The sequence below is a fragment of the Haemophilus haemolyticus M19501 genome, assembly GCF_000222025.1.
Lineage (GTDB): Bacteria > Pseudomonadota > Gammaproteobacteria > Enterobacterales > Pasteurellaceae > Haemophilus > Haemophilus haemolyticus_G.
Map to the genome: position 1 here is coordinate 1 of NZ_AFQO01000010.1, position 45633 is coordinate 45633.

General features: G+C 39.1%; 45 protein-coding genes, 2 tRNA genes, 1 pseudogene and 1 riboswitch. Of the genes and pseudogenes, 30 read left to right on the plus strand and 18 right to left on the minus strand.

Going from position 1 to position 45633, the window contains the following annotated elements; genetic code table 11:
* Positions 1-33 precede the first annotated feature (33 nt).
* The 3 genes from GG9_RS0108785 to lpt6 all read left to right on the plus strand — a co-directional run bounded on the left by GG9_RS0108785 (position 34) and on the right by lpt6 (position 2014).
* Positions 34-109 (plus strand) — tRNA-Val (locus GG9_RS0108785).
* 52 nt (positions 110-161) lie between these two features.
* Positions 162-237 (plus strand) — tRNA-Val (locus tag GG9_RS0108790).
* 121 nt (positions 238-358) lie between these two features.
* A complete protein-coding gene (gene lpt6 / locus GG9_RS02910; RefSeq protein ID WP_005631994.1) occupies positions 359-2014 on the plus strand; it encodes a phosphoethanolamine transferase Lpt6 in 1656 nt (551 codons plus the stop codon).
* A gap of 19 nt (positions 2015-2033) precedes the next feature.
* Here the strand turns inward: lpt6 and GG9_RS02905 are convergent, their stop codons facing one another.
* The 3 genes from GG9_RS02905 to GG9_RS02895 are packed head-to-tail and all read right to left on the minus strand — an operon-like array spanning position 2034 to position 3987.
* Positions 2034-2843: a virulence factor BrkB family protein gene (locus tag GG9_RS02905; protein ID WP_005631996.1), complete on the minus strand. Its 810-nt coding sequence runs from the start codon at positions 2841-2843 to the stop codon at positions 2034-2036.
* Positions 2840-3322, minus strand: coding sequence for a YchJ family protein (locus tag GG9_RS02900; protein ID WP_005631998.1), 483 nt, complete (start codon positions 3320-3322; stop codon positions 2840-2842). Before GG9_RS02900 ends, GG9_RS02905 begins: the two co-directional genes overlap by 4 nt.
* A gap of 2 nt (positions 3323-3324) precedes the next feature.
* The gene (locus tag GG9_RS02895; RefSeq protein WP_005632000.1) at positions 3325-3987 is read right to left on the minus strand and encodes an MOSC domain-containing protein; all 663 of its coding nucleotides are present in this window, start codon (positions 3985-3987) and stop codon (positions 3325-3327) included.
* Between the two features lie 237 nt (positions 3988-4224).
* Between GG9_RS02895 and udp the strand changes: the two genes are divergently transcribed.
* Positions 4225-4983, plus strand: a complete 759-nt coding sequence (udp, locus tag GG9_RS02890) for a uridine phosphorylase (protein ID WP_005632002.1) — start codon at positions 4225-4227, stop codon at positions 4981-4983.
* 74 nt (positions 4984-5057) lie between these two features.
* Here udp and pssA read toward each other — a convergent pair whose 3' ends face one another.
* A complete protein-coding gene (gene pssA / locus GG9_RS02885; RefSeq protein ID WP_005632004.1) occupies positions 5058-6425 on the minus strand; it encodes a CDP-diacylglycerol--serine O-phosphatidyltransferase in 1368 nt (455 codons plus the stop codon).
* A 146-nt stretch (positions 6426-6571) separates the two neighbouring features.
* Here pssA and GG9_RS02880 point away from each other — a divergent pair, with 146 nt between their 5' ends.
* Positions 6572-7627, plus strand: coding sequence for a tRNA/rRNA methyltransferase (locus tag GG9_RS02880; RefSeq protein ID WP_005632006.1), 1056 nt, complete (start codon positions 6572-6574; stop codon positions 7625-7627).
* 31 nt (positions 7628-7658) lie between these two features.
* Here GG9_RS02880 and GG9_RS02875 read toward each other — a convergent pair whose 3' ends face one another.
* On the minus strand, positions 7659-8357 hold the full coding sequence (locus GG9_RS02875; protein ID WP_005632007.1) for a tRNA1(Val) (adenine(37)-N6)-methyltransferase: 699 nt from the start codon (positions 8355-8357) through the stop codon (positions 7659-7661).
* 69 nt (positions 8358-8426) lie between these two features.
* Here GG9_RS02875 and srmB point away from each other — a divergent pair, with 69 nt between their 5' ends.
* Together srmB and GG9_RS09710 are read left to right on the plus strand one after the other, a co-directional pair.
* Positions 8427-9746: an ATP-dependent RNA helicase SrmB gene (gene srmB / locus GG9_RS02870; RefSeq protein ID WP_005632008.1), complete on the plus strand. Its 1320-nt coding sequence runs from the start codon at positions 8427-8429 to the stop codon at positions 9744-9746.
* Between the two features lie 201 nt (positions 9747-9947).
* Positions 9948-11126 carry a YadA C-terminal domain-containing protein gene (locus GG9_RS09710; protein WP_005632009.1) on the plus strand — a complete coding sequence of 393 codons (1179 nt, stop codon included), beginning with the start codon at positions 9948-9950 and terminating at the stop codon, positions 11124-11126.
* A 144-nt stretch (positions 11127-11270) separates the two neighbouring features.
* Here GG9_RS09710 and rdgC read toward each other — a convergent pair whose 3' ends face one another.
* Positions 11271-12179, minus strand: a complete 909-nt coding sequence (gene rdgC / locus GG9_RS02865; protein WP_005632010.1) for a recombination-associated protein RdgC — start codon at positions 12177-12179, stop codon at positions 11271-11273.
* 65 nt (positions 12180-12244) lie between these two features.
* Here rdgC and proC point away from each other — a divergent pair, with 65 nt between their 5' ends.
* From proC to GG9_RS02800, 13 genes are all read left to right on the plus strand, one after another.
* Positions 12245-13060: a pyrroline-5-carboxylate reductase gene (proC, locus tag GG9_RS02860; protein WP_005632011.1), complete on the plus strand. Its 816-nt coding sequence runs from the start codon at positions 12245-12247 to the stop codon at positions 13058-13060.
* Positions 13060-14226, plus strand: a complete 1167-nt coding sequence (locus GG9_RS02855) for a 3-phenylpropionate MFS transporter (RefSeq protein ID WP_005632012.1) — start codon at positions 13060-13062, stop codon at positions 14224-14226. The genes proC and GG9_RS02855 overlap by 1 nt, the downstream gene beginning before the upstream one ends.
* A gap of 29 nt (positions 14227-14255) precedes the next feature.
* The gene (gene xerD / locus GG9_RS02850; RefSeq protein WP_005632013.1) at positions 14256-15149 is read left to right on the plus strand and encodes a site-specific tyrosine recombinase XerD; all 894 of its coding nucleotides are present in this window, start codon (positions 14256-14258) and stop codon (positions 15147-15149) included.
* 186 nt (positions 15150-15335) lie between these two features.
* The gene (pyrG, locus tag GG9_RS02845) at positions 15336-16973 is read left to right on the plus strand and encodes a glutamine hydrolyzing CTP synthase (RefSeq protein WP_005632015.1); all 1638 of its coding nucleotides are present in this window, start codon (positions 15336-15338) and stop codon (positions 16971-16973) included.
* A 190-nt stretch (positions 16974-17163) separates the two neighbouring features.
* Positions 17164-18474, plus strand: a complete 1311-nt coding sequence (eno, locus tag GG9_RS02840) for a phosphopyruvate hydratase (RefSeq protein WP_005632016.1) — start codon at positions 17164-17166, stop codon at positions 18472-18474.
* 83 nt (positions 18475-18557) lie between these two features.
* Positions 18558-18977 (plus strand): DUF2251 domain-containing protein, encoded by a 420-nt coding sequence (locus GG9_RS02835; RefSeq protein ID WP_005632017.1) that lies wholly within the window; start codon positions 18558-18560, stop codon positions 18975-18977.
* A gap of 12 nt (positions 18978-18989) precedes the next feature.
* Positions 18990-19571, plus strand: a complete 582-nt coding sequence (locus GG9_RS02830; protein ID WP_005632018.1) for a DUF1190 domain-containing protein — start codon at positions 18990-18992, stop codon at positions 19569-19571.
* Positions 19572-20753 (plus strand): glutathionylspermidine synthase family protein, encoded by a 1182-nt coding sequence (locus GG9_RS02825; RefSeq protein WP_005632019.1) that lies wholly within the window; start codon positions 19572-19574, stop codon positions 20751-20753.
* A gap of 286 nt (positions 20754-21039) precedes the next feature.
* On the plus strand, positions 21040-21894 hold the full coding sequence (focA, locus tag GG9_RS02820) for a formate transporter FocA (protein WP_005632020.1): 855 nt from the start codon (positions 21040-21042) through the stop codon (positions 21892-21894).
* 37 nt (positions 21895-21931) lie between these two features.
* Positions 21932-24244, plus strand: coding sequence for a formate C-acetyltransferase (gene pflB / locus GG9_RS02815; RefSeq protein ID WP_005632021.1), 2313 nt, complete (start codon positions 21932-21934; stop codon positions 24242-24244).
* Between the two features lie 82 nt (positions 24245-24326).
* The gene (locus tag GG9_RS02810; RefSeq protein WP_032825111.1) at positions 24327-24617 is read left to right on the plus strand and encodes a putative quinol monooxygenase; all 291 of its coding nucleotides are present in this window, start codon (positions 24327-24329) and stop codon (positions 24615-24617) included.
* Positions 24618-24732: 115 nt separating this feature from the next.
* The gene (gene pflA / locus GG9_RS02805; RefSeq protein WP_005632024.1) at positions 24733-25473 is read left to right on the plus strand and encodes a pyruvate formate lyase 1-activating protein; all 741 of its coding nucleotides are present in this window, start codon (positions 24733-24735) and stop codon (positions 25471-25473) included.
* Positions 25474-25504: 31 nt separating this feature from the next.
* Positions 25505-25987, plus strand: a complete 483-nt coding sequence (locus GG9_RS02800) for a surface-adhesin protein E (protein ID WP_005632026.1) — start codon at positions 25505-25507, stop codon at positions 25985-25987.
* 45 nt (positions 25988-26032) lie between these two features.
* Here GG9_RS02800 and dsbB read toward each other — a convergent pair whose 3' ends face one another.
* Both dsbB and nhaB read right to left on the minus strand, forming a co-directional pair.
* Positions 26033-26566 carry a disulfide bond formation protein DsbB gene (gene dsbB, locus GG9_RS02795; protein WP_005632029.1) on the minus strand — a complete coding sequence of 178 codons (534 nt, stop codon included), beginning with the start codon at positions 26564-26566 and terminating at the stop codon, positions 26033-26035.
* Between the two features lie 9 nt (positions 26567-26575).
* Positions 26576-28120 (minus strand): Na(+)/H(+) antiporter NhaB, encoded by a 1545-nt coding sequence (gene nhaB / locus GG9_RS02790; protein WP_005632032.1) that lies wholly within the window; start codon positions 28118-28120, stop codon positions 26576-26578.
* Between the two features lie 124 nt (positions 28121-28244).
* Between nhaB and fadR the strand changes: the two genes are divergently transcribed.
* The 4 genes from fadR to ruvX all read left to right on the plus strand — a co-directional run bounded on the left by fadR (position 28245) and on the right by ruvX (position 30751).
* Positions 28245-28970, plus strand: a complete 726-nt coding sequence (gene fadR / locus GG9_RS02785; RefSeq protein ID WP_005632034.1) for a fatty acid metabolism transcriptional regulator FadR — start codon at positions 28245-28247, stop codon at positions 28968-28970.
* 61 nt (positions 28971-29031) lie between these two features.
* Positions 29032-29769, plus strand: coding sequence for a 16S rRNA (uracil(1498)-N(3))-methyltransferase (gene rsmE / locus GG9_RS02780; RefSeq protein ID WP_005632037.1), 738 nt, complete (start codon positions 29032-29034; stop codon positions 29767-29769).
* Positions 29766-30326 (plus strand): YqgE/AlgH family protein, encoded by a 561-nt coding sequence (locus GG9_RS02775; RefSeq protein ID WP_005632039.1) that lies wholly within the window; start codon positions 29766-29768, stop codon positions 30324-30326. The genes rsmE and GG9_RS02775 overlap by 4 nt, the downstream gene beginning before the upstream one ends.
* Positions 30326-30751, plus strand: coding sequence for a Holliday junction resolvase RuvX (ruvX, locus tag GG9_RS02770; RefSeq protein WP_005632041.1), 426 nt, complete (start codon positions 30326-30328; stop codon positions 30749-30751). The genes GG9_RS02775 and ruvX overlap by 1 nt, the downstream gene beginning before the upstream one ends.
* A 138-nt stretch (positions 30752-30889) precedes the next feature.
* Here ruvX and trhP read toward each other — a convergent pair whose 3' ends face one another.
* The 10 genes from trhP to efp all read right to left on the minus strand — a co-directional run bounded on the left by trhP (position 30890) and on the right by efp (position 40048).
* Positions 30890-32269: a prephenate-dependent tRNA uridine(34) hydroxylase TrhP gene (trhP, locus tag GG9_RS02765; protein ID WP_005632043.1), complete on the minus strand. Its 1380-nt coding sequence runs from the start codon at positions 32267-32269 to the stop codon at positions 30890-30892.
* A gap of 168 nt (positions 32270-32437) precedes the next feature.
* Positions 32438-33742 (minus strand): MFS transporter, encoded by a 1305-nt coding sequence (locus tag GG9_RS02760; protein WP_005632046.1) that lies wholly within the window; start codon positions 33740-33742, stop codon positions 32438-32440.
* Positions 33726-34406: a thiamine phosphate synthase gene (thiE, locus tag GG9_RS02755; protein WP_005632048.1), complete on the minus strand. Its 681-nt coding sequence runs from the start codon at positions 34404-34406 to the stop codon at positions 33726-33728. Before thiE ends, GG9_RS02760 begins: the two co-directional genes overlap by 17 nt.
* Before the next feature lie 10 nt (positions 34407-34416).
* Complete coding sequence (thiD, locus tag GG9_RS02750) at positions 34417-35226, minus strand: bifunctional hydroxymethylpyrimidine kinase/phosphomethylpyrimidine kinase (protein WP_005632051.1); 810 nt, start codon at positions 35224-35226, stop codon at positions 34417-34419.
* Complete coding sequence (gene thiM / locus GG9_RS02745) at positions 35219-36010, minus strand: hydroxyethylthiazole kinase (RefSeq protein WP_005632053.1); 792 nt, start codon at positions 36008-36010, stop codon at positions 35219-35221. The genes thiD and thiM overlap by 8 nt, the downstream gene beginning before the upstream one ends.
* Before the next feature lie 14 nt (positions 36011-36024).
* A complete protein-coding gene (gene tenA, locus GG9_RS02740; protein ID WP_005632055.1) occupies positions 36025-36672 on the minus strand; it encodes a thiaminase II in 648 nt (215 codons plus the stop codon).
* Positions 36673-36681: 9 nt separating this feature from the next.
* Entirely contained in the window at positions 36682-37626 is a 945-nt protein-coding gene (locus GG9_RS02735) for an ABC transporter substrate-binding protein (RefSeq protein WP_005632057.1), read from the minus strand.
* A 22-nt stretch (positions 37627-37648) separates the two neighbouring features.
* A complete protein-coding gene (locus tag GG9_RS02730) occupies positions 37649-38386 on the minus strand; it encodes an ABC transporter permease (RefSeq protein ID WP_005632059.1) in 738 nt (245 codons plus the stop codon).
* Entirely contained in the window at positions 38383-39105 is a 723-nt protein-coding gene (locus tag GG9_RS02725) for an ABC transporter ATP-binding protein (RefSeq protein ID WP_005632061.1), read from the minus strand. The genes GG9_RS02730 and GG9_RS02725 overlap by 4 nt, the downstream gene beginning before the upstream one ends.
* A 73-nt stretch (positions 39106-39178) precedes the next feature.
* A riboswitch (TPP riboswitch) is annotated at positions 39179-39267 on the minus strand.
* 214 nt (positions 39268-39481) lie between these two features.
* Positions 39482-40048 carry an elongation factor P gene (gene efp, locus GG9_RS02720; RefSeq protein WP_005544066.1) on the minus strand — a complete coding sequence of 189 codons (567 nt, stop codon included), beginning with the start codon at positions 40046-40048 and terminating at the stop codon, positions 39482-39484.
* Between the two features lie 37 nt (positions 40049-40085).
* Here efp and epmB point away from each other — a divergent pair, with 37 nt between their 5' ends.
* The 6 genes and pseudogenes from epmB to GG9_RS0108805 form a co-directional block, all read left to right on the plus strand.
* Positions 40086-41102 carry an EF-P beta-lysylation protein EpmB gene (epmB, locus tag GG9_RS02715; protein WP_005632063.1) on the plus strand — a complete coding sequence of 339 codons (1017 nt, stop codon included), beginning with the start codon at positions 40086-40088 and terminating at the stop codon, positions 41100-41102.
* An 84-nt stretch (positions 41103-41186) separates the two neighbouring features.
* The gene (gene oapA / locus GG9_RS02710) at positions 41187-42539 is read left to right on the plus strand and encodes an opacity-associated protein OapA (protein WP_005632065.1); all 1353 of its coding nucleotides are present in this window, start codon (positions 41187-41189) and stop codon (positions 42537-42539) included.
* Positions 42540-42586: 47 nt separating this feature from the next.
* Positions 42587-42991, plus strand: coding sequence for a hypothetical protein (locus tag GG9_RS02705; protein WP_005632066.1), 405 nt, complete (start codon positions 42587-42589; stop codon positions 42989-42991).
* Between the two features lie 2 nt (positions 42992-42993).
* Positions 42994-43704, plus strand: coding sequence for a DNA repair protein RecO (gene recO, locus GG9_RS02700; protein ID WP_005632067.1), 711 nt, complete (start codon positions 42994-42996; stop codon positions 43702-43704).
* A pseudogene (gene rlmD / locus GG9_RS02695) lies at positions 43704-45011 on the plus strand (23S rRNA (uracil(1939)-C(5))-methyltransferase RlmD); the annotation flags it as partial. The gene recO and the pseudogene rlmD, both read left to right, overlap by 1 nt.
* A gap of 338 nt (positions 45012-45349) precedes the next feature.
* Positions 45350-45633, plus strand: a 284-nt coding sequence (locus GG9_RS0108805; protein ID WP_032825113.1) for an N-6 DNA methylase, incomplete at its 3' end; no start/stop codon positions are given.

Consider the following 45633-nt stretch of genomic DNA (forward strand, 5'->3'; position numbering starts at 1 on the left):
AAACTTTCCCTTTATATTTAAACGCTTTCTAGTGGGCGATTAGCTCAGTTGGGAGAGCACCTCCCTTACAAGGAGGGGGTCACTGGTTCGAGACCGGTATCGCCCACCACTTAAAAGTGTTTAAATAAACCGAAAATTTAGGGTTTTGCCTTAATATTATCGGGCGATTAGCTCAGTTGGGAGAGCACCTCCCTTACAAGGAGGGGGTCACTGGTTCGAGACCGGTATCGCCCACCACTTTATTTTCAAATTATCCAAATAATTTCCTTTTCCCGTTCAATCTATTACGTTTACGTGATAAAGTGCGCAGACATTGTCATGTCTCATTTTAGTCTGTTATGCATCATAAGGAAAATTCATGATCGCTTATATTTTCTTAGCTTTATTCACGATTGCGGCAGTGATTTTTATCGTAAACTCCCATTATCGTTGGACTTATTTCTTTGCTATTACGCTTTTTACTTTTTTATTTGGTGGCATGCTTATGGTTTCTGGCCAATGGCAACGTGCTTTAAATTTTTCATCTGTGCTTTTTGTAGTGCTGATGTTATTTCACCGTTTAAAAATTCATTATTACAAACAGCCTTTGTTAATTTCAGATTTCTTTCTTGTGGTAGATTGGCGAAATTGGGAAACCTTAATTCATTATAAAGGTGCGTTGCTTGGTGTTATTGGGCTACTTGCGTTATTAGGTTATGCAATTTTTGGTTTTAATAATGTCGAGTCTTTAGGACTATTAGGCTACGAAATTGGGGTGTTATTGTTTATCGTTAGCTTTAGCTTGATGTGGCATTATTCTAAAAAGCCAAGTGCGGTGCAAGTTTGGTTAGATTCTTTGCCCGATGATGGTCGAGATGTGTTTTTAAATTTACCAATGTCTTGCCGCGGTATTTTTTTCAAGGTGCCAAATTTTGATGGCAATAGCCAAAATTTTATTGAGAAAATGACCGCACTTTCACCTGATACAAACAAGGTATCTGAAACAAAACCCGATATTGTGGTGACATTAATGGAATCCACGCTGAACCCTCATCAATTTGCTTTTAGTCAGCAATCTATTCCACCACTTTCCATGTTTGAACCTCAAAATGATACGGTATTTGCTTCGCCGTTGCGTGTACATACTTTTGCTGGCGCCACCTGGAAATCAGAATTTGCTTTTTTAGCTGGTGTGCCTTCGACCGATTTTGGCGCGTTAGCAAGTGGTGTGTTTTATTCTGTTGTACCGCACTTGCAATCAGGTTTAGTGAAAAATCTAAAAGCTCAAGGATATTTTTGTGTTGCCTTGTCGCCTTTTACAAAAGGTAATTACAATGCGAAATCCGCTTATGATCATTTCGGGTTTGATTTTATGTTACAGCCGCAAGATCTTGGTTATCCTGCGCCTATCAGTAAAAATCTTTGGGATATTAGTAGTGAAGAAATGATGAAGTACACCCGAATGATTTTGGAAAAACAACATCCTGCGTTAGAAAATGTAGATCAGCCGATGTTTGTTTATGTATTGACTATGCGTGAACATGGTCCATACGAATTGGGCATGGAAAATATATTTAATCTTCAAATGCCTAATTTAGGGGCTAAAAGTATTTCTGCATTGAATGACTATACTCAACGTATTGTTGCATTGAATGATGCGATTGAAGGAATGAATAACTATTTACAAGAACGTAAAAAGCCTTTTGTGCTAGGGTATTTCGGCGATCACCAAGTGGCATTTGATAATGCGATCCCTCCGAAGAAAGGGGATTATGCACAGCCCGATTATGTGACACAATTTGTTGTAAGAAGTAATTGTGCGAGTCAATTTAAGCAAGAACAAAAGTTTTTAGATCTTGCTTTTGCTGGAGGCGTCTTGATGAATGTAGCAGGATTATCAGCAGAAGATGAATTTATGAAAGCGAATATGGCAATGTGTAAACTAAGTCACGGAAAATTGGAGGATTCTTCTGATATTCAGCTACTCAATGATTATCGCCATTATTTATATCAAACATTGGCGATTGCCAGATAATTTTCTTATAGATCGAGCATTATTGCTCGATCTGCTCGCCAATTTCATCTAAGGTTGAAGCTAATTGCGCACCAACTAATACCACAAGCCAACTTATTTGAATCCACAATAACATAATTGGTAAAGTTGCCATTGCACCGTAAATTAATTGATAAGAGGGAAAAGTGACGATATACCAAGTAAATGCTTGTTTACCAAGAGTGAAAAAAATCGCGGCAAGAAATGCACCGTAAGCTGAATGCTTAATTTTCACTTTTTTATTCGGTACAACCGTATAAATAAGCGTAAAAATAAACCAAGTAAATAAAAAAGGCACAAAACTGAGCAATTTTAAGCCTAATGATAAATGTTCCGATTGCTCAAACATTATTTTAATATACGAACTAATCCCAATGCTCACGCCAATAATAAGTGGGCCAAGTGTCAAAATCATCCAATAAATCGCAAAAGAAGAAAGTGGAGAGCGAGATTGACTATTGTGCCAAATACTATTTAGTGTTCGGTCGATGTTATTAATTAGCATCAAGGCAACGGCAATTAAACTCACAATTCCCACCGCACTCATTTTCTTTGAGTTTGATACAAATTGATCGATATATTCGCCCACCATATCACTCGCTGATGGTGCAAAATTAGTAAAAATCATTTCTTTTAATTCTCCCGTCACTTCATTGAATACAGGAAAAGCAGAGAAAATAGAAAAAATAACCATAACTAAAGGAACTATTGCTAACATTGTGCTATAAGTCAATGCACCAGCGACTTGATTAAGTTTATTTTCTGAAAAACGTTTCCAAAATAATAATCCAAAATTTTTTAATGAAATCATAGAAATCCTCCACAACAATGTTTAAATTTTTTACCCGAACCACAGACACAAGGTTGTTTCATTGTCGGTAATGATACGGTCGGATCAACAAAATACCAACGATCTTCAATTTTCACAAAAATTGACCGTTCTTGATGGGCTTGCTCACATTCTTCGCCTTGAAAAATCGCCTTAAATTCTACCGCACTTTGAGTTTTTGTAAGGCTTTCCGTTTTTAGAATTTCTAATCCTAGCCACGTAGTGTTGTCCGCCCATTCTTGCAATAACCTAGGCTCTAATAAAGTTTGTTGGCTTGGCACAGTTGTTACAACAATATAGGGAATATTTTTTAACACATAAGCCGTATAACGTGAACGCATAAGTTGCTCTGCCGTTTCGGGAAATGCTTGTCTCAAATGAAATTTGCCACAACAATCTGCGTAATGATGACTAGATTGACATGGACAGTCCTCTGAAAGTGCGGTTGAAATTTCTGACATATTTATCCCTGTTGTTTGAATTTCGATATTTGCGATCGAATTGAGCGTTTAAAGGCTTCAGCTAATACTTCAATCTCTAATGCTGCATCTAATTCAGCTTCATTTTCGGGCGCAGATAACAAGCGATTTAAATGACGAATTGTTATTTGCGGATAAGGACGGGCGAGTAATTTTAGTTCATCCTTTTGCTTAATTGTTCCTGTTTCAATAATACGAACATACCATCCACTAAGCCCAGTTTGATAAACAATATCGCGAGTATCTTCGTTTTCCGTGTTTTTTGATAAACGCTCACAAGGTTTACGTGGCTGAGATACTTCTAAAATGGTTGAGCCGATTTGATAACGATCGCCAATGCAGACATTGTCTTCATTTAAGCCTGACACAACAAAATTTTCTCCGTATGTAGCAGTTTCCATATAAGAAAAATCTTTATTTAATAAAGTATTTAATTCATTAAAAGAACCTGCCGACATAAAAAAGAGAGCTTTATCTACACCACCGTGATGTTTTTTTAAACCCACGTCGTTTCCTTCCGCACCAAGAGAATGAATTTTTACCGATGGCACAACTTTTTTACGAATCGCACTTTCATACTGGCTTCCATCGGAAAAGGTTAGGGTTTCAACTTGCCCCACTTTTATGACTAAAATTTTTGCATTCATTTTATTTTTCGCTTGCTCTAGAAAAAATTTACGTGGAATTATAACCGAAAACGTTTAACTTTTTGACCGCACTTCTTTTTTTACTTATTATTCGTTATCAGAAAAACAAAAAAGAAATAATGAAAATGTTTGAAAGAGAAAACAAAATTTTCTAAAAATATTTTATTTCTTTTCTTTAAAATAAGATTTTTCCTAAGGGCGAAATCATCACGTTCAATGATAATAAGGAGATTTATTATGTCAGACGTATTTCACTTAAACCTCACTAAAGCACAACTTAAAGGTGCAACACTCGCTATTGTTCCTGGTGATCCTGCGCGTAGTGAGCGTATTGCTAAACAACTTGATAATCCAGAGTTTCTTGCTAGCACGCGTGAATTTACTTCATGGTTAGGTTATCTTAATGGACAACCTGTTGTGGTATGTTCTACAGGTATTGGTGGGCCATCAACATCAATTTGTGTAGAAGAACTTGCTCAACTTGGTGTTCGCACTTTCTTACGTATTGGCACAACGGGTGCGATTCAACCGCACATTAATGTAGGCGATGTTCTTATCACAACCGCTTCTGTTCGCTTAGATGGCGCAAGCCGTCATTTTGCGCCGTTAGAATATCCAGCTGTAGCAAACTTTGAATGTACAACCGCACTTTATAATGCAGCAAAAGCAAAAGGTATCGAGCCTTATGTAGGCGTAACTGCATCATCTGATACATTCTATCCAGGTCAAGAGCGTTATGATACCTATAGCGGTAAAGTATATCGTGATTACCAAGGTTTGCTTAAACAATGGCAAGATTTGAATGTGATGAACTATGAAATGGAATCATCAACATTGTTTACCATGTGTAGCGCATTAGGTTTGCGTGCTGGGATGGTTGCGGGCGTGATTGTAAACCGCACTCAACAAGAAATTCCAAATGAAGCAACAATGAAACAAACGGAAGAAAAAGCGGTGTCTGTTGTGATCTCAGCTGCGCAGGCGCTGTTAAGTTAATGTTTTTTAATTGAAAGAATAAAGCCTTGTTTTCACAAGGCTTTATTATTAGGTCTAAAAAGTATTATTCAGCACTACAGAATCATTTTCACTAATTTATCCGCTTTAATCCGTGCAAATTTTTTCAAAAGTTTTTGCACTGGTTCTGGGTATTGATTCAATTCTTCTAATTCAGAGTAATGTTTTAATACTTTTGTATGTTGGCGAATTTGGTTTTGCTCTTTTTCCACTTGAGCTAAAAGCTGTTGTTGTGGATCGTAAATTAATAAGCCATTTTCTGCATCCAAACGCCATGCTCTAGGGTTAAGATTATTGCCCGTAAGTAAAATATAACGATCATCTACCCACACACCTTTCAAGTGGTAGGTATTATCGCCATCACGCCATAAACGCACTACAAGCTGACCATTTTCAATTTGAATCTCAAATTTTTCACAGAAACGGCGAAGATTACTTTCATAAAGATAAGGTAACGCCCCCGCCATTTTGAATGGTTGTTCTGGTGGAATATAAAAATCGTTTGCGACTTTATCGCCAACAATAATTTCTACTCGTTTACCATTTTCCAATAACGTTGCTATTTTATGTTGCAATGTGCGTGGGAAATTAAAGTATGGCGTACAAATCACCAATTTTTCTTGTACTTGCAAGAATAAATCTTCAATTACTTGATTTAATTCATTGCCTGATGCGCCTAAGCCAAACAGTGGCGATATGCTTAAAACATTCGGTAATTTCACCGCACTTTTTAATGAATATTCTCCATTTTGAGCAAGGTCTTTACGATAAGCGCGAATATTGCCGCGGATCTCTTTAGTTCTAGGGCGGTTGGTCACATCAAGTGGATAAACTGCACTGAAATCTAACAAGTAATCATTGATGAAATTCACCATCGAATCAGCCAATTCTGCATTAACAATTTTTTGATAGCGGTCGTAACGATATTTTTCAAATTGATGAAGATAGACATTATTAATACTTGCACCGCTATAAAGCACCGTATCATCAAATACAAAGCCTTTAACGTGCAATACACCAAAAACTTCTCTCGTGTTAATTGGCACGCCAAAGAACATATTCGGATCATCTGGTAACTGATAAGTTTGGCGTTGCTCGCAATACCAATCTGCATTAGTTGCCGATTTTTCCGCACCTAATAAATTGCGTTGTGCACGATGCCAATCTATGAGAATTTTTACATCCAAGTGTGGATTTTCTTGCTTCACGCGATAAATTTCATCGAGAATTTCCTGCCCTGCTTCATCTTTTTGCCAATAAAGTGCGGTGACATAAATACGTTTTTTTGCGTTTCTGATTAATTCAATAATTTGAGTTTTAAATTCAGTCGGGCTACCCAAAAATTCAATTTGCTCAGCTTGCAAAGCAAGGAATGGCAAATTATTTAAATTTTGTTCAGCTCGTTTGGTTTTATTGATTAACATAATCCATCTCGTGATTAAAGACTAGTGCGTTAGTTTACAATATTTCACGTGCTTATTAATAGAAAAAAGGCTTTTTTTCGTTATAATGCTCACAAATTTTAGCATTTTTTGGCTAAAAAATATTCATTTTTACTCAAGGAAACCCTATGAACGACAAACGCAAACCGTCTTTTCAATCCGCCGGCAGATCCTTTCAAGAACGCTCAGTAGGTGAAAAATACAGAGAAAAACCAACTCAAAATCGACCGCACTCTAATGATAAATTTAATGGAAATAGAAACGAAAAATCTCGTTTTTCTCGTGATAAACAAGAAGTGAAAGAAACTAAAATTACGCAACTTTCTTTATCTCGTGCGCCATCAAATAAAAATGTAGAACAACCTAAGGTTCAAGTGACGATAAAAAGTACGGGTACAGTTTATAAAACAAAAGAAAAGAAAACGGGTGCGCTTTCTCCTCGAGCACCTGAAAAAATTAAGAAAAACCGTGCGGAAGAAATGAAGGTTTACGGTGAAAATGCCTGTTTAGCTTTATTTTCTGAACGCCCTGAAAGTATTGTTCGATTGTGGGCAACCGTACAAATGTCACACAAAATTGGTGAGGTATTGAGTTATTTAGCTGAAAACAAAAAGGCTTATCATATTGTAGATAGCGAAGAATTAGCGCGAGTGAGTGGAACAGAACATCATGGTGGCATTTGCTTATTAGTGAAGAAACCGCGTGCTTTCACGTTGCAAGGATATTTGGATATTCCTCGTGAAGAAGATTGTTTAGTGCTATTGGACAACGTGAATAATGCACAAAATATCGGTGGGGTATTGCGTACTTGTGCTTATTTTGGTGTGAAAAATATTGTCGCCGATAATGTGGAAAATCTGTATTCGGCAGCCTCAATGCGTGTAGCAGAAGGTGGCGCGGAATATATTCGTGTGTTAGAAACGGATTATATTGATTTCGCTTTAATGCAATTGCGTAAATCAGGCTATCAAATTATTCACGTATCGCACAATAAACAAGGCGAGCCGTTGGATAAAGTGCGGTTAAAAAATAAAGTGGTTTTTGTGCTAAGTGAAAGTTCTACGGAAAGTTTAGCGACGCCAGAAGACACGCAAGTGCGTTTAACGCTCGCAAGCCCAATTAAATCAGGCTTAAACATTGCAGTGAATGCGGGTGTGTTGTTAGCTAAGTGGTATTTTAGATAGTGTATGATTAAAGGGGAAAATGATTTCCCCTTTAAAATTTCAAATAAAAGTCTTTAGTCAATTCAATAAACGCTTCCGTGTATTGATTATCCTCATCATAAATCACCAATTGATCTTGCATTAAAACTTGGGGCTGTTTGGCAAAGGTAAGTAGCATTCTTTGTGGCGTTTTTCCCACTTTAGTAATGACATTTGTCTGTTTTATGCAAAAAAGTGCGGTGGATTTTATGAGCGTTTTCCCCGCATCATAAGGCAACACAAAACTTATTGTTCCATTTTCCGATAAACACGTGGCAGCCCATTCTAACCAATTTAAGTGGCTTTGCTTGGTATAACGAGCCAATTCTCTTTCCTCATTTTTACAAGCAATACCTTGTTCAAAATAAGGTGGATTTGCCACAATTAAATCAAAGGTTTGTTCAGTGGTTTGTAAAAAATGTTGTATATCTGTTTGAATAAGTTGGATACGATTTTTCCACACTGAATTGTTGATGTTTTCTTGTGCTTGTTTTGCTGCAATGGGATCCAACTCAACCGCTTGAATTTGGCAGTTTTCTTCTGTTCGTTGAGCCAACATTAGAGACAATAATCCTGTGCCACTGCCCATATCTAAAATATTTTTACAACGTTTTACATCAGCCCAAGCACCTAACAAAATGCCATCAGTGCCGACTTTCATTGCACAAGAATCTTGATTGATATGGAATTGTTTAAAGGTAAATCCGCTCATAAATTTTTCGTAAATTGACCGCACTTTCAGGTATAATCCCCACTAATTTTAACAAAGAACCGCACAATAATGAATTTATCCCAATTTGAACAATTCGATCTTTCTCCTGAACTTTTAAAGGCGCTTGAGAAAAAAGGTTATTCCCGCCCAACAGCTATTCAAATGGAAGCCATTCCTGCCGCAATGGAAGCGCGTGATGTATTAGGCTCTGCACCAACGGGAACAGGGAAAACGGCTGCTTTTTTATTACCTGCGCTACAACATTTATTGGATTATCCACGCCGTAAACCAGGCCCACCGCGTATTTTGGTATTAACGCCAACCCGTGAACTGGCAATGCAAGTGGCTGAACAAGCGGAAGAATTAGCACAGTTCACTCATTTAAATATTGCGACAATTACAGGTGGCGTGGCATATCAAAATCACGGTGATGTATTCAACACTAATCAAGATTTGGTGGTGGCTACGCCTGGTCGTTTGTTGCAATACATTAAAGAAGAAAATTTTGATTGCCGTTCCGTTGAAATGCTGATTTTTGACGAAGCCGATAGAATGTTACAAATGGGATTTGGGCAAGATGCGGAAAAAATTGCGGCTGAAACCCGTTGGCGGAAACAAACCTTATTATTTTCTGCAACATTGGAAGGGGAGTTATTGGTCGATTTCGCGGAGCGTTTATTGAATGATCCTGTGAAAGTAGATGCGGAACCAAGTCGCCGCGAAAGAAAAAAAATCAACCAATGGTATTATCACGCAGACAGCAATGAACACAAAATCAAATTGCTCGCGCGTTTTATTGAAACTGAAGAAGTGACTCGTGGAATTGTGTTTGTTCGCCGTCGTGAAGATGCACGAGAACTTTCTGAAACATTGCGTAAACGAGGTATTCGTTCTGCGTATTTAGAAGGTGAAATGGCACAAACTCAACGTAATAATGCGATTGATAAATTGAAATCAGGTCTTGTGACGGTATTGGTTGCAACGGATGTGGCGGCGCGTGGTATTGATATTGACGATGTAAGCCATGTAATGAATTTTGATTTGCCGTATAGTGCGGATACTTATTTGCATCGAATTGGACGTACCGCGCGAGCAGGTAAAAAGGGCACGGCGGTCTCTTTTGTCGAAGCCCATGATTACAAGTTACTAGGTAAAATCAAGCGCTATACCGAGGAAATTTTAAAGGCGCGCGTTTTAGAAGGTTTAGAACCTCGCACTAAGCCACCAAAAGATGGTGAAGTGAAATCTGTAAGCAAAAAACAAAAGGCTCGTATTAAAGAAAAACGCGAAGAAAAGAAAAAAACAGAAGCAAAGAAAAAAGTAAAATTGCGTCATAAGGATATGAAAAATATCGGCAAACGACGTAAGCCAAGTAGCAGTAATATTTAATTAGGGGTGATTTAAATTTTGTTCGAGGCACATTTTTGCGTGGGAAATTTCTCGATATTGCTTTAACGTTTTTTTTATAATAGAATTTGAACCCAACATAGTAGAAGTATATACTCAATTATGCTTATGCTTATGCTTGTATAGTATAGTTTTACTTTGTTCTAGTTCAATTTAATAACCCTAAATAATTAAGGATTCCTTATGAAAAAAAATTTATTAAAACAGTCTGTAATTGCTGTGTTAGTTGGTGGTGCTGTTTCTGGTTCTGCTTTGGCTCAAGAGATTAATACAATGGATAATAGTGGTGCAGCCTTTACTAAGGGTATTCGAAATTCAATTGTTGCTTCTATTCAAGGAAATTCGCAAATTTTAAATGGCTTTAAAAAAGACGAAAAAATTCTTGCTGTTAATGATAGTGGTAATTTAGAAGAAAGAAATGCAACTGAAGATGATGTAAACTCAGATCCATTGAAAGGCAAAGGGGTTGTGAACTCTGTTTTAGAAAACCAAGCTGGTATTAAAGCAAATGCAGATACTATTGAGTTCTTAGGCGAGATTACAGAAAGTAATATTAATAGTCTGAAAAATAGAGTGGCTGATAATGAAGTTGATATCGAGGATTTAAAAACGAATTTAACCACATTAGGTGAGAGTACAAATACTGCAGTTAGCAATTTGGGAGAATATATTCAAAATGTAGATCAAGATGTTGCTGAATTAAAAGAAACTGTTTTGGGCAATAACGGGTTACTTGATACAGTTGATTCACATACTGATGCTATTGCTGATCTGCAAAATCGTAATGATTACCGTGATTTAAATACTGTAAGAAATTTAGTGAATGGCACAGAAACTCATTTGCAAGAACATATAGATAATGAATTTTCTGATTTAGTTGATGCTGTAGGTGAAATTGAAGGTACTGTAGAAAAAAATACCTCACGTATTACAGATATTCGTAATAAACAACTTCTTCAAAATACTCGTTTAAGTAATCATAGTGACAGAATTGGTGCGAATGAAGCTGCAATCGCAACTAACAAAGATAACATTACAGCTAACAAAACTGATATTGAAGCTAATGCAGCAAATATTACAGCTCACACTCAACGTCTTGATCATTTAGATAACAGAGTAAATAACCTTAATAAAGATCTTAAACGTGGTCTTGCTGCTCAAGCTGCATTAAATGGTTTATTCCAACCGTATAACGTAGGTAAATTAAATCTTACTGCTGCTGTAGGTGGTTATAAATCTCAAACTGCAGTTGCTGTAGGTACTGGTTATCGTTATAACGAAAATATCGCGACTAAAGCAGGTGTTGCTTTCACTCGTGGTGGCAGCGCAACTTATAATGTTGGCGTAAACTTTGAATGGTAATTAGATAACTAATTTTCCATAACAGAAAAAAATAAATACCTGTTTTTGAATAATATCAGAAACAGGTATTTTTTATGGGCAAGGAATTTATTAAGGAATCTTAGATATAAACTGAAAAGAGTGCGGTAAATTTATAATATGATTTTACAGTCTAGTTTTTTCGCCACCAAATTCATCCAATAAATTTTCGGTGAGTTTAGCTAAAATACCAGTCATCAGTACAAAATCTGCATCGAAACGCTGTGCAAAATCTTCTTTCAGAATATCATCATTTTTTTCGCGTACACTATCTGTAAATTTTAAACGTTTGAGGGTGCAATCCTCGTTAAAAAAGAAAGTTAAGGTATCCTCCCATTCTAAGGCTAATTTGCTTACTACTTTTTTGCCATCTTGTAGAAGTGCGAGAATTTCTTCATTTTCTAAGGGTTGTTTTTTACAACGAATAACGCTGTCTTCCTGACTGCCACGAAGCTCGGCTTCTTCTAATGCAAGTAACCAATGCGGTAAGCTATCTTGAAGGATCCAATTCGTTAAAATCGTGCTGGGTTCATTAGCAAAGGCTAAAGGCACGACAGGAAGCGAACCTAAGGATTTGCGCAGTAATGCGAGCGCATCTTCCGCGCGTTTACTCGATGCGGCATCAACATGAACAAGATTATTTTCTGTATCAATCCATAGTGCCGTATGCTGATTTTTACTGAACGCACGAGGTAATAAATTCATAACAACATCATCTTTTAATGTCTGTTTTTCTACCTTTTTAAGTTTGCGATTTTCTTTTTGTTCAAGGCTTTCAATGCGTTCATCAAGTTCACGTTTGACCACATTTGCTGGCAAGGTTTTTTCTTCTTTTTTGGCGATTAATAGAATTTGTTTTCCAACAGAAAAATAGAGTAAATCAGCGCCTCGTAATGGGGCTGACCAGCCAAATTTACTTTGATCTTGAGCACCGCAAGGGTGGAATTGACAATCTTCCAGTTGAGTTTGTAGCTGTGCAAGATCCCAATCTAGCGGTTTAGTCAGCCTATAAGTCATTAAATTTTTGAACCACATCGTAACACTTCCTTCAATATAGGGTAGAATGTGCGGCATTATAGCCCATAAAAGTAGGAAAAACGATGCAACACAAATTGATTGCCTTTATTGGCGGCGGCAATATGGCGCAGGCTATTATTCTTGGATTATTGAAACAAGGTTATCCTGCCGAGCAAATTATTGTGAATGATCCGAATGAGGAAAAAAGAGCATTTTTTGCTAATCTTGGCGTGGCAACTTCAGAAAATAATGCGGAAAGTGCAACCAAAGCTGAGGTTGTGTTGCTTGCGGTAAAACCTCAAATGATGGCTTATGTTTGTTCGCCATTAAGTGCGGTGGATTTTTCCGATAAATTATTAATTTCCATTGCTGCGGGTATTTCAACTGAACGTTTGAACACATTAATTCCAAGTATAAAATCTATAGTGCGCGTCATGCCAAATACGCCTGCATTGGTGGGGGAAGGCATGGCGGGTTTATTTGCACCGAAAAATACGAGTGAAAATTACCGCACTTTTGCACAAGATTTATTGGGCGCTGTGGGAAGAACGGTTTGGGTAGATGATGAAACTCAAATGCACGCAGTAACCGCAGCTTCAGGAAGTAGCCCAGCCTATTTCTTTTTGATGCTGGAAGCGATGCAGCAAGCCTTAATCAAAATGAATATTGATGAGAAAACTGCCCGTGAATTAGTGCAGCAATCCATGCTTGGTGCAGCAAAAATGGTGGCTGAAAATCCGCAAATTGCGCTTTCAACTTTGCGTGAAAATGTTACCTCGAAAGGTGGCACCACTGCGGCAGCGTTAGCGGTATTTGATGCACAACATTTTAATCAAACAATAGAGCAAGCTATGCAGGCTTGTTTGTCTCGTTCACAAGAAATGGAAACTTTATTCTGATGCAAGTTCGTCCTTTTTATTGGCTCGCCCTGAGCTTTCTAGGTTACTACTGCACTTATGGTGTGTTTTTGCCGTTCTTCCCAGCATGGTTGAAATCGCAACAATATGGCGAAGAAATGATTGGTTTGGTGATCGGGAGTGCTTATATTTTCCGATTTGCGGGCGGATTATTTTTTTCATCGCTGATTAAAAAAGCCAATCATATTATTAATTCCTTACGCCTATTGGCGTTAGCATCGGCCATTATTATGGCGGCTATGAGTTTAGTTGCACATAATTTTTGGCTGTTATTTATTGCTATCGGTTTATATGCCTCTGTGAATTCAGCGGGAATGCCGATTGGGGATTCGTTGGCATCCACTTGGCAACGCCAAATCGGCTTGGATTACGGTAAAGTACGTTTGATTGGCTCTGCTGCTTTTATTCTTGGTGTAGTGGTGTTCGGCGGCATGATTGGTTGGGTTGGCGAGCAAAATATCGTGTGGATTTTAACCGCACTTTTATCTTTCTATACCATCATTCAGCTTTTAAAACCGACCATTCCCCCGAAAGATGAAATACCTGAAGGCGGCGCTCAAAATGATGTTGGTTTTATTGCTTTACTGAAAAATCCTATTACATTACGAGTCATGATAGCTGTAGGGCTGATTCAAGGCTCTCATGCAGCTTATTATGTTTATAGCACGATTTATTGGACAAGCATTGGAATTTCTGTTTCACAAACTAGCTTACTTTGGGGCATTGGCGTATTAGCGGAAATTGTATTATTTTTCTTTTCTCGTCGCTTATTTCAAAATATTTCTATCAGTGTGCTGCTTTATATTTCTGCGCTTGCGTGCATCGGACGTTGGGCTGTAATGGGATATATTGAAGATTTTTGGTTGATATTCTTATTGCAACTTATGCACAGTTTAACCTATGCCGTGTGCCATTATGCGATTGTTCGCTATATCACGACCCAGCCACAAAGCCATATTGCGAAATTACAAGGTTTGTATAATGGTTTATCCAATGGTGTGTTAATTGCCATTTTCACTGCGATTGCTGGTATGATTTATCCAACTTCCCCGTCGATGACATTTGTATTTATGAGTATCATCGCGGCTGCAGCATTTTCTGTGATTCCACGCAAGTTAAATGCCTTTTTGATTGTTCAGCATAAATAGGACGCATCGCTTCCTTGTAGAAAAGTAATATGAAAAATCTTGCGCTTATTGATTTGTTTCTTAATGAATATTGGATTGAAAAAGGGCTTTCAGAAAATACCGTTCAATCTTATCGTTTGGATTTAACCGCACTTTGTGATTGGTTGGATAAAAATGACTTGTCTTTGGAAACCTTAGATGCTGTAGATTTGCAAGGTTTTCTGGGTGAACGTTTGGAGAAAGGTTACAAAGCTACGAGCACCGCGCGAATGTTAAGTGCAATGCGTAAACTTTTCCAGTATTTATATCGGGAAAAATACCGAGTTAATGATCCAAGTGCGGTGCTAAGTTCGCCTAAATTACCCAGTCGCTTGCCAAAATATTTAACTGAGCAACAAGTGTCTGATTTGCTCAACACGCCAGATGTGGACGTGCCTTTGGAATTACGTGATAAAGCAATGTTGGAGTTGCTTTATGCAACGGGGCTTCGTGTGACGGAGTTAGTTTCGCTGACGATTGAAAACATGAGCGTGCAACAAGGTGTGGTGCGAGTGATTGGTAAAGGTAATAAAGAGCGTATTGTGCCAATGGGAGAGGAGGCTGCCTATTGGGTTCGTCAATTTATGCTTTATGGTCGTCCTGTTCTCTTAAATGGGCAGAGTTCTGATGTTGTTTTTCCAAGTCAGCGCGCACAGCAAATGACTCGTCAAACTTTCTGGCATCGTGTAAAACATTATGCCATTCTCGCAGATATTGATGCTGATGCACTTTCCCCTCACGTTCTTCGCCATGCTTTTGCTACGCATTTAGTGAATCATGGTGCGGATTTACGCGTGGTGCAAATGTTGCTAGGGCATACAGATTTATCTACAACACAGATTTATACTCATGTGGCAAAAGAGAGATTGAAACGATTGCATGAAAGATTTCATCCTCGAGGATAGATAGGTCTAACAAGGCTTTACATGCTAATTGTGGTTTTCTAATTGAGTTCATTAACCAAATCAGGTAAACTACCGTCCCGTCTTTGATAGCTAGTTATCTTCGATTTTTGACCGCACTTTTGGTTGATTTTGTCTGTAAGATGATTAGCTATAATCATTTATATCCCAATACAGATTAGGTTCCCTATGGCTACAAATTATATTTTCGTCACTGGCGGTGTGGTTTCATCGTTAGGTAAAGGCATTGCGGCAGCATCATTGGCGGCAATTTTAGAAGCTCGTGGTTTAAACGTAACCATTATGAAATTAGATCCATATATTAATGTGGATCCAGGTACGATGAGCCCAACCCAGCACGGGGAAGTTTTCGTCACTCAAGATGGCGCTGAAACAGATTTAGACTTAGGTCACTATGAGCGTTTTATCCGCACGAAAATGACTAAACGTAATAACTTCACCACAGGTAAAATTTATTCTGAAGTATTACGTAAAGAGCGTCGCGGCGATTATCTTGGTGCAACAATTCAGGTGATTCCACATATCACCAATGAAATTAAAGATCGCGTCATTGCAGGCGCTCAAGGTCACGATGTTGTGATTGTTGAAGTGGGCGGTACCGTTGGGGATATTGAATCACTCCCATTCTTAGAAGCATTACGTCAATTAGCCGTTCAAGTTGGTCGTGAACATACGTTATTTATGCACTTAACTCTAGTGCCTTATATTCCAACGGCGGGTGAAGTAAAAACTAAACCAACTCAACATTCTGTAAAAGAATTGCTTTCTATTGGTATTCAACCTGATGTGTTGATTTGCCGTTCAGATCGCATGATTCCACCAAATGAACGTGCGAAAATTGCTTTATTCTGTAACGTTTCAGAACGCGCAGTCATTTCATTAAAAGATGTAAATTCGATTTATCAAATCCCCGCATTATTAAAATCTCAAGGTTTAGATGATTTTGTCTGTGAACGTTTCCGTTTAACTTGTCCTGAGGCCGATCTGTCTGAATGGGAGCAAGTGCTTTACAAACAAGCCAATCCAGTGGGTGAAGTAACCATTGGTATGGTAGGTAAATATACAGAGTTACCAGATGCCTATAAATCTGTAAATGAAGCATTGAAACATGCAGGTTTAACGAATCGTTTAAGCGTTAACATTAAATATATTGATTCCCAAGATGTTGAAACCAAAGGTGTTGAAGTATTAAAAGGCATTGATGGCATTCTTGTTCCTGGTGGATTCGGTTATCGTGGTGTGGAAGGCAAAATTCGTACCGCACAATATGCACGTGAAAACAAAATTCCTTACTTAGGCATTTGCTTAGGTATGCAGATCGCATTGATTGAATATGCACGTAATGTAGCGGGTTTAACTAAAGCAAATTCATCTGAATTTGATAAAGATTGTGAACAACCCGTGGTTGCATTAATCACGGAGTGGCAAGATGCGGATGGTAATACTGAAGTACGTACCGATGAATCTGATCTTGGCGGAACAATGCGTTTAGGCGCACAACAATGTCATTTGGTGTCAGGCAGCCGCGCTCGCGAGCTTTATGGCAAAGAAACCATTGAAGAGCGTCATCGTCATCGCTATGAAGTGAACAATACCTTGCTTCCACAAATTGAAAAAGCAGGATTGAAAGTAACGGGCTTATCTGCAGATAAAAAATTGGTAGAAATTATCGAAGTGCCAAATCATCCTTGGTTTGTCGCTTGCCAATTCCATCCAGAATTTACCTCTACGCCTCGTGATGGCCATCCGTTGTTTGCAGGCTTTGTAAAAGCAGCTTATGAAAATCATAAACAATCTGTGAAGTAATAGATTAAATTAGAGTAAAAAGAGCGGTGAGAAACGACGAATTTTTTCACCGCTCTTTTATTTTGTAAAAATAGATAAAGATCAAAGCATACGCATTTTTTACAAGACAAAATCTCAAAATAGCTTTATTATATCGCCTGTTTTAGGCTCGCCTAACCCGTTTTAATTAACTTAATTGAGGAAAATAAAAATGGCAAAAATCGTTAAAGTGATTGGTCGCGAAATCATCGACTCACGCGGTAATCCAACTGTTGAAGCTGAAGTTCATTTAGAAGGTGGTTTTGTTGGTTTAGCCGCAGCTCCATCTGGTGCATCAACTGGTTCTCGCGAAGCATTAGAATTGCGCGATGGTGACAAATCTCGTTTCTTAGGTAAAGGCGTATTAAAAGCTGTAGCAGCAGTAAACGGCCCAATTGCTGAAGCAATTCTTGGTAAAGATGCGTCTAACCAAGCTGAAATCGACCAAATCATGATCGATTTAGACGGAACCGAAAACAAATCTAACTTTGGGGCAAACGCAATCTTAGCGGTATCTTTAGCAAACGCAAAAGCAGCGGCCGCATCTAAAGGTTTACCACTTTACGCTTACATCGCTGAACTTAACGGCACACCAGGCGTTTACTCTATGCCATTACCAATGATGAACATCATCAACGGTGGCGAACACGCAGATAACAATGTCGATATTCAAGAATTTATGATCCAACCAGTGGGTGCGAAAACGTTACGTGAAGCACTTCGTATCGGTGCTGAAGTATTCCACAATCTTGCAAAAGTATTAAAATCTAAAGGCATGAGCACGGCAGTTGGCGATGAAGGTGGTTTCGCACCAAACTTAGCCTCTAACGCAGACGCTTTAGCATGTATCAAAGAAGCAGTTGAAAAAGCAGGTTATGTATTAGGTAAAGATGTAACCTTAGCGATGGACTGCGCATCTTCTGAGTTCTACAACAAAGAAACTGGCAAATACGAAATGAAAGGCGAAGGTCGTTCATTCACTTCTCAAGAGTTCACACACTATCTTGAAGAATTAACTAAACAATACCCAATCGTGTCTATCGAAGATGGTCAAGATGAATCTGACTGGGAAGGTTTTGCATACCAAACTAAAGTGTTAGGCGACCGCGTTCAATTAGTGGGCGACGACTTATTCGTAACTAACACCAAAATCTTAAAAGAAGGTATCGAAAAAGGTATCGCAAACTCTATCTTAATCAAATTCAACCAAATCGGTTCTTTAACTGAAACTTTAGCGGCAATCAAAATGGCTAAAGATGCAGGTTACACCGCTGTAATCTCTCACCGTTCAGGCGAAACCGAAGATGCAACTATTGCTGATTTAGCGGTTGGTACAGCAGCAGGTCAAATCAAAACTGGTTCTATGAGCCGTTCTGACCGTATTGCGAAATACAACCAATTAATCCGTATCGAAGAAGCATTAGAACGTGCTGGCACTCCAGCTGCATTCCCAGGCTTAAAATCGGTTAAAGGTCAAGCGTAATTCACGCTGAATTTACTGTGAAATCTCACCGCACTTTGTATAAAAGTGCGGTGTTTTTATATCTAATATTTAAAGGAAAGGGAATGTTACATTTAACTTTAGAGGACGAACTCTTTTTAGGAACGCCAAAGCAAGTGGGAACACATTCTACGGTATTTGAGCATTTTGCTGTAATGTTTGAAGATGACGGCGAAACAGGCTATTTTTATGCACTTGATATGCGTCAAAATGCTCAACCGATAGTAGATATATTGCACGTGTATAATGTTGATTCAACCTCTAATCATCATGAAGCACGCAAACTTGAAATTTGTTGGGATGAGAGTGGTTATTTAGCCTTGTTGCTTATTAATGGCTATCCTCATGCCGTATTTGATTTTGCCCGTTTAGTCGGCTATAACAGCAATAAATATCCACAACCAGATTTAATGAGCATGTGGACTCGTGAAGAAATTACTAATAAACAAGCCGAGCAATGGCTAGGCGTGAAAACCATTCGATAAAAATTGAGAACAATGAAAAAGAAAAATCAGATTTTAGTTAGTTTATCTATTGTGGCCTTATTAGGAGGCTGTTCAGAAGAACAAGTACAACGTGATGTGTATCAGTCTTTAGACGATTGTTTAGCTGATTGGAAAAAAATTGAGCTTTGTGAGGCAGATAAAAATACCGAGAGTACTCAGAAAACTGAAACTACACCACAGCAGGGGCTTGGTTTAAATATTCGTGATAATGGTAATGAAGAAAGTGCGGCAAAAAATCCAACTGAAAATAATGCACAAGCTAATCAAAGCGAGAACAGTGCTGAATCAACTGCAAAAGCTGAAAGTACCGATCCTTCTTTAGGAGCTGCGATTGCTGGTGGCGTTATGGGGTATATGGCGGCTCGTGCAATTAGTAGTTTCCTTGGCCCAAGCTATCATCCTGGAAATCGAGCCGTTACCACGCCAACAGGGCAAGTTGTGCAACCGCAAACAAATCGTTCTGTTGGAAAACCAATGCTTGTGAAAGGAAATGCAGGAAGCATGAATAGTAAACCTGTATCTCGTGGTGGTTTTAGTAGCCCAAATAATACTAGTCGTAGCAGTGGGGGCTAAATGAAACGTGTAACAGGGTTTCCTACTCGGCCAGATATGGTGCAACAGCTACTTAATGTTGGATTTGATTACTATAACTTGCCTTCTAGTGATGGATCTCATTATTGGTCTGATAATGTCGCCTATGAATTTACCTTAGCGGAAATTGATCGCATTGAGGATACCACTAATGAATTACATTCAATGTGTTTAGATTTTGCGGCGGATGAAATTAAAAAAGGCGATTATGAAAATTATCGTTTTACGGAGTTGCAAAAACAGCTTATTGAAACCTCTTGGCGTAATCAAGATCCTTATTTATATGGACGCTTTGATTTTGGCTATGATGGCGACAACCTAAAAATGTTTGAATATAACGCCGATACGCCAACATCCTTGTTGGAGGCTGCGGTTGTTCAATGGCAGTGGCTGGAACAAATTGAGGGCTTAAAACACCGTGATCAGTTCAACTGGATTCATGAAGAATTAATAAAACATTTCCAATTTTTGAAACAACAAAGCGGTAAAACAGATTTCCATTTGAGTGCCATGCAAGATGCTGGCCGTGAAGATTGGGGCAATGTGGATTATTTAGCTGATGTGGCTTATAACGCTGGTTGGAATATTCATCAATTAGCGGTAGAGGATATTGGCTACAACAGCGAAACAAAAAAATTTGTAGATTTAAATGATCAACCTATTGAAATGTTATTTAAATTGTATCCGCTGGAATGGCTAAGCCACGCTGAGTTTGCTCGCCATATTACAACGGCTGAAACGCGATTTATTGAGCCTGCGTGGAAAATGTTGTTAAGTAATAAAGCACTATTGGCAAAACTTTGGGCGCGTTATCCTAATCATCCGAACTTATTGCCTGCTTATTTTACGCCTTTCGAACTACCAAAAGATTTATCAATGTGGGTGAAAAAACCATTGTTAGGTCGAGAAGGTGCTAATATCTTCTATTATGAGAAAAACAATGGTGTAGAATTTGCAGCGAAAGGAAGCGAACACTCTACGTTTTATGGTAATTCAGGTTATGTTTATCAACAAAAATTTGAATTACCGAGTTTTGATGGAATGTATCCAATTATCGGCTCTTGGGTTGTGGGGGATGTGGCTTGCGGTATGGGATTACGCGAAGATTTTACTGTCGTCACTGGCAATGACAGTCATTTTGTCCCGCATTATTTTGTGCCTTAATGTGTCCTGAGTATTACTAAAATAACTAGAAAACTAACCGCACTTTTGTCTTTTTTGATAAAAGTGCGGTTTATTTTTTGTGGATTTTATCTAACCTGAAATGTGTATAGCGTATTTTCTTTAACAAATCTTGTAAAAAATCAAATTTTGTTGAAATAAATAGTAGTTTTCTTTGCAATACTAGGGGAGGAGAGTAAAATGGTGGCCGTTGTAGAAGTATTTGAAGTTGTAAACCTATTAGAAGTATTAAATTTTCATTCACTTTTTCAATATTTGGAGTTTGATTATGGCATCAGAAAATCAAAAACTGTCTTCTGTTGCGCTCACAGCTGTTGAAGCAACGGATTATGCAGAAAATACAGCGACTTATAAAGCAAATAAACGTCCATTTTTATCGTTTATGTCCGGTATTAGCGCTGGTGCTTGTATTGCCTTAGCCTTTGTATTTTACACGACAACACAAACTGCTAGTGCAGGCGCACCTTGGGGATTAACCAAGTTAGTAGGTGGATTAGTCTTCTCCTTGGGCGTAATTATGGTGGTGATTTTAGGATCTGAATTATTCACCTCTTCTACTTTAACCTTAGTTGCCCGCGTAGGCGGAAAAATAACGACAACCCAAATGATTCGAAATTGGATCGTAGTATATTTGGGTAACTTCGTTGGTGGTTTATTTATTGCGGCTGTTATTTGGTTTGGTGGACAAACCATGGCAGCAAATGGCCAATGGGGTTTAACAATTCTTGCAACCGCCCAACATAAAATTCATCACACTTGGTTTGAAGCTTTTAACCTAGGTATTTTATGTAACATTATGGTGTGTGTGGCGGTTTGGATGTCTTATTCTGGTAAGACTGTTACAGACAAAGCATTTATTATGATTATGCCGATTGGTTTGTTTGTTGCGTCAGGATTTGAACACTGTGTGGCTAATATGTTTATGATTCCGATGGGAATTATTACCGCACATTTTAGTACACCTGAATTTTGGCAACAAATCGGCGTTGATCCGATGAAATATGCAGATTTAGATTTGTATCATTTCATTGTGAAGAATTTAATCCCTGTAACGTTGGGAAATATTGTCGGCGGGGCAATTTGTATTGGTGTATTCCAACGTTATTTAACCAAAACTCATTAAAGATTTACTTATTTATTAATTAACAAAGGAAATGACTATGTCAGAACTTAATGAAGCGCAAAAATTGGCGTGGGCTGGTTTTGCTGGTGGTGATTGGCAAGAAAATGTCAATGTACGTGACTTTATCCAAAAAAACTATACCCCGTATGAAGGCGATGACTCTTTCTTAGCAGGTCCAACTGAAGCAACAACTAAGCTTTGGGAATCTGTGATGGAAGGTATTAAAATTGAAAACCGTACTCACGCGCCATTAGATTTTGATGAACATACGCCATCTACCATTATCTCTCACGCACCAGGTTACATTAACAAAGACTTAGAAAAAATCGTTGGTCTTCAAACTGATGAACCTTTAAAACGTGCCATTATGCCATTCGGTGGTATCAAAATGGTGGAAGGCTCATGCAAAATTTACGGTCGTGAATTAGATCCTGAAGTGAAAAAAATCTTCACTGAATATCGTAAAACCCACAACCAAGGTGTATTCGATGTTTATACGCCAGATATTTTACGTTGCCGTAAATCTGGTGTATTAACTGGTCTTCCAGATGCTTATGGTCGCGGCCGTATTATCGGTGACTACCGTCGTGTAGCGCTTTACGGTGTTGACTTCTTAATGAAAGATAAATACGCACAATTCTCTTCTTTACAGAAAGATTTAGAAGATGGCGTAAATCTTGAAGCAACAATTCGTTTACGTGAAGAAATCGCAGAACAACACCGTGCACTTGCTCAAATGAAGCAAATGGCGGCAAGCTATGGTTATGATATTTCTAACCCAGCAACTAATGCTCAAGAAGCTATTCAATGGATGTACTTTGCTTATCTTGCTGCAATCAAATCACAAAATGGTGCTGCCATGTCATTCGGTCGTACCGCAACCTTTATTGACGTGTACATTGAGCGTGATTTAAAAGCAGGAAAAATTACTGAAACTGAAGCGCAAGAATTAGTTGACCATTTAGTAATGAAACTCCGTATGGTTCGTTTCTTACGTACTCCTGAATACGATCAATTATTCTCTGGTGACCCAATGTGGGCAACTGAAACCATCGCAGGTATGGGTTTAGATGGCCGTACATTAGTAACTAAAAATACATTCCGTATTTTACACACTCTTTACAACATGGGTACTTCTCCAGAACCAAACTTAACGATTCTTTGGTCTGAACAATTACCTGAAAACTTCAAACGTTTCTGTGCGAAAGTATCGATTGATACCTCATCAGTTCAATACGAAAACGATGATTTAATGCGTCCAGACTTCAACAATGATGACTACGCAATCGCATGTTGTGTATCACCAATGGTTGTGGGTAAACAAATGCAATTCTTCGGTGCGCGTGCAAACTTAGCGAAAACATTGTTATACGCAATCAACGGCGGTATCGATGAAAAATTAGGTATGCAAGTAGGTCCGAAAACTGCACCAATTACTGATGAAGTATTAGATTTTGATACAGTAATGACCCGTATGGACAGCTTTATGGATTGGTTGGCTAAACAATATGTGACTGCCTTAAACATCATCCACTATATGCACGATAAATATTCATACGAAGCCGCATTAATGGCGTTACATGACCGTGATGTATTCCGTACCATGGCTTGCGGTATCGCGGGTCTTTCTGTTGCGGCTGACTCACTTTCAGCAATCAAATATGCGAAAGTTAAACCAGTTCGTGGCGACATCAAAGATAAAGATGGTAATGTTGTTGCAACTAACGTAGCAATCGACTTTGAAATCGAAGGTGAATATCCACAATATGGTAACAACGATAACCGTGTTGATGATATCGCTTGCGACTTAGTTGAACGTTTCATGAAGAAAATTCAAAAACTTAAAACTTACCGCAATGCAGTGCCTACACAATCTGTATTAACCATTACTTCTAACGTGGTTTATGGTAAGAAAACTGGTAATACCCCAGATGGTCGTCGTGCTGGTGCACCATTCGGACCAGGTGCGAACCCAATGCACGGTCGTGACCAAAAAGGTGCGGTAGCATCATTAACTTCTGTTGCTAAACTTCCATTTGCTTATGCGAAAGATGGTATTTCTTATACCTTCTCAATCGTACCAAATGCGTTAGGTAAAGATGCAGAAGCACAACGTCGTAATCTTGCTGGCTTGATGGATGGTTACTTCCACCACGAAGCAACTGTTGAAGGTGGCCAACACTTAAATGTGAACGTGCTAAATCGTGAAATGTTGTTAGATGCAATGGAAAATCCGGATAAATATCCACAATTGACTATCCGTGTATCTGGTTACGCAGTACGTTTCAACTCTTTAACTAAAGAGCAACAACAAGACGTCGTAACCCGTACATTTACTGAGTCTTTCTAAGTAAATAATATTATGTTTTAATATAAACTACTCACAGACTAGTTTTGTGAGTGGTTTATTTTTATATATAGGAGAGCAAATTATGCTAACAGTTATTGCCCAATTTTCAGTAAAAGCGGACAAAATTAATGATTTTCTAACTCAATGCCAAGAATTAATTAAGCATACTCGTCAAGAAACAGGATGCGTATCTTATGAATTACAACAAAATAGTGAGCAGGCTAATCATTATGTTTTTATTGAGCAATGGAAAAGCAAAGCCGACTTAGAACAACATTTTGTAACGCCACACTTTACCTCAATTGTACCTGTATTGGTCGAGTATTGTGAACAAGCGCCAGTGGTGCAAACCTTTCAAAAAGTCAGCGAATAATGACCGCACTTTGATAAATATATTTTAATTATGAGCCTGATTTAAATCAGGCTCATTTTTTATAGACTAAATCTTTGGTAAAATTCAGCTATATCTAATTTTAGGAAATTTATGTATGTCAGTTCTTGGAAGAATTCACTCTTTTGAATCCTGTGGTACGGTAGATGGGCCAGGTATTCGTTTTATTTTATTTATGCAAGGCTGCTTGATGCGCTGCAAATATTGCCACAATCGTGATACTTGGGATCTTGAAGGTGGTAAAGAAATCAGTGTCGAAGATTTAATGAAAGAAGTCGTGACTTATCGCCATTTTATGAATGCGACTGGCGGTGGTGTTACGGCGTCTGGTGGTGAGGCTGTGTTACAAGCAGAGTTTGTGCGCGATTGGTTCCGTGCTTGTAAAGCAGAAGGGATTAATACTTGCTTGGATACAAATGGTTTTGTGCGTCATTATGATCATATTATTGATGAATTATTGGATGTAACAGATCTTGTTTTACTCGATTTAAAAGAGCTTAATGATCAAGTTCATCAAAATCTTATTGGGGTACCCAATAAACGTACCCTTGAATTTGCAAAATATTTGCAAAAACGTAATCAACGTACATGGATTCGTTATGTTGTGGTTCCTAGTTATACTGATAGCGATCACGATGTGCATTTATTAGGTCAGTTTATTGAGGGTATGACCAATATTGAAAAAGTTGAACTTCTTCCTTATCATCGATTAGGTGCGCATAAATGGAAAACCCTTGGGTTAGATTATGAGCTTGAAGATGTATTACCGCCAACCAAAGAATCGTTAGAGTATATTAAAATAATCCTAGAAGGTTATGGACACACTGTAAAATTCTAGAATAAATGCTAGCTAACATAAGGAGTAAATAATGAAAAAAATTATTTTAACATTATCACTTGGGTTACTTACCGCCTGTTCTGCTCAAACTCAAAAGGCTGAACAAAATGATGTGAAGCTGACACCGCCGACCGATGTGCGAAGTGGATATGTACGTTTAGTGAAGAATGTAAATTATTACATCGATAGTGAATCGATCTGGGTGGATAATCAAGAGCCACAAATTGTACATTTTGATGCTGTGGTTAATTTAGATAAGGGATTATATGTTTATCCTGAGCCTAAACGTTATGCACGTTCTGTTCGTCAGTATAAGATTTTGAATTGTGCAAATTATCATTTAACTCAAGTGCGAACTGATTTCTATGATGAGTTTTGGGGACAAGGTTTACGTGCAGCACCTAAAAAGCAAAAGAAACATACGTTAAGTCTAACACCTGATACAACGCTTTATAATGCTGCTCAGATTATTTGTGCGAATTATGGCAGAGCACAGCCTTCAGATAAAAAATAACAAAATCTAGCGAATAAAAAATACGGTGAAGTTTCACCGTATTTTTTAATTAAATATTCTTCTTTGTTTTCGTGTTTTGACTACTTGAACTATTAATAATAAAGCAAGAATTATCACATATACTGCAAAAATAAATACCAGCCATTGCACCATCGTCACACCGAATAATGACCATTGACTTTCATTACAAGAGCCAGTCGGGCTAAACATAAATGGAAACCATTGGTGAAACGGTAAAGTTTCAGGAAAGTTTGGAATAAATTCACATTGTTTCCAAGGGGCTGGATTCATTTGTAAATCAAGATGACGGAATGAAACCAATAATCCCTTAATGCCACTGAATAAGCCTAATGCCAAAGCGATTAATCGAATGATTAAAGCGCGAGGTTGAAGTAAACCTATAATGCCCGCAATAAATAACCCAATTATTGCTAAACGTTCATACACGCAAAGTACACAAGGTTGTAATCCCATTCCATATTGGAAGTAAAGTGCGGTAGATTCTAGTGCTAAACTTGAGAATGCCAGCAGAAACCATGCAGAACGTTTTTCAGAAAATTGTTTTAAAAGTGCGAGCATTTTTCCTCCTTAAATTGGAAAAATCAAACCTAAGTTTGCTAGCCAAATAGTAGCAGCTGGTAAGATAAATTCAATAGCCAGTAACCCAATGATCGAAAGTACAATCGTGTAAGGTAAAGCCATATAAACCATTCTTCCATAAGAAAGCCGAATTAATGGGGCTAATGATGAAGTTAATAAGAACAAGAAGGCAGCTTGCCCATTTGGTGTTGCTACTGACGGCAAGTTTGTACCTGTATTGATTGCAACTGATAGTAATTCAAATTGATGCGGTGCAATTACTCCATTAGTCAGTGCAGCTTTGGCTTCATTGATGTAAACCGTTGCAACGAATACGTTATCAGAGATAGAAGAAAGCAAGCCGTTAAATACATAGAATAAGGCAAGCTGTGTATTTTCTTCCGCAGAAAGAACGAAGTGAATGATTGGTGCAAAAAGTTTTTGATCAATAATTACGGCAACCACAGAGAAGAATACCACGAGCAATGCAGTGAAAGGTAAGGATTCTTGGAATGCTTTACCGATAGTATGCTCATCAGTCACACCAGTGAATGCTGTGGCAAAAATGATGATACTTAAACCAATTAAGCCTACCGCCGCGAGATGAAACGCCAATCCAAGAATTAACCAAATTGCGATTAACGCTTGGACGCCTAATTTAATTTTGTCTTGTTTAGACATTTTTTCTGAATTAGTGCGGTCTAAATCTGACAATATTTTCCATACGTCTTCAGGTAATTTTTCACCATAACCGAATAATTTGAATTTTTCGACTAAGAAGCAAGTGAGCAATCCGCAGATAAATACTGGAATCGTAACTGGTGCCATACGGAAGAAAAATTCAATGAAGTTCCATTTTGCTTGTTCTGCAATAATTAAGTTTTGTGGTTCACCCACCATCGTCATCACACCACCAAGTGCTGTACCGACGCCAGCGTGCATCATCAAACTACGTAAGAATGAACGGAATTTTTCCAAGGTTTCATGGTGTTGTGTTGTAATTTTCCCATCATCGGCAATATCAACGGCATCAATTAAATTATTACCTGATGCGACTTTGTGATAAACACCATAGAATCCCATTGCTACGCTGATAATTACGGCAACAACCGTTAATGCATCAAGAAAAGCAGATAAAAAAGCTGCACTAAAACAGAATGCAAGGGAGAGTGCAATTTTTGAACGAATTTTGACAAGTAATTTCGTGAATACGTAAAGAAGTAATTGTTTCATAAAGAAAATACCTGCCACCATAAACATCAGTAACAGGATTACTTCAAAGTTTGCCATAATTTCCGTTTTTACGTGTTCTACATTTGTCATCCCGATAATAATGGCTTCAATCGCTAATAAGCCGCCTGGTTGTAAAGGATAGCATTTTAATGCCATTGCTAGCGTAAAAATAAATTCTGCAACGAGTAACCAACCCGCAATAAAAGGGCTGACTAAAAAGAAAATAATAGGATTAATAATAAGAAAAACCACAATAGCGAGCTTATACCATTCTGGACTCGCCCCAAGAAAGTTTTTCATAAAAGCTTGTGTGTTTGTCATAGAGAACTCCATTATTTTTATCACGTGAACATTGTAATATATCCCCCTTTAAAGGATAATAAAAACTGAGTAATTTTTTTATAAAATTGCATTTTTTTTGATTTTTATCTGATTTTTAATTGTAATGCAAAACGATAACGATATTTTAAAAGCCCAAAGTCCAGCAGCCTTAGCAGAAGAATATATTGTCAAAAGCATTTGGCAAGATGTTTTTCCCACGGGCAGTAATTTACCATCAGAACGTGATTTAGCCGATAAGATCGGAGTGACTCGCACCACTTTGCGTGAAGTTTTACAACGTTTAGCGCGTGATGGTTGGCTGACTATTCAGCACGGCAAACCAACAAAAGTAAATAATATCTGGGATACGGCAGGGCCGAATATTATTGAAACACTAATCGGTTTAGATATGCAGTCAGCACCTTTGATTATTGATAATATGTTGTCTTTACGCAGTAAAATGTCTGAATCTTATATTTATGAGGCAGTAAAAAATTCTCCAGAGCAATCTGCCGCACTTTTTGCTGAATTAGATCAATTACAAAATACGGCGCAAGATTACACAGAATTTGATTACAAATTATTTCGTCAATTTACCGTAGTGGCTAACAAACCCTTTTATCGTTTAATTTTTAATAGTTTGAAAGGGGTTTACCAACGAATTGGCTTTTTATTTTTTAAAGAAGAAAAACACCGAGAACTTACAAAAACATTCTATTTAGAAATGCAACAAATTTGCCTTGCGGGAAATGCCGATGCGGTGGTGGATTGTATTCGTAAACATAATTTACGTTCTTCAACTTATTGGAAAGCTATTCTAGAGCGATTGCCGCAGAACCTTTCAGATTAATTTCAACATCAAAAGTGCGGTGAAGTTTAACCGCACTTTTTCATTAATATAGATAAACATTATGCGCATACCAAGAATTTATCATCCTGAATCCCTTGAAAATCAAACTCAATGTCAGCTTTCCGAAGACGCGGCAAACCATGTAGGGCGCGTGTTAAGAATGACAGAAGGCGAGCAAATTGAACTCTTTGATGGTTCTAATCATATTTATCCAGCCAAAATTATTGAGTCGAATAAAAAATCGGTAAAGGTAGCGATTTTAGGGAGTGAGCTTGCGGATAAAGAATCCAATTTAAAAATTCATTTGGGTCAAGTGATTTCTCGCGGAGAGCGAATGGAATTTACCATTCAAAAATCGGTGGAATTGGGTGTGAATGTGATTACACCATTATGGTCTGAACGCTGTGGCGTAAAGCTTGATGGCGAACGCATGGATAAAAAAATTCAACAATGGCAGAAAATTGCGATTGCAGCTTGTGAACAATGCGGTCGTAATATTGTGCCAGAAATTCGCCCATTGATGAAATTGCAAGATTGGTGCGCAGAAAATGATGGGGCACTGAAATTAAATTTGCACCCACGCGCACAATATTCCATTAAAACCTTACCGGGTATTCCCGCTGAGGGCATTCGTTTATTAATTGGCTCGGAAGGTGGATTATCTGCACAAGAAATTGCACAAACTGAACAGCAAGGATTTACTGAAATTTTATTAGGAAAGCGTGTTTTGCGTACTGAAACTGCATCGCTTGCGGCGATTAGTGCACTACAAATTTGTTTTGGAGATTTAGGTGAATGATGGAGTTACAAGGGAAATTTTTGATCGCGATGCCACACTTAGAGGATTATTTTAATCGTACTGTGGTGTTTATGTGCGAGCATAATGAGCAAGGCTCGATGGGGTTAGTGATTAATCAGCCCACGGATTTAAGCATTGCGGAACTTTATTCAAAACTCAATTTTATGATGAAAAATGACCGCACTTTTAGCAATGAAATGGTGGTTGCAGGTGGCCCTATGCATAATGAAAGAGGTTTTATTCTACATAAGAATACACCTAATGAATTTCAGCATACTTATAAAATTACGGATGATCTTTCAATGACAACCTCTGCTGATGTAATAGAGACGCTAGGTTCTGAACTTGCGCCAGAAAAATACCTTATCGCTCTTGGGTGCTCTAGCTGGGAGGCTGGGCAATTGGAAAAAGAAATCACTGATAATGCTTGGTTAGTCGCGACTGCGAACGATCAGATTTTATTTGATATGCCTTATGATGAGCGCTATGTTGCGGCGAATCAATTGCTTGGTATTCACCCACATAATTTTGTGTTTGCACAAGTGGGGCATAGCTAATGGGGATTACTGCACTTGCTTTTGATTTTGGTACCAAAAGTATAGGCTGTGCAGTAGGGCAAAGTATTACTGGCACCGCACAAGCCTTGCCTGCTTTTAAGGCGCAAGATGGTATCCCAAACTGGGATGCTATCGAAAAATGCTTGAAAGAATGGAAACCAGATGTTGTCGTAGTTGGTTTGCCTTTAAATATGGATGGAACAGAGCAAGATCTCACTTTGCGTGCTCGTAAATTTGCGAATCGTTTACAAGGTCGTTTTGGCGTTAATGTTCAGTTGCAAGATGAACGTCTAACAACAACAGAGGCACGCAGTGAAATTTTTGACAGAGGCGGTTTTCGTGCCTTAAAAAAAGGCAAAGTAGATGGGATCTCTGCTTGTTTGATTCTAGAAAATTGGTTTGAGGTTGCAGAATATTCGGAATAAAAAAAGCCCTTTCAAAAGCTGAAAGGGCAAAAATATTTGGAGTCATACTATGAGTTGTTGAATTAACAAATCAGGTATGTGGCTTATTATAATAATAAAATACAAAAATGCAACATTTTTTTAACAATTTTTTGTCATTTAATTATGTGGATTTCTTGTATTGCTATTGACTAAATTACGCATTAATAAGGCGTAGTCTAAGTTGATATCTTGTGGTACGTCTAAGAACACAAAATGCCCATCACCTAGTGCTGCATCAACCGTTTCATTTTTACGATTTAGCATTTTTTCAATTTTGAAATTGATATTCCCCTGAGGGGTCATCATTTCTACATCATCACCAAGTAGGAATTTGTTCTTCACCGCCACTTCAGCCATACCTTGTTCGTTACGTTTGCCCGTAAATTCACCGACAAATTGCTGACGATCAGAAATAGAATAGCCATATTCGTAGTTTTGGTATTCATCGTGCGTATGACGGCGTAAGAAACCTTCGGTATAACCACGATGAGCAAGGGATTCTAACGTATCCATTAAGCTTTCATCAAATGGTTTGCCCGCGGCTGCATCATCAATTGCTTTGCGGTAAACTTGAGCAGTTCTTGCACAATAATAAAATGATTTAGTACGGCCTTCGATTTTTAAAGAATGCACACCAAGTGCGGTCAATTTTTCTACATGTTGTACGGCACGCAGATCTTTTGAATTCATAAAGTAGGTGCCGTGTTCATCTTCAAACGCTGTCATTTGTTCGTCAGGCTTTTGTGATTCGGTATAAAGGAAGACTTTATCCGTTACCGCACCCTCGCCTAAGGTTGGTGCTACATTTTTCACTTCGATTTGTTGAGCAGGATCGATTTTCGGCACGATGTTGCCTATTTCATCCGTCGTGCCTTCTTCCATTTTGTATTCCCAACGGCAAGCATTGGTGCAAGTGCCTTGATTTGGATCGCGTTTGTTGATATAGCCAGAAAGTAAGCAACGGCCAGAATAGGCCATGCACAACGCACCATGTACGAAAATTTCGAGTTCAATATCTGGCACTTGTTGGCGAATTTCAGCAATTTCATCTATTGAAAGTTCGCGCGATAAAATCACACGAGTTAATCCCATTTGTTTCCAGAATTTTACCGTAGCCCAGTTTACCGCATTGGCTTGCACAGAAAGATGAATATCAATATTAGGGAAATTTTCACGCACCAACATAATTAAGCCTGGGTCAGACATAATTAAAGCATCTGGTTTCATATCGATGACAGGTTGTAAATCTTTAATAAAAGTTTTGAGTTTGGAATTATGGGGCGCAATGTTTACCACTACATAGAATTTTTTGCCAAGGGAATGGGCTTCATCGATCCCGATTTTCAAATTGGCGTGATTAAATTCATTATTGCGTACACGTAAGCTATAACGAGGTTGTCCTGCATAAACCGCATCTGCACCATAAGCAAAGGCGTAGCGCATATTTTTAAGAGAGCCTGCAGGGGAAAGTAATTCTGGTTTGAATTGGGTTGTCATAATATTCTCTTTTGTCTGATTTCAGGTCAGGGATTTGCGCTAGGCAAATCGTTAGGTCGGGTATTGTAGAGAAAATATTTGGCTTGTAAAGGAAAGTGCGGTTAAATTCTTAGTAGAATTTTATGTAAAATTTAACCGCTTAATAGATTGTATTTAATTCCTCAAATCTTAGGATAGTAATTTATCTTTCGTTTCTGAAATAAACCATAATCCAATCAAGCTCAACACAGCGTTTAGGGTTAAATAAATCCCCACGCCTTTTAAGCCGTAGTGAGCATTCAGCGGTAAGGCAATGATTGCCGCAACACTTGCCCCGAATAAACCAGTGATGTTGTAAGTGAGTGACGCACCTGAATAGCGGGCGTGAGTTGGGAAAAGTTCCGGCAGGAAGCTGGCGAGTGGCCCGTATCCCATACCGATAAGTCCCATGCCGATAAACAAGAACCAAAATAGGCTGGCGGTAGTGCCGTTTTCAAGGAAAAACGGCAAAGCCAAGCCGAAAATCGCAACGCCAACAGTTGTCCAAATGAGCCAAATACGGCGACCAACTTTGTCGATATATTTGCCCGAAACGGCGATGGTAATAGCCAATGAAACCGCACTTGCCATCAATAAAGCGGTAAAAATTTGCGGGGAAAATCCTAATCCCATTGCGTATCCTGCCTCTGAAACCGTTGGAGCAGATTTTGCGTAAATTTGGCTAAAGGCAATCATAATGTAGAACAGCACATAGCCTGCAATACAAATTAACATCCCCAAGAAAAACGGCTTGAAATGGGTTGTGAAAACTTCCCACATTGGTAAGCGTTTAGGTTTTGGCTTGTTAAGTGCAGCGAGGAAAATCGGGGCTTCAGTCAGTTTTAGGCGAACATATAAGCCAATTGCCACTAAGATAACGGAAGATAAAAATGGTATCCGCCACGCCCATTCAGCCATAGCTTCTTGTCCGAAAATTGCCGTAATGCTTAAGAATACGCCATTTGCCAACAACAAGCCAAGCGGTGCACCCAGTTGTGGGAAAGTACCATACCAACCTCGTTTACCTTCTGGAGCATTTTCGACCGCAACTAACGCTGCACCGCCCCACTCTCCGCCTAAACCGATACCTTGCCCAATACGACACAAACAGAGCAAAATTGTCGCCCAAATACCGATGCTGTCATAAGTCGGCAACAAACCGATAACCACAGTGGAAACGCCCATCAACAGCAAGCTCATCACAAAAGTATTTTTCCGCCCAAAACGGTCACCGAAATGCCCGAACAATATTGCTCCCAAAGGACGAGCAATAAAAGTGAGTGCTAAAGTGGAAAGGGCGGCAATCTGCCCTGAAAGTGGATCTGCGGCATGGAAGAATTGATGGTTAAATACCAATACCGCTGCCATTGCGTAAATGTAGTTATCGAAATACTCAATCGCCGTGCCGACCATCGTCGCTGTCGCGACCTGTTTTAGACTATTTTGCGTATTCATCACTTGCCTCCCGTAATGCTTTTGTTGCGGCTTGCACATTTTCTGCGTGACTGATGGCTGTAATCACTGCCACACCGTCCGCCCCAAATTCTCGTAAGGTTTTAACGTGAGCTAACTTCACCCCACCAATTGCCACAAGCGGTTTAGTTATCCCTGCTTTTCGCAAAGTTTGAATAAACGCCATCCCTAGTGTTGGCTTTGGATTCTCTTTCGATTGCGTTGGGAAAATCGGGCCAATCCCAAAATAATCAATTTCCGCTAAATTTTCCCCAATTTTTGCCTCGTCTAAACGATTCACCGACCAACCAATAATTAGCGGTTTATCTGTTTTAGCTCGAATCTCTTGCACAGGCATATCGCTTTGCCCAACGTGAATGCCATCCGCCTCGATTTCCAACGCCAAATCAACGTTGTCGTCTACAATAAAGGGTACGCCATATTCACGGCACAAATCACGACAACTCATCGCCAGTGCCTTCTGTGCTGAGGGTGTATGTTCTAACGAAAATTTGCCTTTATCCCGAAATTGAAAGCAGGTAATCCCACCTTCTAACGCTTGTTTAAGCACGAATAATAAATTTTCCGACAAGTTCTCGCCCAAATGACGGCAATCTTGCGTGCCTGCCACAAAGTAAAGCGGTAAGATTTTTTGAATATTTTTCATCTTTCAATCCTTAAAGGCGACTGTAAGCCCAATGATTTGTCGGCCCCTGTCCTTGCCCAATATTCAACGGGTGAGAAATCGCAGCGGTAATAAAATCTTTCGCTGTTTTTACCGCACTTTGCAACGGTTCGCCTTTCGCCAATTCTGCGGTTAAACAGGCAGAAAAGGTACAGCCCGTACCATGTGTATGCGGCGTGTTGAAACGGGGGCTTTGCAAAGTAAAATGACGACCATCTGCAAGTAAAACCCAATCTTGGCACAGCTCACTTTGCGAATTGAGCGAATGTCCGCCCTTAATAATCACATTCTTCGCTCCTTGTTTTTGCAACGCTTTTGCGGCTTGTTGAATACTGATGTCGTCCACAATCGCAATCCCCGTTAATGCTTCCGCTTCGGGAATGTTCGGTGTAATCACGTCCGCCAACGGCAGCAATTTTTGGCTTAACGCACTCACCGCTTGCTGTTGCAATAACGGTGCACCACCTTTGGCGATCATCACAGGGTCTAGCACCAGCGCGCCGAAAGGCTTATCAGCAAGAAAATCTGCAACGCATTCAATAATTTCTGCATTGCCCAACATACCAATTTTGCAACTTGCAATTTGGAAATCATTTTTGACCGCTTCCAGTTGCGCTTGAATTGTTTTCAGTGGAATAGGGTGAATATCAAATACGCCAAGTGTGTTTTGTGCCGTAACTGCCGTGATTGCTGATGTACCAAACACGCCGCACATTTGGAAGGTTTTAAGATCCGCTTGAATGCCTGCACCACCGCCACTGTCTGACCCTGCGATGGTTAAAACTTGTTTCACATTACTCATTAATGCGCCCTCTTTGTCCAATGGTTTCAGGGGAAAGTGCAGCAAGCTCGTCCAACAAACGGATTTGGAACTGTCCCACTTGTGTGGTTAAGCCTTGCGCCGCACACTCGCCTGCAATGGTGTATGCTACACAGGCTTCTAATGTCGCAGAAAAATAATTCCCTTCACTTACCGCTAAAAATGCAGCACACACGGCACTCAATAAACAGCCCGAAGCCGTAACTTTCGGGAACAATGACGTGCCGTTGTGAACGGTCGCAGTTTGTGTGCCATCGCTGACAATATCCACCGCCCCACTAATCAACACCGTACAGCCATAGCGTTGAGCCACTTTCTCGGCAACGGCTTTTAAATCCACTTCGCCCTGACCTGCATCTACACCTTTTGCTTGCCATGCTTCTCCTGCAATGGCAGCCAGTTCGCCTGCATTACCACGAATAAGTGCGAATTTTACTTCTGCCAGCAATTGGCTAATGGTCTCACGGCGATAGCTCGTTGCTCCCACACCAACAGGATCTAACACTACAGGAATTCCAACCTCATTTGCTGTTTTTCCTGCCTGCAACATCGCCTCCCGATCTTTACCAATCAGCGTACCAATATTAATGACCAATGCTTGACTGATTTTCGGTACTTCCTGCATTTCTTCGACATTCGCCGACATCAAAGGCGAAGCTCCTAATGCCAACAAGCCATTGGCACTAAAATTCGCTGCCACAATGTTGGTGATGTTATGAATGAGCGGATTCTGCTCACGGATTTTGGATAGATAGATGGATTTCATTTTGTCTCCTGTTGTTATGCCAAATCCAACCCCATTTGCCAAAACGCAATTTCCATTCTAGTTGCAGTGGCGAAAATCTGTTGAATCTCAGCAAGCTGACTTGGGTTTAGCGGTTTGCAAAGTGTGGTAAGAAAATCAACGGTTTCTTGGGCGGCTTGTTGAAATTCCTCGCTCGTATAGGTGTCAATCCACGTTTGATAAGGGTTGTTCGGTAAGCGAGGATAATGCTGAGTAATGTAACGGGCAACTTGAGCGTAACCCAAAGCACAAGGGGTCACGGCTGCATAAAGCTCAGCTAAACCGCCCGTCATGCCGCAATCAAGCAAATAGCGGGTATAAGCAATACAAGCGGCACTTTCTTGAGTAGCAAAAATCTCTTGTTCGCTAATGCCCCATTGACGGCAATAATTTAAATGCAATTGAATTTCTTGGCAGAGTATCTCTAACGTTTTGCGAGGAATTTCCATTTCCGCAAAATTTTTTGCTTTATATACGCCCAAAGCAAAGGCTCGACTATAGTGGAACAGATAGAGGTAATCTTGCTTTAAATAATGCTGAAAACAAGCTTTTGGCAGCGTACCTTTTGCGAGCTGTTGCACAAATTCGTGTTCAATATATTGTTGCCAATAAGGCTGAGCTTGTTGAATGAGTTGTTCAATCATCTTTTTTCCTTATTCAATTTCTACCGCATATTCTTTCAACGCTAAGACTTTTGGAATTAATCCTTTTTGTTGCATAAATTCTGCCATTTGTTGATAACGTTTAGCGTCTAATTGGCGAGGTTTATTGGCTAAGAAGGGGAGCGTGTCTTTCCACGCCAGTTGGTTTAATGGCGTGTTGAGTTCATTCGGTTTATAGCTTACAAAGGCTTGCCACGCTTCATTGGGGTGAGCTTGCAGATAGCTTGTGGCTTGTTCAAGTGCGGTCAAAAATGCAGATGTTTTTTTATCTGTTACGCTATTTTTATTGGCAACTAAAATCAATTCATCATAAGCAGGCACGCCATATTGTTCAGGGAAGAATGCGACGCCTTCTTGCTTTTCTAAAGCAAGCTGATTAAGTTCAAAATTACGAAACGCACCAATCACCGCATCTACTTGTCTAGTTAAAAGAGAGGGCGAAAGCGACCAATTTACATTCACTAATTCCACATCTTTATTGCTTAAACCAATAGAATGAAGCATTGTGTCAAGCAATCCATCTTCAAAACCGCTGACAGAATACCCTACTTTTTTACCTTTTAAATCAGCAAGGGTTTTCAAATTGCTCTTTTTTAGTACCACTACGCTATTTAATGGATTTGAAATCAGTGAACCCACTCGTACTAAAGGTAAGCCTTCTGCCACTTGTTGATAAAGCTGAGGCTGATAACTCACGGCTAAATCAACTTTTCCTGCCGCTGCTAATTTCGGCGGTAATGCAGGATCAGCAGGTTCGATAATTTCAACCTCTAAGTTATTTTTTTCAAAAAAGCCTTTTTGTTGAGCCACAACGATGGCTGCGTGATCGGGGTTTACATACCAATCTAGCATTACGCTGATTTTCTCTTTTGCAAAGCTAGGAAGTGTGAGCATTAGCCCCATTACAAAGCTGAAATAACGGATGATTGTCTTCATTTTTTTCTCCTTTAATGAAAAGTTAAACAGACCAAATAAAACGGTGTAATAGCCTATCAATACTGAAATATAAGCAGAGTGAAATTGCCACTAAAATCAGCAAGGCAGCAAACATTAAATCGACTTGCATTCTGGCATTGGCATGAATCATCAAATACCCCAAGCCTTCAGACGAACCTACCCATTCGCCCACCACTGCACCAATCGGGGCGACCGAAACCGCAATACGCAAGCCCGAAGCGAAGGCAGGCAAAGCTGCAGGTAATCGCACTTTAAGCAATAAACGCAAGGGGGAAATGTTAAAGGTTTTCGCCAAATCGAGCCACGCTTGCGGGGTGTTGCGTAGCCCATCATAACAAGCTGCCGTGACGGGGAAGTAGATAATCAGCACCGACATCACAATTTTGGATGCCATTCCATAGCCAAACCACAACACCAACAACGGTGCGATGGCAAACACGGGAATCGCTTGCGAAATGACCAAAATCGGCAATAACACGGCGGAAATTTGACGAGAAAATGAGAGCAACAACGCCGAAATCAACCCAAACAGAAAGCCTAACAACAGCCCTAAGCAAATTTCTAACAACGTGACTTGCGTATGCTGCCAAAGCAGTTCAGCGTGTGTGAATAACTGCTGCCCTACAGCTTGCGGTGAGGGAAAAATGTAGTGTGGGAAGCTGCCCAAGGTTGCGACCATTTGCCAGAGCATCAACAACACACCTACAATTAAAAGCGGTTTGAGCAGGCGAATTTTCATTGTTCGCCCCCTAATTCCCGCAATAATTGTTGCTGCAACGCCCATAAATTGGCTTGATGCAACTCACGCGGGGCGTTACCTTCGGGCAGAATCACCGCCGACAATGCTGTTTGATGAGTTTCAGGCGAACGCAGCACAAAAATACTATGGCTTAGCCGCAATGCCTCTTGTGGATCGTGGGTCACGAGCAGCACTGATTTATCTTCGAGCAATTCAAAGGCTAAGTCTTGAAGTTGATGGCGACTGATGGCATCAAGAGCGGAAAAAGGCTCATCAAGCAAAATCAAATCCGCCTCTTGCATTAAGGTGCGTGCCAAGGCAACCCGCTGTTTTTGCCCGCCTGAAAGTTGCGAACAAGGCTTGTGCCAATGTGCTGCCATTCCCACTTTTTCAAGCAACATTTTAGCTTTTTCAGTGGTTTTTGCAGATTTTCGCCCAAATAAGACCGCTTGCAATTGTACGTTATCAACAATTGATAGCCACGGATAAAGTGTCTCTTTTTGAGGCAACCACGCAATACGAACTTTCGGTTCAAATAGGATTTTTCCCTGCACCACGCCTTGCGTTTCAATGCCCGCCAGTAGTCGCAAAAGTGTCGATTTCCCCACGCCTGAACAGCCCAACAAGCTTACCCACTCGTTCGGCAACAGGGTTAAATTAAGATGCTCAAATAACGTCTGCCCGTTAAAGGCAAGACTCAAATCTTGAATACGCACCATCGCTCGCCTCAATGATTAAAGGGAATGCGTAATAAAAAGGAAAGGATAAGAAATGGAATGAAAAGAAAATGGATTTTTTGGCATATTAGTTTCCTACGGCAGTGCTAACTGTTTCAGGTTCACGGGTATCATCTCAGCCTTTCGGCACCCCGACTAAAAGTAGGAAAAATTCTATACTGCAATGAAAAATAAAACAAGGCTGAATTTTATTGGCTTTGGTTTATGATTTTTTAGCAAAACTAAATTTATACAAAATGCCTTTCCGATTTTATTCTTCGGAAAGGCATTGAAATTGAATGCGGTTTTATCTATTAGATATTTACACTATTTCTAAATAATACCGTAGAAATTAACCGCACTTTTGTCATCTAAGCAATTATTTTACGCGAGATACGTATTCGCCAGAACGAGTATCAACTCTGATAACTTCGCCGATTTGGACGAAAAGAGGTACTTTTACGACTGCGCCAGTGCTTAATGTTGCGGGTTTACCGCCTGTACCAGCTGTATCGCCTTTAAGGCCAGGGTCTGTATCGACGATTTCTAATTCAACAAAGTTTGGTGGCGTAACAGTAATTGGCGCACCATTCCATAAAGTCACGATACAATCTGCTTGGTCTAATAACCATTTTTCTGCATCACCTACAGCTTTTGCATCAGCAGAATATTGTTCAAATGTTTCTGGGTGCATGAAATACCAGAATGCATCGTCTTTGTATGAATAAGTTAAGTTAAGATCCATAACATCAGCAGCTTCAACCGAAGTACCAGATTTGAAGTTTACGTCTAATACTTTGCCTGAAATTAATTTACGAATACGAGTACGGGTGAAGGCTTGACCTTTACCTGGTTTTACGAATTCATTTTCAACGATTACGCAAGGTTCACCGTCTTGCATAAATTTTAGACCTGGTTTGAAATCACTGGTAGTATATGTAGCCATATTTTTAATATCCTAAAAATTAGAGATGGTTTGAAAAGTGCGTATTTTAACCCAAGAACCCGTCATTAGAGAAGAACAAAATTGGCTCACAATTCTAAAAAATGCGATTTCAGATCCTAAATTATTGCTAAAAGCCTTAAATTTACCAGAAGATGATTTTGAGCAATCCATTGCTGCACGGAAACTTTTTTCGCTCCGCGTACCACAACCTTTCATTGATAAAATAGAAAAAGGTAATCCGCAAGATCCCCTTTTCTTGCAAGTGATGTGTTCTGATCTAGAGTTTGTACAAGCCGAAGGATTTAGTACGGATCCCTTAGAAGAAAAAAATGCCAATGCGGTGCCGAATATTCTTCATAAATATAAAAACCGCTTGCTCTTTATGGCGAAGGGCGGTTGTGCTGTGAATTGTCGTTATTGCTTCCGCCGACATTTTCCTTACGATGAAAACCCAGGAAATAAAAAAAGCTGGCAACTGGCATTAGATTACATTGCGGTGCATCCTGAAATTGAAGAAGTGATTTTTTCAGGTGGCGATCCTTTAATGGCGAAAGATCATGAGTTAGCGTGGTTAATAAAACATTTGGAAAACATACCGCACTTACAGCGTTTGCGTATTCACACTCGTTTGCCTGTCGTGATTCCGCAACGGATTACTGATGAATTTTGTACCTTATTAGCAGAAACTCGTTTGCAAACAGTTATGGTGACACACATTAATCACCCGAATGAAATTGATCAAATTTTTGCTCATGCGATGCAAAAATTAAAAGCCGTGAATGTCACGCTTTTGAATCAATCCGTTTTGCTAAAAGGCGTGAATGATGACGCGCAAATTCTAAAAATATTGAGTGATAAACTTTTCCAAACAGGAATTTTACCTTATTACTTGCATTTGCTAGATAAAGTGCAAGGAGCGAGCCATTTTCTGATTAGCGATATCGAGGCTATGCAAATTTATAAAACCTTGCAATCTCTTACATCTGGCTATCTTGTTCCCAAACTCGCACGAGAAATTGCTGGCGAACCAAATAAGACTTTATACGCGGAATAAGATCCGATAAAATATCGCGTAATTTTTTCGCCGCACTTCCGTGGCTAATTAACATGAATAACAACAAGTATCAGGAGTAATCCAGTGGATTCTATGAATAAAAATCAAAATGAACAATCATCTCAAGATGAATTAGATTTAGGCCTTAACCAAGAGCCGATTACACCAAAGAAAACAATTCAGCCAAGTTCGTCAATTTTAGGTAAAGCAAAAGGGTTATTTGCCAAAAAAAATCACGTGCAAACTAACTTTCAGCAACGTAAAGAACCTACTTTTGGCGATTCATCAGCGCAAGAAAATGCTCCTTTAATTCCGAGTGAAAATTTGAAAACAGCACAAGAGCCAGTTCTTCAAACTTCTTCCACAGAAGAAAATATTTCTACTGTTGATGAAGAAATCAGTGCTGAAAATAACGCGGATGAAACCGTCGAAAAGGCTGAAAAACCTATTTTAGCCCAACCAGAAAAATGGAAAGTGTTGCAAGTATTACCAGCAAAACATCGTCGTTTGTTTATGGCTATTTTTGTGTTGGTTATTTTATTGATTATTTTCTTTGCATTAAAACCAAGTTCTGACACCGTTGAGTCTTTCACTCAATCTAACAGCAATGAAATCCCAGTTCAGTTCCAATCTTTAGATCAAAATCAACCAGTTGAAACCACGATTTTAGATAATCCTCCTGCACAAAATCAGATGGCGGCAGAGCAAGCTAACCAACCTGAAAATGCGCCAAAAGCAGATGAATCGGCTAATAGTGTAACCGCTCAAAATCAACCTGCAGAAAACATGGCTGCGCCACAAAATATGGTTGCGCCACAAAATATGGCTCAAGCTGCTGTTCAAACCTCAAATACAATGGATTCGGCTAAGCCTATGCAAGCTGCTCAACCTGAGCCACTACAAACTCAACAAGCTCAAGTGGAACAGCCAAAAGCGCCAACTGTTGTAGCACCAGTTCCACCAGTGAAAAAAGTAGTAGAACAACAAGTTGCGCATAAAGATATTGCGAAAAAAGAAGTGAAGGTTGCTGAAAAAGCACATGTACCAGCAAAAGCAACTGAACAAACCGTCGCTAAAACAGCAGGAAAAGCACCAATTGTTGAAGCCAAACCGGTTCAAGTTAAAAAAGAAACTAAGGTTCAAATAGTTGATGCAAAACCTGCAACAAAAGTAGCTGCACCAACTGCATCGGCGAAAACATTAACTGTGCCTAAAGGCGTTTCTCTTATGCAAGTATTCCGTGACAATCAACTTAATATTTCGGATGTTAATGCAATGAGTAAAGCTGCGGGTGCGGGCAATGTGTTAAGTAGCTTTAAACCAGGTGATAAAGTTGCGATATCTGTGAACAGTCAAGGGCGAGTAAATGAAATGCGTTTATCTAACGGTACGCGATTTGTCCGTCAGTCTGATGGTTCTTATGAATATAAAAAATAGTTTTTAGGGCGAGCAATCGCCCATTTTTCTTTTTCAAGTAGGATGTTATGTTTAAAAAAACGTTTCTAATTTTAACCGCACTTTGCTTGATCGGTTGTACTCAAAATGGTTTACCAAAGAAGCCAGAGCCGCAAAAGATGCAGGTGGAAAAAGTAGATAAAGCTTTGCAAAAAGGTGAGGCTAAAGTTTATTTGTGTAAAGATGATAAGCAAGTTCGTGTGGTTCATTCCACTCAAAAAAAACGTAAAAAATCATTGCATCACATTACGGTGACTTTCAATGCTATGTCAGAAAAATTGACATTAATGATTTCTGAGCGCGGTAAAAATTACGGCAATATTCGTTGGGCGTGGCAAGAGCGCGATGATTTTAGTGTGCTAAAAACTAATTTAGGTGAAGTTTTAGCGGAACAATGTGTGTTACAACCCGTAGAGCGTTTATCCGGTAATTAATTGTGCAAACCGAACTCCAGCGAGGCTTTATTCTTCATCGTCGCCCTTATAGTGAAACGAGTCTTTTAGTGGATTTGTTTACTGAAGAAAGTGGTCGCCTAACCGTGATCGCCAAGGGCGCACGAGCAAAGCGTTCATCTTGGAAGTCGGTCTTGCAACCTTTCACACCTTTATTGTTGCGTTGGACGGGAAAAAGTTCATTGAAAACCCTTACTAAAGCTGAACCCGCCGCAATTACACTTCCTTTACAACAAACCGCACTTTATAGCGGTTTTTATGTGAATGAGTTACTGACTCGTGTCATTGAGCCTGAAACGCCGAATCCTTCGCTGTTTCAACATTATTTAAAATGCTTAACGGACTTGGCAACTGAAACCAATGTTGAGCCAACTTTGCGTCTTTTTGAATTTCAACTTTTACAAATTCTCGGTTACGGCGTGGATTTTCTGCATTGTGCAGGATCTGGCGAGCCTGTAGATTGTACAATGACATATCGTTATCGTGAGGAAAAAGGTTTCATTGCATCCTTAGTGAAAGATAATCTCACCTTTTACGGAAGAGATTTGTTAGCCTTTGAAGCCCTTGATTTTTCTGATGATGCGGTACGTCAAGCGGCAAAACGTTTTACTCGTATTGCACTGAAACCTTATCTTGGCGATAAACCATTAAAAAGCCGAGAATTATTCACTCAAAATATTTTACTTCTAAAATAATGGTTCTTCTTTATACCCCAAAGCAAAAAACAAACAATGTTCAAACCGTTACGGCTGATATTCTTGATTTAGATTATCAAGGTTTAGGCGTCGCGAAAATTAATGGTAAAACTTGGTTTATTGAAAATGCACTTCCGCACGAAAAAGTGGAATGTCGTATTCTGGAAGATAAACGCCAATATGGGCATGCTACGGCAAAAAAATGGTTAGTAAAAAGTTCTGAACGTTTAGAACCTAAATGTGCTCATTTTATGCGTTGTGGTGGTTGCCAAGGGCAACATATTCCGATTGAAATGCAGAGGAAAGCGAAAGAATCCGCATTGTTTAAACGATTAAGTAAGTTACAGTCAGAACCGATTTCATTTCAACCTATGATTTGCGGCGATGCTTGGGCGTATCGTCGTCGTGTGCGTTTGAGTTTATGGTTTAATCCAAACACAAAACAAATCGAGATGGGCTTTCGTCAGAAAAATACCAATGATTTAATTAGCGTTCAATCTTGCGAAGTGGCAGAACCTGCAATTAATTATTTACTACCTAAATTAGCCGCACTTTTAGAACAATTCTCTGCGCCGAAACAGCTTGGGCATATTGAATTGGTGGCGGCCGATAATGGCGTCGCAATGTTGTTACGTTATACGAAAAATCTTGCAGAAACTGACCGCACTTTATTGCTCAAATTTGCTGAACAAGAAAAGTTAATGCTGTTTTTACAAAGCGATGAAGGCATTGAACAAATCTATGGCGATGCACCTTATTATCAATTTTCTGATGGCATAAAATTACATTTTGATATTCGTGATTTTATTCAAGTGAACAGAGCATTGAACGAACGTATGGTCAATACAGCCTTGGATTGGCTTGAATTGAACCAACAGGATTGCGTGCTCGATTTATTTTGCGGCATGGGAAATTTTACGCTCCCTCTCGCCAAACGCGTGAAAAGTGCGGTAGGAATTGAAGGTGTTTTTGAAATGGTACAAAAAGCGGAGCAAAATGCCGCAAGAAACCAAATCAAGAATATTGAATTTTTCCAAGCTGATCTTGACCAATCCTTTGTTGAACAACCTTGGGCTAATCAGTCGTTCAATAAAATTTTGCTTGATCCTCCACGCAGTGGTGCAGCTTTCGCGTTAAATGCGTTGTGCGAGTTGAAAGCAGAGAAAATTTTATATGTATCTTGTAATCCCGCAACATTAGTGCGCGATGCGGAAATTTTATGTAATTTTGGCTACAAGATTGAAAAAAGTGCGGTGATAGATATGTTCCCTCATACGGGGCATTTGGAGACGGTAGTACTATTGTCCAAACTCGATGTCGATAAGCATATAGATGTTGAAATTAAGCTGGATGAGCTTGATTTGACAAGTGCTGAAAGCAAGGCTACTTATGCACAAATCAAAGAATATATATTGGAAAAATTCAATTTAAAGGTTTCGACACTCTATATTGCACAGATTAAAAAGAAATGTGGTATTGAATTAAGGGAGCATTATAATAAATCAAAAAAAGAGAAACAAGTTATTCCACAATGCACACCGGAAAAAGAGGAAGCTATCATGGATGCTTTAAGGCATTTTAAGATGATCTAATAGAAAAGATACTAATTCAAGTTAAAAATTATATGGTAAAGGAGAGTGAATGTATGGAAAGTATTAATGTTGAATGTCAGGTATTTACTCCTCGTAATATTGTCATTGAGATATTAAATCAAGCTGGATATATAGAAAAGCTATATGGGAAAAAGGTCCTAGAAAATTCTTGTGGTGATGGAGCTTTTCTCGTTGAAATTGTTGATAGATATATAGTAGATTGCTTAAAACAAAATTTTACTAAAAATAAGATAATCTATGGATTGGAAAATGATATATATGGAAATGAAATAGATGAAAAACACAAAACAAATTGTATAGATAATTTAAATAAGGT

Excerpts from the sequence above, each read along its gene's own strand:
- lpt6 (WP_005631994.1), top strand. The coding sequence starts at position 359 with ATGATCGCTTATATTTTCTTAGCTTTATTCACGATTGCGGCAGTGATT.
- GG9_RS02905 (WP_005631996.1), bottom strand. The coding sequence starts at position 2,843 with ATGATTTCATTAAAAAATTTTGGATTATTATTTTGGAAACGTTTTTCA.
- GG9_RS02900 (WP_005631998.1), bottom strand. The coding sequence starts at position 3,322 with ATGTCAGAAATTTCAACCGCACTTTCAGAGGACTGTCCATGTCAATCT.
- GG9_RS02895 (WP_005632000.1), bottom strand. The coding sequence starts at position 3,987 with ATGAATGCAAAAATTTTAGTCATAAAAGTGGGGCAAGTTGAAACCCTA.
- udp (WP_005632002.1), top strand. The coding sequence starts at position 4,225 with ATGTCAGACGTATTTCACTTAAACCTCACTAAAGCACAACTTAAAGGT.
- pssA (WP_005632004.1), bottom strand. The coding sequence starts at position 6,425 with ATGTTAATCAATAAAACCAAACGAGCTGAACAAAATTTAAATAATTTG.
- GG9_RS02880 (WP_005632006.1), top strand. The coding sequence starts at position 6,572 with ATGAACGACAAACGCAAACCGTCTTTTCAATCCGCCGGCAGATCCTTT.
- GG9_RS02875 (WP_005632007.1), bottom strand. The coding sequence starts at position 8,357 with ATGAGCGGATTTACCTTTAAACAATTCCATATCAATCAAGATTCTTGT.
- srmB (WP_005632008.1), top strand. The coding sequence starts at position 8,427 with ATGAATTTATCCCAATTTGAACAATTCGATCTTTCTCCTGAACTTTTA.
- GG9_RS09710 (WP_005632009.1), top strand. The coding sequence starts at position 9,948 with ATGAAAAAAAATTTATTAAAACAGTCTGTAATTGCTGTGTTAGTTGGT.
- rdgC (WP_005632010.1), bottom strand. The coding sequence starts at position 12,179 with ATGTGGTTCAAAAATTTAATGACTTATAGGCTGACTAAACCGCTAGAT.
- proC (WP_005632011.1), top strand. The coding sequence starts at position 12,245 with ATGCAACACAAATTGATTGCCTTTATTGGCGGCGGCAATATGGCGCAG.
- GG9_RS02855 (WP_005632012.1), top strand. The coding sequence starts at position 13,060 with ATGCAAGTTCGTCCTTTTTATTGGCTCGCCCTGAGCTTTCTAGGTTAC.
- xerD (WP_005632013.1), top strand. The coding sequence starts at position 14,256 with ATGAAAAATCTTGCGCTTATTGATTTGTTTCTTAATGAATATTGGATT.
- pyrG (WP_005632015.1), top strand. The coding sequence starts at position 15,336 with ATGGCTACAAATTATATTTTCGTCACTGGCGGTGTGGTTTCATCGTTA.
- eno (WP_005632016.1), top strand. The coding sequence starts at position 17,164 with ATGGCAAAAATCGTTAAAGTGATTGGTCGCGAAATCATCGACTCACGC.
- GG9_RS02835 (WP_005632017.1), top strand. The coding sequence starts at position 18,558 with ATGTTACATTTAACTTTAGAGGACGAACTCTTTTTAGGAACGCCAAAG.
- GG9_RS02830 (WP_005632018.1), top strand. The coding sequence starts at position 18,990 with ATGAAAAAGAAAAATCAGATTTTAGTTAGTTTATCTATTGTGGCCTTA.
- GG9_RS02825 (WP_005632019.1), top strand. The coding sequence starts at position 19,572 with ATGAAACGTGTAACAGGGTTTCCTACTCGGCCAGATATGGTGCAACAG.
- focA (WP_005632020.1), top strand. The coding sequence starts at position 21,040 with ATGGCATCAGAAAATCAAAAACTGTCTTCTGTTGCGCTCACAGCTGTT.
- pflB (WP_005632021.1), top strand. The coding sequence starts at position 21,932 with ATGTCAGAACTTAATGAAGCGCAAAAATTGGCGTGGGCTGGTTTTGCT.
- GG9_RS02810 (WP_032825111.1), top strand. The coding sequence starts at position 24,327 with ATGCTAACAGTTATTGCCCAATTTTCAGTAAAAGCGGACAAAATTAAT.
- pflA (WP_005632024.1), top strand. The coding sequence starts at position 24,733 with ATGTCAGTTCTTGGAAGAATTCACTCTTTTGAATCCTGTGGTACGGTA.
- GG9_RS02800 (WP_005632026.1), top strand. The coding sequence starts at position 25,505 with ATGAAAAAAATTATTTTAACATTATCACTTGGGTTACTTACCGCCTGT.
- dsbB (WP_005632029.1), bottom strand. The coding sequence starts at position 26,566 with ATGCTCGCACTTTTAAAACAATTTTCTGAAAAACGTTCTGCATGGTTT.
- nhaB (WP_005632032.1), bottom strand. The coding sequence starts at position 28,120 with ATGACAAACACACAAGCTTTTATGAAAAACTTTCTTGGGGCGAGTCCA.
- fadR (WP_005632034.1), top strand. The coding sequence starts at position 28,245 with ATGCAAAACGATAACGATATTTTAAAAGCCCAAAGTCCAGCAGCCTTA.
- rsmE (WP_005632037.1), top strand. The coding sequence starts at position 29,032 with ATGCGCATACCAAGAATTTATCATCCTGAATCCCTTGAAAATCAAACT.
- GG9_RS02775 (WP_005632039.1), top strand. The coding sequence starts at position 29,766 with ATGATGGAGTTACAAGGGAAATTTTTGATCGCGATGCCACACTTAGAG.
- ruvX (WP_005632041.1), top strand. The coding sequence starts at position 30,326 with ATGGGGATTACTGCACTTGCTTTTGATTTTGGTACCAAAAGTATAGGC.
- trhP (WP_005632043.1), bottom strand. The coding sequence starts at position 32,269 with ATGACAACCCAATTCAAACCAGAATTACTTTCCCCTGCAGGCTCTCTT.
- GG9_RS02760 (WP_005632046.1), bottom strand. The coding sequence starts at position 33,742 with ATGAATACGCAAAATAGTCTAAAACAGGTCGCGACAGCGACGATGGTC.
- thiE (WP_005632048.1), bottom strand. The coding sequence starts at position 34,406 with ATGAAAAATATTCAAAAAATCTTACCGCTTTACTTTGTGGCAGGCACG.
- thiD (WP_005632051.1), bottom strand. The coding sequence starts at position 35,226 with ATGAGTAATGTGAAACAAGTTTTAACCATCGCAGGGTCAGACAGTGGC.
- thiM (WP_005632053.1), bottom strand. The coding sequence starts at position 36,010 with ATGAAATCCATCTATCTATCCAAAATCCGTGAGCAGAATCCGCTCATT.
- tenA (WP_005632055.1), bottom strand. The coding sequence starts at position 36,672 with ATGATTGAACAACTCATTCAACAAGCTCAGCCTTATTGGCAACAATAT.
- GG9_RS02735 (WP_005632057.1), bottom strand. The coding sequence starts at position 37,626 with ATGAAGACAATCATCCGTTATTTCAGCTTTGTAATGGGGCTAATGCTC.
- GG9_RS02730 (WP_005632059.1), bottom strand. The coding sequence starts at position 38,386 with ATGAAAATTCGCCTGCTCAAACCGCTTTTAATTGTAGGTGTGTTGTTG.
- GG9_RS02725 (WP_005632061.1), bottom strand. The coding sequence starts at position 39,105 with ATGGTGCGTATTCAAGATTTGAGTCTTGCCTTTAACGGGCAGACGTTA.
- efp (WP_005544066.1), bottom strand. The coding sequence starts at position 40,048 with ATGGCTACATATACTACCAGTGATTTCAAACCAGGTCTAAAATTTATG.
- GG9_RS02705 (WP_005632066.1), top strand. The coding sequence starts at position 42,587 with ATGTTTAAAAAAACGTTTCTAATTTTAACCGCACTTTGCTTGATCGGT.